The organism is Streptomyces kurssanovii (assembly GCF_040677245.1).
Taxonomy (GTDB): Bacteria; Actinomycetota; Actinomycetes; order Streptomycetales; family Streptomycetaceae; genus Streptomyces; species Streptomyces kurssanovii.
This window is the reverse complement of sequence record NZ_JBFAQK010000001.1, coordinates 1-56,021: the sequence shown is the minus strand read 5'-3', so window position 1 is coordinate 56,021 and position 56,021 is coordinate 1. Positions and strand designations below refer to the sequence as shown.

The following is a 56,021-nucleotide window of genomic DNA, read 5'->3' as shown; positions in this document are numbered from 1 at the left end:
TTCGAGGTGGAAGCGGATACGGCCGTGGACGGAGACGGTGTACTCGGCGACCCGCTCCACGTCCCAGGCGGTGACACGTCCTTCGGCGACGGTGTGCCGGCCGTCGGCGTCCGCGTTGAGCCAGCGGAGCCGGACCGCGCCGCCGACTCTCGGTTCGAGTACGTCGGCGGCGCAGAGCCAGGTCGGCAGCCCTTCGGGCGTGGCGACGGCGGCCCATACCCGGATCACCGGATGCGGCAGGTGGAGTTCGTACCGCAACAGGTGAGTGCCGTCGTCCCGGGTCTCGACGGTGCCGTGGGGGATTACGTCACTCATGCATCCAGCGTCACCCCTCGGTGGCGTGGGCGCTACCTCACTCCACGCCCGCGTACGAGTGCAGGCTGTTCACGAACATGTTCACGCCGTAGTAGTTGAACAGCCAGCAGGCGAAGGCGATCAGCGCCAGGTACGCGGCCTTGCGGCCCTTCCAGCCGGCCGTCGCGCGGGCGTGCAGATAGGCGGCGTAGGCGACCCAGGTGATGAACGACCAGACCTCCTTGGCGTCCCAGCCCCAGTAGCGGCCCCACGCGTCGCCGGCCCAGATCGCGCCCGCGATGATCGTGAACGTCCACAGCGGGAAGACCGCGGCGTTGACGCGGTAGGAGAACTTGTCGAGCGACGCGGCGGCGGGCAGCCGCTCCAGGACCGAGGTGGCGAAGCGGCCGGGCTTGCCGCCGCGCGCCAGCTTGGCCTCGTAGGAGTCGCGGAACAGGTAGAGCACGGTGCCCACGGCGCCGAGGTAGAAGACCGCGCCGCAGAAGATCGCGGTGGAGACGTGGATCCACAGCCAGTACGAGTCGAGGGCGGGGACCAGCTGGTCGCTCTCCGTGTAGAGCCAGGTGACGGCGACGCCCAGGTCGAGCAGCACGGTCGTGACCAGCGGCAGTCCGGCCCAGCGGACGTTCTTCTTGGCGAACAGCAGCGCCAGGTACACACCCACGACGACGGTCGAGAACGTCGTGGAGAACTCGTACATGTTGCCCCACGGCGCCCGCTGCACCGACAGGGCGCGGGAGGTGACGCCGGCCGCCTCGATCAGGAAGGCGAGCGCGGTCAGCGACACGGCGATGCGGCCGTACAGGTCACCGCTCTCGGTGCCGCCGTGCGCGCCCGGGCCGTCGGGGACGTCCCGGGTGCCGCTCGCGGACCGGGTGACGACCTTCGGCTTCTCCAGGACGGCGGTGCCGCCGCCCTGGACCTGGATCTTCGGGGCGTCGGCCGGGGTCTGCCGGTCGGGGGCGGTCAGTGCGGCGGCCGTACGGGCCACCTTGCTGCGGCTGCCGAGCGTCCACTCGGCGATGTGCGCGAAGAAGGCCAGCGTGTAGACGGCCATCGACGAATAGATCAGGTAGTTGCTGATCTCCGCCAGGTTCGCGTTGGTTGCGGCGGCGAGCGTCACTTCTCAGCCCCTTCGGCAGGAACTTCTACGGGTTCAGGCGCGGTCGGCGCCTGTGCATTGAGGGTCACGGCCAGCTCCGCCAGCTCCTCGGGGAGCTTCGCGGACTCGGCCCGGCCGAGGCCGGCCATCTCGACCACGGTCACACCGTCCGCGCCGCGCACCGCGCGCACCCAGACGCGGCGGCGCTGGATGAACAGTGAGCCGATCAGGCCGGTGATGGCCGCGATCGCGCCGGCCAGCGCCCAGCCGTTGCCGGGCTGCTGGGAGATCTGGAAGCTCGCCCACTCCTTCACCTCGTTCTCGAAGGTGATGGAGCCGGCGCCGTCGGGGAGCTTCATGGTCTCGCCGGGCCGCAGGCGCTGCTTGAGGATCTCCCCGTCGGCGTCCTTGAACTGCTCCATCTTGCGGGTGTCGAGCTGGTACACGTTCTGCGGCAGGCCGGCGTCGACGCCGAGGCTGCCGTGGTAGCCGGTGAGCGCGAGCACCGGGTACTCGAGCCCGGGGAACTGGGAGAACATGTCGCCGTGTCCCGCGCCGGCGAACGTCGGCACGAAGAAGGCCTGGAAGCCGAGCTGGTCCTTCTTGCCGTTCTTGTCCCGGTAGCCGTCCATCACCTTGATCGCGCCGGTCGAGGTGACGTTGGAGTCGATCGGCAGCAGCGGCACGGCGCCGCTGGAGACGACCTTGCCCTTGCCGTCCCTGACGGTGACGACGGGGGCGTAGCCGTGCGACAGCAGATAGACCTTGGTGCCGTCGACCTCGAGCGGCTTGTTGACCTCGATGACCGACTTCCGCGCGGGACCGTCGCCCTTGGACCAGGTGACGGCCGCCTCGTACGTGCGCGGGGTGCCCCGCTGCGGGCCGTCCTTGGCGTACGTCCCGGTGAAACTGTCCAGGCTGAAGCTGAACGGCACGAGTTCGTCGGTGTCGAACAGCGATCCGGACTTGAAGTCGTCGTACTGGATGAGCGTGTTGGAGAAGCCGTCGCCCTCGACGATCAGCTTTCCGCCCTCGGACTTGAACAGCGTCCCCGTGGCGAACGCCACCAGCATCACGATCAGCGACACGTGGAAGACGAGGTTGCCCGCCTCGCGCAGGTAGCCCTTCTCCGCGGCCACGGCGTCGCCTGCCGCGTCGGCGCGGAAGCGGCGCTTCTTCAGGACCGCGAGCGCCGCCTCGCGCACCTGCTCCGGATCGGTCTCGGTGCGCCAGGTGGTGTACGCGGGCAGGCGGGTGAGCCGCTTCGGCGCGCCCGGCGGCCGGCTGCGGAGCTGGCCGACGAACTGCCAGCTGCGCGGCACGATGCAGCCGATGAGCGAGACGAACAGCAGGATGTAGATCGCGGAGAACCACACCGAGCTGTAGACGTCGAAGAACTGGAGCTTCTCGTAGACCGGCGTCAGGAGGTCGTGCTGCTTCTTGAACGCCTGCACCTTGAGCTCGTCCACGCTGTTCTGCGGGACGAGGGAGCCGGGGATGGCGCCGAGCGACAGCATGAACAGCAGGATCAGCGCGACCCGCATGGAGGTGAGCTGGCGCCAGAACCAGCGGACCCAGCCGACGACGGAGAGCGTGGGGCCGCCGATGGCCTGGTCGGCCGGATTCTCCGTGGGGGCGGTGGACAGCTGCGCTCCGGCGTCGCCGAGGTCGCGCTCTTCGGTCTTGCTCATGAACTCAGATCCCCACCGTGAAGCCGTTCGACCATCCCTGCATCTCCTGCACCAGGGTGTCCCATGCACCTGTGAGCAGCAGCAGACCGGTCGCGATCATCATGATCCCGCCGATCCGCATCACCCATGTGTAGTGCCGCTTGATCCAGCCGAAGGCGCCGAGCGCCTTGCGGAAGGCGACCGCGGCGGCGATGAACGGCAGACCGAGACCGAGGCAGTACGCGACAGACAGTACGGCCCCGCGGCCCGCGCTTCCCTCGTTGAGCGCGAGGGCCTGCACCGACGCGAGGGTCGGGCCGATGCACGGGGCCCAGCCAACTCCGAACAGGGCACCGAGGAGCGGCGCGCCGACCAGGCCGGTCGCCGGCTTCTTGTGGAAGCGGAACTCGCGCTGGGTGAGCCAGGGCATCAGCCCCATGAAGAACACGCCCAGCAGGACCATCAGCACGCCGAGGACCTTGGACAGCACGTCCCGGTGTCCCAGCAGGGTGTTGCCGAAGTAGCCGAAGAAGGCGCCGCCGGAGACGAAGACGACGGTGAAGCCGAGGACGAACAGCGACGCGCCGACGACCATCCGGCCGCGCCTGGCGTCGGCAAGGTCGGTGCCGGTGACGCCGGTCACGTAGGAGAGGTAGCCGGGCACCAGGGGCAGGACGCACGGCGAGAAGAAGGAGACGAGTCCGCCGAGCACGGCGATGGGCAGGGCGAGGAGCAGCGCGCCGCCGAACACCGTCTCGTTCATGCCGGACGCTGCGGCCAGAACTTCCACAGGATCACTTCTCCGCGATCAACGGGTCGATCATCTTGCGAAGTTCCTCGTCGTCGAGCGCCTTGAGCGATCGCGCGGCGATCTTCCCTTCCCGGTCGAGGACGATCGTGGAGGGAATGGCCTGCGGGTTGAGGCTGCCCTTGGGGAAACCGTTGACGATCAGTTTCCCGATCGGGTCGTAGAGGCTCGGATATCCGACGCCGTAATCCTTCTCGAAGGCGAGGGCGGGGCCCTTCTGCGGGTCGCGGGTGTTGATCCCGACGAACGCGACGCCGTCCGCCTCGGTCTCCTTGGCGACCTTCGCGAAATAGGGCGCCTCGGAACGGCAGGGGGCGCACCATGATCCCCAGACGTTCATCACGACGATCTTGCCCTTGAGGTCGGCGATGTCGAGGTGTCCGCCGTCGAGGGTCTGGCCCGCGAGCTTCTTGGGGGCCTGACGCTCGCCCTTGGCGACCGTGTCGATGCCACCGGTCCCGGTGACGAAGTTCGTGTCACCGCCGCCTCCGGACTTCCCACCGTCGCCGCAGGCCGACAGGGTGAGCGCACCTGCGGCGACCAGGGCGGTCAGCAGGGCGGCGCGGGGGGCACGGCTAAGGCTCATGTGAAAAGTTTCGCATGGCCCTGGCGGGGATCTTCCGCACCCCCCTGCGTGCCCGTTAAGGGCCGTTGTCAAGCGGCCTTAAAGAATGCGTTCCAACCACCCGTCGGCGCCTGGCCGGTCCCGAGCGTACGCAGCTTGGCGAGCACCTGCGGATCCTGCACATCGAGCCAGTCGCAGAACTGCCGGAAGGACACCAGCCGTACGTCCTTCTTGCCGGCCATGCCTTTGAGTGCTTCCTCCACGGCGTCCATGTAGATGCCGCCGTTCCACTGTTCGAAGTGGTTGCCTATGAAGAAGGGTGCGCGATTGGTCTCGTAGGCCCGTTGGAATCCGGCGAGATAGGCGTCCCGCGCCTGCTTCTTCCAGCCCGGATAGCGGGAGGGCATGCCGTTGGTCGAGTTCTTCGACTGATTGGCCAGCATGTTGTAGTCCATGGAGAGGACTTCGAAGGTGTGGCCGGGGAACGGGACGGACTGGAGCGGCAGGTCCCAGATGCCGAGCTTCTTCCCGGGCCACATCTGGTGGCCGCCGGGTGAGCTGGCGTCGTAGCGCCAGCCGAGCCGCTTGGCCGTCGGCAGCAGCCTGTCCTGGCCGAGCAGGCAGGGAGTGCGGCCGCCGACGAGTTCCTTGCGGTAGTCGAAGGGCAGCGGGTCGATGTCGTGCCAGCCGCTGTTGGTGCGCCATTCGGTGACGAACTTCACAGCCTGGTCGATCTCGCTCTGCCAGTCCGCGGAGGTCCAGTTGCCGACGGATCCGGAACCACCGCAGAAATGCCCGTTGAAATGGGTGCCTATCTCATGGCCGTCGAGCCACGCCTGGCGTATGCACTTCAGCGTGTCCTTGATGTGGTCGTCCGTGAGATAACCGATGTCGGAGGCGCCGATGGTGTTGTTGGGCGGCCGGTAGAGCGACTTCTTCGATTCGGGCAGCAGATAGATGCCGGAGAGGAAGAAGGTCATTCCCGCGCCGTGGTCCCTGGCGAGTTCCAGGAAACGGGGGAAGAGGCCGTTGCCGACTTCGCCCGCACCGTCCCAGGAGAAGATCACGAATTGCGGCGGCGTCTGGCCCGGTTCGAGCGGGACGGGCCTCGGCGGCTGGTGCGGCTGCTTTCCCGTGTCGGCGGTGGAACCGTCGCCGATCAGCCGCACGGGGTTCTTCGACGGGGAGGGGCTGCTACCGCCCTTGCCCTGGCCGACCCCCTCGGCCGGGTCTGCCTGTCCGCCTCCGCCGAAGCCGTTGGAGCCGCAGCCCGCCACCCCGACGGCCGCTGCGGCCCCAAGTCCCGCTCCCAGCAATCCCCTTCGGCTGATCTCCCGCATGTCGTCCCCATCCACGCTCTCCTGGTCACGAGAGCAGTTGCTCGAACCGGCGAACAAACCGGCACAAGCTGAGATGCGCTGTGGAACTCGCGGGTTCCGGGGAACTCTGCTTATTTTTCTTGAATACGGGTGATCGAATACGGCTCGGCTAAGCGCCGAATGCCTTGCTCTTCCCCTTCACCGGCCTGGCGCCGGCGAGAAGATGCGGCGGCACAAGATCGCGGGCAGGTTCCGTGTATCCCACGGAGACGATCTTGTTGCCCTCGTACGTGAAGGTGGTCAGCGAGGCGAGCGTGCACTGCCGGCGCCGCGGGTCGTGCCACAGCCGACGGCGCTCCACGAAACTGCGCACCGTCCAGATGGGCAGCTGGTGGCTGACGCACACGGCCTCATGGCCGCGTGCGGCGTCCCGTGCCGCGTCCAGCGCCGCCATCATCCGCACGACCTGCTCCACGTACGGCTCGCCCCACGACGGGCGGAACGGGTTGGTCAGATGCCGCCAGTTGCCCGGCTTGCGCAGCGCGCCGTCGCCGACGCCGAACGTCTTGCCCTCGAAGACGTTGCCCGCCTCGATCAGCCGCTCGTCCGTCTCGAGAGAGAGACCGTGCCCCTTGGCGATGGGCATGGCCGTCTCCTGCGCGCGCTCCAGCGGCGAGGCGACGACATGGGTGATGTCCCGGCCGGAGAGGTGCTCGGCGACCCGGTCGGCCATCTGCCGCCCGAGCTCGGACAGGTGGTAGCCACTGCGGCGGCCGTAGAGGACACCGTCGGGATTGTGCACCTCGCCGTGGCGCATCAGGTGCACGACGGTGATGTCGCCGGCGTCGCTCCGGACGTCCCCGTCCGTGGCCGCGGCGCGCTCCAGGGCCGCCTCGACGGCACTGTCCTCGGGCGTCAGGGCGCCGGAGCCCTCGCCTCGCGCGGGACGGTGGCTGCCGGCGCTCATGCCGTGGCCTCCGCGGCGGCGCGGGCGGCGGCGGGCAGGGCGGCGGCGATCCGCTCGATCGCCCGCTCGTCGTGCGCGGTCGACACGAACCACGACTCGAACGCGGACGGCGGCAGGTAGACGCCCTGGGAGAGCATCGAGTGGAAGAAGGCGTTGAAGCGGAACGCCTCCTGCTTCTTGGCGTCCTCGTAGTCCCGGACCTCGGTCGGCGTGAAGAAGACGGAGAACATGTTGGACGCCGTCTGCAGCCGGTGGGCGACGCCCTCCTTGGTCAGCGCGTCCGTCACCAGGGCCTGGATCTCCTTCGAGACCGCGTTCACCGTGTCGTAGGCGGCGTCGTCGAGGAGCCGCAGCTGCGCGAGACCGGCGGCGGTGGCGACCGGGTTACCTGACAGGGTGCCCGCCTGGTAGACCGGGCCCGCCGGGGCGAGGTGCGCCATGACGTCCTCGCGGCCGCCGAACGCCGCGGCGGGGAAGCCGCCGCCCATGACCTTGCCGAAGGTCATCAGGTCGGGCGCGACACCGTCGACGCCGTACCAGCCGGCCTTCGAGGTACGGAAACCGGTCATCACCTCGTCGGAGATGTAGAGCGCGCCGTTCTGCGCGCACGCCGCCTTGAGTCCCTCGTTGAAACCGGGCCGCGGCGGGACGACACCCATGTTGCCGGGCGACGCCTCGGTGATCACACAGGCGATCTGGCCGGCGTTGGCGTGGAACGCGGCGTGCACCGCTTCAAGGTCGTTGTACGGGAGCACGATGGTGTCACCCGCCTGCGCGCCGGTGACCCCGGGCGTGTCGGGCAGGCCGAACGTCGCCACACCCGAACCGGCGGCGGCCAGCAGGGCGTCCACGTGGCCGTGGTAACAGCCGGCGAACTTGATGATCTTGGGTCGGCCGGTGAATCCGCGGGCCAGCCGGATCGCCGACATGGTCGCTTCCGTACCGCTGGAAACCAGCCGAACCTGCTCGACGGGCTCGACACGGGCAACGATCTCCTCGGCGAGGGCGACCTCTCCCTCGCCCGGCGTGCCGAACGACGTGCCGCGCGCGACCGCGGCCTGCACCGCCTCGATCACGGCCGGATGGGAGTGCCCGAGGATCATCGGCCCCCACGAGCACACGAGGTCGACATACTCGCGCCCGTCGGCATCGGTGAGGTACGGACCGGTACCGGACACCATGAACCGGGGCGTACCGCCCACAGCACGGAAGGCACGGACGGGAGAGTTCACGCCGCCGGGCGTCACGAGGGACGCGCGGTCGAAAAGCGTCTGCGAAACTGGGGCGTCATAGGGAAAGCTCACGGAATCCATGGTCTCAGAGGCTCGGACGTATCTGCGGACAGGTGTTTCACCGCACGTTCGTGGGGGAGGTCACTGTCACGATGATCGGGTTGCGCGGCGGGGGCTGCGAGTGGTCGGGTGGAGATATGCATCGCGGTGGCGGACTGGGCGAGGGGACCGACGACCTGGGTCCTGAGCCTGCCCGGCGCGGAAAGCACCGGCGAGGCGAAGGGGACGAGCCCGCGGGAGGCAGGAGCGGCCGAGTGGGGGTGACCTACAAATACTTCGGCGCGCCCGACGGAGCCACCGCGGCCCGGGTGCCGATTTCGATGCGCCCCGAGGAGCTCGGCGGCGACGAGCTCGGCATGGGCGGAATGTTCACGAAGATCAAGCCGGAGACCATAGCGGCCATGGTTCTCACCGGTATCCAGGGCATGCCGCTGAACAAGGTGCCGCCGCTGGAGCTCGTCGTCCTGCACCCCGACTACGCGGTGGTGAAGCTGCCGATGACCGTGGTCGATCCGCTGCGCGGCATCGGCGAGGAGTCGGTGGGTGCGGCGGCGTTCATATGGTCGACGGTCCCTGACCGGGGCGGTCCCAGGGACGCGTTCAACGTGTACCAACTGCTCCACGAATGGCAGGATTTCTCCCACCGGCTGCATGAGGCGGGGCATCAGCCGTACTGCCTGGTCTGGCCCTGACCCGGGATCTCCCGGGCGGCGGGCCGGATGCCCCGGCCCCACCCCCCGTCCGTACATCCTGACCTGCCACGGGACCTGCCCCCTGGCCATGGCCCTGGCCCGATCCTGACGTGCCCCCGGCCGACCCTGACGTGCCCCCGCCCGACCCTGACGTACCCGCCCGTTCCTGGCCCGCCCCCGGCCCGTCCGGCCGGCGTCAGGCGCGGCTGAGCTCCGCCGCGCCGAAGGACACGTCGAACCGGTCGCACCAGATGGTCACGCTGCTGTAGCCGGCCGGGTCGATGCCCTCGGGCAGGGCGTAGTTCTGGTCGCCCTTGTTCCCCTTGAGCTTGCCGAGGCTCACGTAGGCCCCGTCGTCGAAGACGTGCCAGCCGGCCCGGCCTTCCTTGACCGGCGCGTCGGTCAACCAGACGTGCAGGTCCGGGCCGTTGCTCGTGTCGAGGTTCTCCAGCCGGACGGTGTGGGAGCCGTCGGGCAGCCGGAGCAGCCGCACGGTGCCGGACGTCTCGTGCTCGTGGCTGATCAGCTCACCGGCCGCCAGCTTCGCCGGCCCGGCCGGTGCCGACGGCGACGCGGACGCCGCCGGCCCGCTCGGCGCGGCGGACGGCGACTCTGCGGCCCCGCCCGACGGCGCGGCGCCGACCGACGTCCCCGGCAACGCCTCCTGCACCGTCTCGTCCTGCCAGATCTTCCACGGCTGGAACCAGTACAGCCCCACGACGGCCGCCACCACGAACACGACCACCACCGCGACACCGGCCGGCCTGCTGAGTACCGAGCGCATGCGTCCCATCCCCGCCTCCTAGAACTGCTGTTGCAGACTTCTCATTCAACGAGATCCCGCACGGCTACGGCGCCGGGAAGTTATGACGGTTCCCTTACGCCGGCGCGCAGCGGCGTGCACGGCAGGCCGCTCTGCCGACCGGCCGCTGGCCGTTCGGCCCGCTCCGCGTCCCGCGTCCTGCGTCCCGCGTCCCGCCACGGACGGAGCCGCGCCACGTCGCGAGGCGTGCCCGGGCGGGCGCTCCGGCGACTGGCATCATCGGCATCCAGCCGACCACTGGAGTTCGCCGCCATGCCACTGCCGCGCATCGGAGTCGTCATCGTGACCATGGGCACGCGACCGCGTGAACTGGACGCACTGATCGCGTCGGTGGGCGCACAGGACGTTCCCGCGACGCGGATCGTACTGGTGGGCAACGCGACGCCGCTCACCGATGTGTCGGCCGACGTGACCAAGATCCCGCTGGAGGAGAACCTGGGCTGCCCCGGCGGGCGGAACGTCGGCCTGCGGGCCCTGCTCGACGCGGGTGACGTGGACGTCATCGTCGAACTCGACGACGACGGCCTGCTCATCACCGACGACGTTTTCCGCAAGGTGCGGCAGCTCTACGCGGCGGATCCGGCGCTCGGGATCGTGTCCTTCCGGGTCGCCGACGAACTCGGCGAGACGCAGCGACGGCACGTGCCGCGGCTGCGGGCCGGTGACCCCATGCGACGCGGGCCGGTGACCGCGTTCCTCGGGGGCGGCCATGCCCTGTCGGCGCCGATGCTCGCCGAGATCGGCACCTGGCCGGGGCACTTCTTCTTCTGCCACGAGGAGACGGACCTCGCCTGGCGAGCCCTGGACGCGGGCTGGAAGATCCTCTACGAACCCGACCTCGTCCTGCAGCACCCCAGGACCTCCCCGGCCAGGCACGCGGTGTACCACCGCTTCACCGCCCGCAACCGGGTCTGGCTCGCCAGGCGCCGGCTCCCCCTCCCCCTGGTGCCGGTCTACCTGGGCGTGTGGATCCTGCTCCACCTGGCGCGCACCCGTTCCGTCTCCGGGCTGAGCGCCTGGGGTGCCGGGCTGCTGGAGGGGGTGCGCACACCGTGCGGCGGTCGTCGGCCGATGAGGTGGCGCACGGTGTGGCACATGACCCGACTCGGCCGGCCTCCGGTCATCTAGCCCGGCCCCGGCCCCTGTCCCCGTCAGCCAGCGCCTCCGGTCGCCCGGCCCCTCCAACCAGCCGCCTCCGGTCCTCCGGCCCCCGTCAGCCAGCGCCTCCGGTCCTCCGGCCCCCGTCAGCCAGCGCCTCCGGTCGCCCGGCCCCTCCAACCAGCCGCCTCCGGTCCTCCGGCCCCCGTCAGCCAGCGCCTCCGGTCGTCCGTCCCGTCAGCCGGGCCGCCTCCGGTCGTCCGGCCGTCCGTGGAGCGCGTCCGGCAGCCGGGCGCGTCCGGAGAGGTCCCGCGGAGGGGCCGCTACGGACGCCGCCATCCCGGGTCGCGGCCGATCAGGGCCAGCAGGCGGTCGAGGTCGGACGCCCCGGCGCCGCCGTCGGGCAGCGGGAACTCCTCGCCGAAGGCGCCCATCTTCCGGCCGGTGGGGGCGAGCTCCTCGCAGGACCGGAACACTTCGGCGACGACGACGGGGTCGGGCGTGTACTCCTGTCCGGTGGCGCGGGCGAGGTCCCAGGCGTGCACGGTGAGGTCGTCGAGGGCCATCCGGCCGACGGTGCCGGCCGGCAGCCCCATCGCGCCCGACGTGCCCTCCTCGGCGCCGGGCTCCGCCCATGCCTTCACCAGTGCGGCCGTCTCCTTCTCGAAGGCGGCACGCCAGTCGCCGTGCCCGACGTAGTCCGGTGTGACGGAGAAGTCCGCATCCTTCTTTGCGGCCAGGGCCTGGAAGTTGACCATGACATGGAACAGGTGGTTCGCGAGGCCGCGCACGTCGTACTCGGCGCACGGCGTGGGGAGGCCGAGCTGTTCGTCGGTGATGCCGCACACCACCGGAACGGAGCGCTCTGCGGCCGCTGCGAGCAGTTCACTGAGGGGTTTCGTCATGGGCTCACGGTAGGCACCGTCACCGTGGCCGCGTATTGAAGAAACGCGACACCCGGCGGTCATAGGATCGGAGGATGACCGGTCCGCGACGCGACACGAGAGGCATCGTGGAAGCCCGCGAACTCTTCGCGCGGGTCCGTTTCCGGCGGCGCGAGCCCGCCTCCGCCCTGCGCCCGTATCTCGAGCACTACTGGCTGATCGACTGGGACCTGGCCGAGCCCTACGCCTCCCATGTGGTTCCCCACCCGTCGGTCAACGTGGTCTTCCAGCGGTACGACGACGAGCCCGCCCACGCCGAGGTCGCCGGCATCGGGCTGGAGCTGTTCACACACAAGCTGTCAGGGCGTGGCCGGGTCTGCGGGGTGCAGTTCCGGCCCGGCGGCTTCCGGCCGTTCGCGCCGGACCGGCCGGTGTCGGACTGGACAGGGCAACGGCTGCCGTTCGGTGACGTACTGCTGCCGGGCCGGGACGAAAAGACACTGCGCACGGCCGCGCACTCCGTCGTGGACCCGGAGGACGAGGACGCCAGGGTGGCCGCGCTGGACACCTTCCTGCTCGGGCTCGAACCGCGGCCGGACCCTCGGGCGGAACACGCCATGGAACTCGTCGAGCGGGTCCGTACCGACCGTTCCGTGCGGCGCGTGTCCCAACTCGCCGAGGCGGCGGGCCTGTCGGCCCGGTCCCTGCAGCGTCTCTTCGCCGGCTGGGTGGGCGTGGGGCCCAAGTGGGTCATCCTGCGCTACCGCATCCACGAGGCGCTGGAGCGCGCCGAGCAGGCCGACGAACAGACCGGCGTCCCCACCGGCGCGGCGGCGGGCCGACCGGCCGGCGGTGTCGACTGGGCGGCGCTCGCCGACGACCTGGGTTACAGCGACCAGGCCCATCTCGTAAGGGACTTCACGGCGACGGTCGGCGTCCCCCCGTCGGCGTACACAAGGGCGGCGCGGTAGCCGCACGGCCGGGCCGCTGTCGTACCCGGGCCCTACAGTGCGGACATGGACGGCAAAGCGATCCCGGTACGAATCGAGCCCTGGTCCGAGGACGACCTCGGTCTGCTCCGCGCGGCGAACGCCCCCGAGCTGATGGACCACCTCGGCGGCCCGGAGACGGAGGAGCAGCTCCTCAACCGCCATCGGCGGTACGTCGACCTGAGCGCCGACCGCACCGGGCGCGGCCGGATGTTCCGCATAGTCCTGGAGACCGGCGGGCGGGACGGCGGGGAGGCCGCGGGCACGGTCGGTTTCTGGGAGCAGACCTGGGAGGACGAGCAGGTCTACGAGACGGGCTGGAGCGTACTCCCCGCGTTCCAGGGCCTCGGGATCGCGACGGCGGGCACGCTGGCGGTCGTCGAGGCGGCGCGGGCCGAGCGGAAGCACCGGTTCCTGCACGCCTTCCCGTCCGTCTCCAACGGTCCGTCGAACGCGGTGTGCAGAAAGGCCGGCTTCTCTCTCGTCGGCGAGTGCGACTTCGAGTACCCGCCGGGCAATCTGCTGCGCAGCAACGACTGGTGCCTCGACCTGGGGCCGACGGGCGGGTGAGCCGGGCGAGGCCGGTGCGGCCCGGCCCGTGAGGCACGGCCGGGGAAAGCGCTGGCCGCTCCACCGCGGCCTTTGACATGCTGGGCGCTGTGAACGGACCGGAGATCACCATCGACGTCGCCCCCGAGCTGCGTCTTTTCGTCCCGTCGGACTACCGCCGCGGCCGTACGGCCCTGACCACCGACGGCTCCTCGACGCTCGGCCATGTCGTGGAATCCCTGGGCGTGCCGCTCACCGAGGCGGGCCGGCTGATGGTCGACGGCCGGCAGGTCCCCACCTCACACATCCCGGGCGCGGGAGAGCACGTCGAGGTGCACGGCGTGGACCGCCCGCAGCAGGTGCCCGGCGCCCCGCTGCGCTTCCTCCTCGACGTCCACCTCGGCACACTGGCCCGGCGGCTCCGTCTGCTCGGCGTCGACGCGGCGTACGAGAACGAGGACATCGGCGACCCGGCCCTCGCCACGCTGTCCGCCAAGGAGCGGCGGGTGCTGCTCTCGCGCGACCGGGGACTGCTGCGCCGCCGTGAGCTCTGGGCCGGGGCGTATGTGTACAGCGACCAGCCCGACGATCAACTGCGGGACGTGCTCCAGCGTTTCGCCCCCACGCTCGCGCCGTGGACGCGCTGCACGGCCTGCAACGGCCCGCTGAAGGAGGCCGACAAGGACTCCGTCCAGGAACAGCTTCAGCACGGCACGCAGCGCACGTACGACGTCTTCGCCCAGTGCACGGCGTGCGGCCGGGTGTACTGGCGCGGCGCCCACCACGCCCGCCTCGAGGCGATCGTCACGGACGCGCTGCGCACCTCGGGCGCGTAGGCCCGGCCGGATTCGAAGGAGGACCGGCCGGCTTCAGGGCCGGCCCTGCGTCGCCTGTGCGGTCTGCGCCGTCGGCTGTGTTCCCGGCCCCGCCTCCGGCACGGCCTCCGCGCCCGCTTCCTGTCCCGCCCCCTGGCCCGCTTCCGACCGCGACGGCGGCATCGCTTCCGTGCACGGCTCCGTGAGATAGCGCTGCACGGTCGGGGCGAGCCAGCTGACGACCTCGTCGCGGGGCATCTCCACGGCGGGCGGGAATTTCAGCACGTACCGGGCCATCGCCATGCCGAGTATCTGGGAGGAGATGAGCGCCGCGCGCCGGGGGGCCTCCGCGGGATCGGGGCACAGAGCCAGGGCGACCGGGCCCAGCTGGTCGCGGAAGATCGCGCGGGCGCGCTCCGCGGCCGCCTCGTTCGTGACGGCCGCGCGCAGCAGCGCCGTCAGGACCTCGTCCTGCTCCCAGCGGTCGAGGAAGTGCGTGACGAGCACCGCTCCCGCATGCCGGGCGGGGAGCGCGCCCAGCTCCGGCAGTCGCAGGTCGAACTCGGAGGCGGCCGCGAAGAGTCCCTCCTTGTTGCCGTAGTAGCGCATCACCATCGAGGGGTCGATCCCCGCGTCACGGGCGATCGCGCGGATCGTCGCCCGCTCGTATCCGTCGGCGGCGAAACGTTCGCGGGCGGCTTCGAGGATCGCGGCCCTGGTCGCGTCCGACCGGCGGGGTGCGCCGGGTGCTTCCGTCGTCATGCCAACAACTGTAGGCCAACGGGTGTTGACAAGCCAGAGCCGGGGTTTCTAAAGTTGCCAACAAGCGTTGACCAACAGATGTTGGCCCACAAGCGTTGACCATCGGCGCGGCCCTTCGGGCCGCCCGGACCAGGAGGCAGCCATGACCGGCAGGCCCGGCACCGGAAGCACGAGCGTTCACCGCACCACGTCGCAGACCACTCCGTCCGCCGAGCCCGCGCCCGTCCAGCCCGGCGCGGGGTTCGACACCGATGTACTGGTCGTAGGGGCGGGCCCCACCGGAATGCTGCTCGCCGGCGACCTGGCCGCCGCGGGCGTCGGCGTCACGCTCATCGAGCGCCGCCCCCACGAGAGAAGCAACATCACCCGCGCCTTCGGCGTGCACGCACGCACCCTGGAGCTGCTCGACGCCCGCGGCCTCGCCGACGAGCTGGTCCGCCACGGCACCCCCGTCACCGGCCTCAGGCTGTTCCGGCGCCTGTCCCTCGACCTGTCCCGGCTGCCCTCCCGCTTCCCGTTCCTCCTCATCACCCCGCAGTACGAGGTGGAGAAACTGCTGGAGCGCCGCGCCCTGGCCGCCGGCGTCGACTTCCGGTACGGGACGGAGCTCTCGGGTCTGGAGCGCTCCGGCTCCTCCGTCATCGCGCGGGCCACGGACCCGACCGGCACGCGGACCACTCTTCGCGCGCGCTACGTGGTCGGCACCGACGGTGTACGCAGCGCCGTGCGCGAGGCCATCGGCCTGCCCTTCCCCGGCGTTTCGGTGATCAGGTCCATCGTGCTCGCCGATGTGAAGCTCGCCGAGGAGCCCCCGGGACTCCTCACGGTGAACGGCGTGGGTGACGCCTTCGCCTTCATCGCCCCCTTCGGCGACGGCTGGTACCGCGTCATGGGCTGGAACCGCGGCCGTCAGGTGGCCGACGACGAGCCCGTCGGCATCGACGAGGTCCGCGACATCGCCCGCCGCGCCCTCGGAACCGACTTCGGGATGCACGATGCCCGCTGGATCTCCCGGTTCCACAGCGATGAGCGTCAGGCGCCGTCCTACCGCAAGGGCCGCATCTTCCTCGCCGGCGACGCCGCGCACGTCCACTCCCCCGCCGGCGGCCAGGGCATGAACACCGGCCTCCAGGACGCGGCGAACCTCTCGTGGAAGCTCGCCTCCGTCGTCCTGGGCCGTGCCCCCGACCCCGAAGCCCTGCTCGACAGCTATGAGTCGGAGCGCCATCCGGTCGGCGCGGCGGTGCTGCGCAGCAGCGGCGCCATCGTGCGCCTCGCCATGGCCCGCAGCCCGTTCCAGCGCGCGGCACGCTCACTCGCCGCCGCGTTCCTGAACGCCGTCCGCCCCGCCTCAGCCAAAGCGATGGGCATGATCTCCGGCATCGGCATCTCCTACGGCGCACCCCGCGGCGCCCACCGCCTCACCGGACGGCGCGCACCCGACCTGCGGCTCGCTGAGGGCCGGCTCTACGAACTGCTCCGCGAGGGCGAGTTCGTCCTCGTGAGCGCTCCCGGCAGCGAGCCCGACGTCCCGCCCGCCCCCGGCCGTGTCATACGGGCCCACTGGACGACGGACCGGCGCACCGCGCTCCTCGTCCGCCCCGACGGCTACATCGCCTGGGCGTCGGGAGCCGGCATACCGCGGTGACCCGGCAGACCGGGGGCCCGTCCGTCAGAAGACGTACGGGTCCCCGGTGGCAGGGACCAGCACCCGGTGCTCGTCGTTCCCCGGGTTCCGGTCGCTCGCCCCGCCGTTCCACGCGGTGGCGACATGCAGCACGACCTCGTGCGGGCTGCCCGCCGTGCCCAGTTCCAGGCCGAGCGTCCGGCCCAGTCCGTCCGCGGGGAGGGCGCCCGTCGCGCACAGCAGCTCCCGCTCGGCCGCCCGCAGGCATCCGCGCGGCAGCTTCGGCGTACCGGCAGGCGGCACGGACAGGGTGAGCCGCACGGTCACTCCGGCGAGGGCGGAGGGACCGTGGTTCAGCGTCGTCACAGAGATCGCGATCCGCCCGTCGGTCAGCGAGACCCGGCCGTGGTGCGCCACATCGGCCTCCGGCGCGACGCCCACGACGTACCCGCCGTTCCCGCCCGCGCCCGCGCCCGCAGCGTCGACGCCCTCGACGTTTCCGTCACCCACACCGCCGCCGTCGACGCCGGCGCTCGCCGCCCCCGCACCGATCAGCAGCAGTACGGCCGCGGCCCCCGCCGAAAGGGCCCTTCGCATCGCATACATGAGCCAGAAGATACCTATTGCCCGACAATACGGGTGATTGCCCGGGAACTCCGGCGCGTCCTGCCGATTTATTCTGGCGGCGTCGCGATCACCATCGATCACACGCGCGAGGAGCTACGACATGAGCACCGCTGGGACACCCGTCGCCGTCGTCACCGGAGCCAGTAGTGGCATCGGTGCGGCCACCGGGCGCCAACTGGCCGCCGCCGGCTATCACGTGGTCCTCACCGCCCGCCGCAAGGACCGCATCGAGGCGCTCGCCGCCGAGCTCACCGCCGCCGGCCACCAGGCCACCGCCTACGCCCTCGACGTCACGGACCGCCCCGCCGTCGACTCCTTCGCCGCCGGCCTCGAGCGTTGCGACGTCCTCGTGAACAACGCGGGCGGCGCTCTGGGCGCAGACCCGGTCGCCACCGGCGACCCGGCCGACTGGCGACGCATGTTCGAGGTCAACGTCATCGGCACGCTCAACCTCACCCAGGCGCTGCTCCCGACGCTCACCGCGAGCGGCGACGGCACGGTCGTGATCCTCTCGTCCACCGCGGGCCTCAGCACCTACGAGGGCGGCGGCGGTTATGTCGCCGCCAAGCACGGCGAGCACGTCCTCGCCGAGACCCTCCGGCTGGAGATCGTCGGCACCCCGGTCCGGGTGATCGAGGTCGCCCCGGGCATGGTCAGGACGGAGGAGTTCGCGACCACCCGCTTCCGCGGCGACACCGACAAGGCCGCCAAGGTCTACGCGGGTGTGGCGGAGCCGCTCACCGCCGACGACGTCGCGGACACCATCACCTGGGCCGTCACCCGCCCGCCGCACGTCAACATCGATCTCCTGGTCGTCAGGCCCCGCGCCCAGGCGTCCAACTCGAAGGTGCACAGGGAGCTGTGATGCCCGACGGCCCCACCATCACCCGGCTGACCCCGGCCGCACTGCCCGCGGCCGCCCCCGGTCTCGCCGCGCTGCTCCTCGACGCCGTGGACGACGGAGCCTCCGTGGGCTTCACCTCGTCCCTCACCTCCGCGGAGGCCGAGGCCTGGTGGCGGTCCCTCGCCGCCGACCTCGCCGACGAGCGCGTGATCCTCTGGGCCGCTCACGACGGCGGCCGCCTCATAGGCACCGTCCAGCTCAGGCTCGAGACGTCCGCCAACGGCCGGCACCGCGCCGAGATAGCCAAGCTCCTGGTCCACCGCGCCGCCCGTGGGCGCGGCAGCGCCCGCCGCCTCCTCGCCACGGCCGAGGCTTTCGCCTCCGCGTCCGGCCGCACCCTGCTGATGCTGGACACCCAGACCGGCAGCGCGGCGGAGCGCCTCTACCGCACCTCGGGCTGGTCGACCCTCGGCACGCTCCCCGACTACGCCGCCGACCCTTCCGGCACGCTGCGCCCGACGACGTTCTTCCACAAGTCGCTGCCGGTGGCGGGCGGCTGAGACATGCGGCGGGCCCCGGACCGATCCGGTCCGGGGCCCGCGAGGAAGGGCATCGGGCCGCGGCCCTCAGCCCTTCACACAAATGACCTGCTTCAGCTTGGCGACGACCTCGACCAGGTCCCGCTGCTGATCGATGACCTTCTCGATCGGCTTGTAGGCACCCGGGATCTCGTCCACCACGCCGGAGTCCTTACGGCACTCCACCCCCCGCGTCTGCTCCTCCAGGTCACGCGCGGAGAAGCGCCGCTTCGCCGCGTTCCGGCTCATCTTGCGGCCGGCGCCGTGCGAGGCCGAGTTGAAGGACGCCTCGTTGCCGAGGCCCTTCACGATGTACGAGCCGGTGCCCATCGAGCCGGGGATGATCCCGAAGTCACCGCTGCCGGCCCGGATGGCGCCCTTGCGTGTGACCAGTAGGTCCATGCCCGCGTACCGCTCCTCCGCCACGTAGTTGTGGTGGCAGCTGATCTCCTGCTCGAAGCTGACCTTGGCCTTCCTGAACTCCTTGCGGATCACTTCCTTGAGGAGCCCCATCATGACCGCGCGGTTGTACTTGGCGTACTCCTGCGCCCAGAAGAGGTCGTTGCGGTAGGCCGCCATCTGCGGGGTGTCCGAGACGAACACCGCCAGGTCGCGGTCGACCAGCCCCTGGTTGTGGGGAAGCTTCTGCGCTTCACCGATGTGATGTTCCGCAAGCTCCTTGCCGATGTTCCGAGAACCGGAGTGCAGCATGAGCCACACCGAACCGGCCGTGTCGACGCACACTTCGACGAAGTGGTTTCCGCTGCCTAGCGTCCCCATCTGCTTGGTGGCACGCTCCCGGCGGAACTTCACCGCGTCGGCCACCGAGTCGAACCGCTCCCAGAGTCCGTCCCAGCCGCCGGCCTGGAGGCCGTACACCCTGCCGGGGTCGACCATCTCGTCGTGCATGCCGCGCCCCACCGGGATGGCCTGCTCGATCCGGGTACGGAGTCGCGAGAGGTCGCCCGGCAGGTCGTTGGCCGTCAGCGACGTCCGCACCGCCGACATACCGCAGCCGATGTCCACACCGACGGCCGCCGGACAGACCGCCCCGTGCATCGCGATCACCGAGCCCACGGTGGCGCCCTTGCCGTAGTGGACGTCCGGCATCACGGCGAGGCCCTTGATCCACGGCAGCGTGGCCACGTTCCGCAGCTGCTGCAGCGCGACGTCCTCGACCGTCGAAGGGTCGGTCCACATACGGATCGGGACCTTGGCGCCCGGCATCTCCACGTACGACATATCTACTCGATTCCCCCGGAACGGCGTGAAACGCAAATGACGTGCCCAATGGCGGCGAAAGACTCGACAGACCGGCGGCCACGGCAGCGTGTGCGATAGACATTGTGTCCATCGGCCTCCGAACGGCGGCAACCAGTTTTCGCCGTGAGAGCGGCACGGAGCACAGACAGAAGGGAGCCCGGGCGTGCAACGAAAGGCGTACGTGCCCGGCGTGGCGGCGCTTCTCGCGGCGCTCGTGACCGGCTGCACCGCCGGCGACGGCACCGAAGGCTCCGACATCGACGCCAAGGTCAACGGGGCCAAAGCCTCCGCGGCGCCCCCCGGCAAGTACCGCACGCTTCTCGAGCCGTGCGGGTCCGTCGAGCTTTCCACGCTGAAGGACCTGCTGCCGGGCACCGTGACGCTGCCCGAGGAGCAGCAGCAGAAGGTCCTGCGCGGCACCGCCGCCGTCACCTACGACACGGACCGCCGGGTCGCGTGCAGCTGGAAGGGCGACGCCCCGGACGCCTCGCACCAGCTGCGAGTCGACTTCGAGCGTGTCGTCTCCTACGACCCGGCCGTCAGCGACGACGACCGTGCGCAGGAGGTCTTCGAGAAGAAGCAGGGTTCCGCTTCCGTCCCGATCGCGCCCCTGAAGGACGATCCGGAGACGGACAGCGCCTCACCGTCGGCGACGCAGAGCCCCGCGGCCGGGAGTTCGAGCGGCGCCGGCCCGGGTGCCGGAGCCTCCACGGACACGGCGGCCGGGGCATCCGCGTCCGCAGGTACGTCCTCCTCCGCTCCCGCTCTCGAGGGCCTCGAGCCTCGGGCGCTGGAAGGGCTCGGTGACGCGGCGTTCCTGGACGACGTGCTGGGCCGCGCCGGTTCCACGGTTCAGCGCCGCACCGTGAGCGTGGTGTTCCGCACATCCAATGTGATCGTCACCGTCGTCTACGGCGAGCAGCCGGCCGTGACGGGAGGAGTGCCGGACAGCAAGGAACTGCAGGAAAAGGCGCGGACTCTGGCCCGGAAGCTGGCGGAGCAGTTCGACGAGTGAGCGGCCTCGCGGCCCGGATTCTCCCGTTCGTGCGTTCAGCGGTCCGGCCCACAGCTGTGGCGGGTCCGCGTACGGTGGCCTCGCCGGTCCGTCCGGCGGCCGGCCCGACGGACCGGTTGCCCGACCGCCCGGCTGCCTGACCGATCGACCGAATAGACCCACCGAGTACCTGACCGACCGAGTACCTGACCGACTGAAGGAACCATGCACCGTTCAGCCACGCGACTCACCCGCATACTCGCCTGCGCCGCCGTCCCGGTGATGCTCGTCGTCGCAGGCTGCTCCTCGGACTCCGACAGCGCCTCCAAGGGCTCCGCTTCTTCCGCCTCCGCCGCCCCCGAGGCCAAGAAGTCCCCGACCGTCGCTCCCGCCAAGTTCAGCAAGCTGCCGAGTCCGTGCGACTCGATCGCGGAGAAGACGATCGAGGATCTGGTGCCCGGGACCAAGTCCAAGAACGGCACGGCCGGCAAGTCGTCGGACATCGCTCGGCGCGGCAGCTGTTCCTGGAACGGCCTGGACGACAACGGTGTGAAGGGCTCGCAGTACCGCTGGCTCGATGTCTCGTTCCTGCGCTACGACTCCGACGCCTCCCTCGCCGTGAGCGGCGAGCAGCGTGCCGTGGAGTCGTACGCCAAGGAGATCGCGAAGGCCAAGGGCACCGAGGGCGCCAAGGACGTCAAGACCACTCCGGCTCCGGGTGTGGGCGGGGAGGCGACGACGGTCAACTACACGCTGCGCAAGACCGACGAGAACTTCACGTACGTCACGATCGTGGCCCGCACCGAGAACGCTGTGGTGACGCTCACGTACAACGGCACGGGTTACGCGGGTGCGAAGAATCCGTCCGCCGCCGATCTGACGAAGGACGCCGTCAAGGCCGCCAAGGAGGCAGTGGCCTCGGTCGCCACGGCCAACAAGTAGTACACAAGTACGTAACGCCGGGAGCCCGGAGGGCCGGGCTCCGGTGGCATGTGCCAGGCTGTGCCCGCCGGTTCAGGATCCGCGCAGGGCCCTGTGCGGAAATCCGGTCCAGGAATTGGGGAGGGGTCGCGGGTGGCCGCGATGCAGCTGACACGCACGCACCGAATACTCATCGGTGTCGTCGTCGCGGGCGCGTTGATCATCGCCGCGATCGGCTTCGCCGGGTCGTACGCCGCCGTGCGCGAGCTCGCGGAGCAGAAGGGCTTCGGCGACTTCTCCCTGGTCTTCCCCATCGGCATCGACGCCGGCATCTGTGTGCTGCTGGCGCTCGACCTGCTGCTGACGTGGATGCGGATACCTTTCCCGCTGCTGCGCCAGACGGCCTGGCTGCTGACCTTCGCGACGATCGCGTTCAACGGCGCGGCGGCGTGGCCGGATCCGCTCGGTGTCGGCATGCACGCCGTCATCCCGATCCTGTTCGTCGTCGCCGTCGAGGCGGCCCGGCACGCGGTCGGCCGGATCGCGGACATCACGGCGGACAAGCACATGGAGGGCGTGCGGCTCACCCGCTGGCTGCTCTCCCCCGTCCCGACGTTCAAGCTGTGGCGGCGGATGAAGCTGTGGGAGCTGCGCAGCTACGAGCAGGTGATCAAGCTCGAGCAGGACCGGCTGATCTACCAGGCCCGTCTGCAGGCGCGTTTCGGCCGGGCGTGGCGGCGCAAGGCGCCGATCGAGGCGCTGATGCCGCTGCGGCTGGCGAAGTTCGGCGTGCCGCTGGCGCAGACGGCCCCGGCGGGCCTGGCGGCCGCGGGCATCGAGCCGGTGCTGCTGCCCCCGGCGCCGCAGGTCGAGGTCGACATGGCCGGCGGCAATCGTGCGGCTGGGGCGGCACCGGTGGGCGCAGCGGCACCTCCCGCCGAGCAGCGCCCCCAGTTGGAGAGCGTCTCCATCCAGCAGCCGGATTTCACCGAGTACCAGGAGCAGATCCCCCAGGCTGAGGCCCCCGCCCCGGACGAGAGCCCCTGGCTGCACGCCCGCCACCCCCAAGAGGTCCCCTATCAGGGCGGCTACAACCCCTTGTACGACCCCGAGGAACAGTACGAGGAGTGGTACAAGGAGCAGGATCCGGAGGAGTATCAGCAGTTCGGGCCGGACCCCCGGGACCCCCGGTACCAGCAACAACAGTTCGAGGCCCCGGAGCCCCAGGACCGCGAGAACTCTCCGGAGGAGACCGGCAGCTTCCCCATCCCTGTCGGCCCCGGCCGCACGCGCGAGCTGGGCAACGGCGGCGGCACCCCCGAACCCGCCGCCCCGGAGGAGGAGTCGTACTACCAGGTCTTCAAGAAGTCGATAAACGGCAGCTACCCGACGCCGCGCGAGTTCATCGACAACGTGGAGGCCGAGTTCCGCGTCACCCTCCCCGCCGAGGAGTCGAAACGCCTGGTCAGCCGCTTCACCAACCGCCACACCGCGGAGCTGGAAGAGGACCACATCGCGTAGGGAGCAACGTCGGGCGTGCTCGGCACTCGATGGCTGGGTCGGCGCTCAGGTCTCGCCATCGGGTGAATCCTGCGGCAATCAACGCATCACGCTCAGCGTTGGAGCGCACCTGGAGCCGTGACGGCCCGAGGCGGGGAGCCCTCACCGTCCTCCGGTGCCGTGGCCGCCTCGTCGTGCGCACGGCGGTCCCCGGGTAGGCCGACACGGCGGATCTCCTGGTAGGCCGACACGGTGGGTCCCCGGGTAGGCCGAAGGGTGTGCGGAAACGCCGCAGGGCCCTCGCCCCTCTCGGGGCGAGGGCCCTGCCGGGCGCGGTCGTCAGGCGGCCAGCAGCTTGCGGACCCGGTCGGCACCGACCGCCAGCAGCAGCGTGGGCAGACGCGGCCCGGTCTCGCGGCTGACGAGCAGGCGGTACAGCAGGGCGAAGAACGAGCGCTGGGCGGTCTTCAGCTCCGGCGTGGGCTTGGCGTCCGGCTCCAGACCGGCCATCACCTTCGGCACGCCGTAGACGAGCGTGGTCAGGCCGTCCAGCGACCAGTGCGTGTCCAGGCCCTCCAACAGCAGCCGCAGCGACTCCCGGCCCTCGTCGTCCAGGGAGGCGAGCAGCTCGGTGTCGGGCTCGGCGCGGACCACGGTGCGCTGGTCGGCCGGGACCTGGGTGGTGATCCAGTTCTCGGCGCGGTCGAGCCGCGGCCGTGCCTCGTCGAGCGAGGTGAGCGGGTTCGCCGGGTCGAGGTCGCTGAGGATGCGCAGGGTCTGCTCGTCGTGGCCGCCGGTGATGTCGACGACGGAGGCGAGCGTGCGGTAGGGCAGCGGGCGCGGGGTGCGCGGCAGCTCACCGGCGGCGGTGCGGACGGCCCGCGAGTACGCGGCGGCGTCGGCCGGCAGCGCGCTGCCGTCCTCGACCTTCGCGGCGAGCTTGTCCCACTCGTCGTAGAGCCGCTGGATCTCCTGGTCGAAGGCGATCTTGAAGGACTGGTTGGGCCTGCGGCGGGCGTACAGCCAGCGCAGCAGCGGCGCCTCCATGATCTTCAGCGCGTCGGCCGGGGTCGGCACGCCACCGCGCGACGACGACATCTTGGCCATGCCGCTGATGCCGACGAAGGCGTACATGGGGCCGATCGGCTGGACGCCGTCGAAGATCTCGCGGACGATCTGCCCGCCGACGACGAAGGACGAGCCCGGGGAGGAGTGGTCGACGCCGCTCGGCTCGAAGATCACTCCTTCGTAGGCCCAGCGCATCGGCCAGTCGACCTTCCAGACGAGCTTGCCGCGGTTGAACTCGCTCAGCCGGACGGTCTCGCTGAAGGTGCAGGCGGTGCAGGTGTACGCCAGCTCGGTGGTCGCGTCGTCGTACGAGGTGACCGTGGTCAGGTCCTTGCCGCACTGCCCGCAGTAGGGCTTGTACGGGTAGTACCCGCCGGCGCCGCCGCTGCCGTCGTCCTCCGCGGCCGCGCCGGAGCCCTCCGCGGCCTCGAGCTCCGCCTCGTCGACCGGCTTCTGCGACTTCTTCGCGGGTGCCTTCTTGGTGCGGTACTGGTCGAGGATCGCGTCGATGTCGCCGCGGTGCTTCATCGCGTGCAGGATCTGCTCGCGGTAGGCGCCCGACGTGTACTGCTCGGTCTGGCTGATCCCGTCGTACTCGACGCCCAGCTCGTCCAGGGCGGCGGTCATCGCGGCCTTGAAGTGCTCGGCCCAGTTCGGGTGGGCCGAGCCGGCGGGCGCGGGGACCGAGGTGAGCGGCTTGCCGATGTGCTCCGCCCAGGACTCGTCGACGCCCTCGACACCGGCCGGCACCTTGCGGTAGCGGTCGTAGTCGTCCCAGGAGATCAGGTGGCGGACCTCGTGGCCGCGCCGCCGGATCTCGTCGGCGACCAGGTGCGGGGTCATGACCTCGCGGAGATTGCCCAGGTGGATGGGGCCGGAGGGGGACAGTCCGGACGCGACGACGACCGGTTTGCCAGGCGCACGTCGCTCCGACTCGGCGATGACCTCGTCCGCGAAACGGGAGACCCAGTCGGTCTCGGTGCTGCTCTGAGCCACGGTCGGCACGTCCTTCTTTCTCGAAGCTTCTCGAAGCTGGCTGAAGCTGGGGCGGAGCTGGGCGGAGCCGGAGCTCTCAGCCATTCTCCCAGACGGAGCAGATCGCTCCGGGCCCTGCGGGGCGCGGCTCATTGTTCCGGGAAACCGCTTGTGTCTCCATGGGATACTTGACAACCGCAACAGACCTTCTCCTATCGGAACGGAAGCTCATGGCCTCGGTCCCTTCCCTCGCTTCGAATGTGCAGCAGCGCCTCGCGGACGCCCTCACGGCAGCCCTGCCGGAGGCCGGTGCCGCCGACCCCCTGCTGCGACGAAGCGACCGGGCCGACTTCCAGGCCAACGGCATCCTGGCGCTGGCCAAGAAGCTCAAGGGCAATCCCCGTGAGCTGGCGGCCAAGGTCGTGGACGCCATCGGCCCGAACGACGTCCTGGGGGACATCGAGGTCTCCGGCCCCGGCTTCCTGAACATCACGATCACCGACAAGGCGATCACTCGGACGCTGGCCGCGCGTGCGGCCGACGACCGCCTCGGCGTGCCCTTCGCCGCGGAGCCCGGCACCACGGTGATCGACTACGCGCAGCCGAACGTGGCCAAGGAGATGCACGTGGGCCATCTGCGGTCCGCCGTGATCGGCGACGCGATGGTGCAGATCCTGGAGTTCACCGGCGAGAAGGTGGTCCGTCGCCACCACATCGGCGACTGGGGCACCCAGTTCGGCATGCTCATCCAGTACCTGATCGAGCACCCGCACGAGCTGGACCACAGGGACGGAGTCTCCGGCGAGGAGGCGATGTCCAACCTGAACCGTCTCTACAAGGCGTCCCGCACCCTGTTCGACTCCGATGAGGAGTTCAAGGACCGGGCCAGGCGCCGGGTGGTGGACCTCCAGGCCGGCGACGAGGAGACCCTCGCGCTGTGGCAGAAGTTCGTCGACGAGTCGAAGATCTACTTCTACTCGGTCTTCGAGAAGCTCGACATGGAGATCCGTGACCCCGACATCGTCGGTGAGTCCGGGTACAACGACATGCTCGACGAGACCTGCCGCATCCTCGAGGAGTCCGGCGTCGCCGTGCGCTCCGAGGGCGCGCTGTGCGTGTTCTTCGACGACGTGAAGGGCCCCGACGGCAATCCGGTCCCGCTGATCGTGAAGAAGTCCAACGGCGGCTACGGCTACGCCGCGACGGACCTCTCCGCGATCCGCGACCGTGTGCAGAACCTCGGCGCCGACACCCTCGTGTACGTCGTGGACGCCCGCCAGTCCCTGCACTTCAAGATGGTCTTCGAGACCGCCCGCCGGGCCGGCTGGCTGAACGACAAGGTCAAGGCGGTCCAGCTGGCCTTCGGCACCGTCCTGGGCAAGGACGGCAAGCCGTTCAAGACCCGTGAGGGCGAGACGGTGCGTCTGGTGGACCTGCTGGACGAGGCGATCGACCGTGCGACGGCGGTGGTGCGCGAGAAGGCCGAGAAGGTGGGCCTGAGCGACCAGGAGATCGTCGAGAACGGCCGGTATGTGGGCGTCGGCGCGGTGAAGTACGCCGACCTGTCGACGTCCGCGGTGCGCGACTACAAGTTCGACCTGGACCAGATGGTGTCGCTGAACGGCGACACGTCCGTGTACCTGCAGTACGCGTACGCCCGTATCCAGTCGATCAAGCGCAAGGCGGGCGACCGGAGTCCGGTCGCGCACCCGGAGCTCGCGCTCGCCCCGGCGGAGCGTGCGCTGGGTCTGCACCTGGACCAGTTCGGTGAGGTGCTGGCCGAGGTGGCGTCCTCGTACGAGCCGCACAAGCTGGCCGCGTACCTGTACCAGCTGGCCTCGCACCTGACGACGTTCTACGACCAGTGCCACGTGCTGAGCGCGGACAACCCGCCGGAGGTCGTGGAGAACCGCCTCTTCCTCGTCGATCTCACCGGGCGCACGCTGCACCAGGGCATGGCGCTGCTGGGCATCCGGACGCCCGAGCGGCTCTGATCACACGGTTCCGCCCACTGGCCGGACGAGTCAGCGAGCCACCCACTCGCCCTTGTCCGGCCAGTAGTCGTACATGGGCCGGCCTTCCGCGGCACTGGTACGGAACGGCCTGCCGCCGTCGTCGACGCGGACGGTCCCGCTCCGGTCGCCGCTGCTCCAGGCGACCTCCAGGTACCAGCTGACGTCGTGCCCCTCGGTGTGCACGTCGAAGTTGAGAACCTGCGGATCGTTCGACGCCACCTTGTACGGGAAGTCCTTGGCGGGCACGGTCAGATCGCCGTCCGTTCCCGCGACGGGCTTCACGACGGGACGGCCCGCGTCGAGGTCGATGTCGAAGGTCTGCGGAGTGACGCCGCTGCCGCACCCCTCTCCCATCGAGTGCACGTTCCACGCCAGTGCCGCGCCCCGCGCCACGGTCCGTACATGCACGGCGTTGATGACGACCGAGTCCTCGGTCCTGCCGGTGGCGGTCAGCTGCAGATGCATACGGCCGGCGTCGACGCCACCGAGCACTTGGGCCCAGCGCCGACGGTCCTGCGGGGCGGGCGGCGGGGGGAGTCCGTCCGACTTGCCTTCGAACAGGTAGTACTGCCCGCACGGCGAGGCCCAGTTGTACGAACTGACCCCCACGCGCAGCGGCACACCGCCGGTCCCGGCCGGCGCCTCGCCGTCCCGGGACGCCTCCGCGGACGGGGTCGCGCCGGCAGAGGAGGCGCTCGCGTCCGGGCTGCCGCTCGGGGATGCACTCGCGGAGGGCGAGGCGGAGGCGGTGACGGGGGCGGTACGGGACGCGGCGGCCCGGGTCGGTCCGACGGATCCGGCAGGCCCCTCGGCCCTGGTGCCGGTATCGCCGGAGTCACCGGCGTTGAGGGCGACGACTCCCACGGGGACGGCGAGCGCGACGACGGCGGCCGCGGCAAGGGCCACGAGGAGGGCCCGGCGCCGGGCGCCTCCGACGGTGCCGACCCGCGGTCCGCCCTCGCCGGTCTCGCCGGTCTCGCCGGTCTCCTCGGCGTCGTCGGTCTCGTCGGTGTCCGGTGGCGGAGCGGGCTCGTCCGCGGCAGCGGCGGAGGCTGCCCGGGACCCGGCCGCCTCGGCCGCGACGCCGGCCCTCGCATCCCCGCCTGTGACGCCGGTCCTCGCATCCCCGCCCGTGGTGTCGGCCCCGACACCCGCTTCCTCGTCGGCCGCCACCGGCGTGACCGGCACAACCGGCGTGACCGGCGCGGCGGGCGCGACGGCCGGGGTCGCCGTCTCCGCTCCGGCGCGTCCGCGCCGACGGGACTCGTCCGCGAGGATCCACCGCCTGTGCAGATCGACCAACTCCTCGCGCTGCGCACCGCACAGCCGGGCGAGCCGGTCGACGGAGGCGAACTCGGCCGGAACAGCGTCGCCGTTGCAGTAGCGGTGCAGCGTCGATGTGCTGACGTGCAGCTTGCCGGCCAGCACTCCGTAGCTGAGTCCCGAGCGGTCCTTCAACTGCCGCAGCACAGCCGCGAGCTGCTCGGCCTCCGGCGTTGTCGCCACTGCTGTTCTCCCCCATGTCATGCCGGTGCCACGTCCCGGAACGTCGTTCCAGGCAAAGGTTTTCCGCCCAGGTCAGAGTACGCGCAGGCATTCCGGCATCCCCAATGGTCCGGCGGGCGTTGCGGCCGGAATCCGCCCCTCGCCAACCTGTGACCACGCCGCAAGGCACCGCAGAGAACGACCTTTCGAACGGGGAGAACCACCATGCGCACCAAGCTGATCCGCACCACGGCCGTCGCCGCCACCGCCCTGATGGCGGCCCTCTCGCTCACCGCCTGCCAGAGCGACGACGGCGCCCAGGACGAAGGCGCGGCCCCCACCGCGAGTGCTCCCGCCACGCAGAAGCCGGCAACGGACCCGACCGCGGCCCCCACCTCGGACCCCGTGACCCCCGCGAGCCCGTCGGCCGAGAAGCCGGCCGGCAACGGCAACAAGGGCAACGGCAAGGGCAGCAGCGGAGGCAGCACCGGAGGTTCCGCCGCCGGCACCGGCGGCGGAACCGAAGACGCGGGCCCGGTCATGACCGCCTGCGGCGCGGACGTGAAGGTCACCTACAGCACGGTGCGCCGGCCCATCAACCACGCGCTGCTCACCATGACCAACACCGGCTCCCAGCCGTGCAACGCGTACCACGCGCCGCTGCTCCGCTTCGACGACGCGCAGGCCGCCACGGCCGTCCACCAGGACAGCAGGCCGCAGGCCGTCGTCACCATCGCGCCCGGCGAGTCCGCCTACGCCTCGATCATGCTGGCGTCCGCGGACGGCAGCGGGACCGACGGTCGCACGGCCACAAGGCTCGCCGTGCACTTCGCCCCGCGCAGCGGCTCCGGCTCGACCGACGCCGCCCCGGCTGTGATCAGCCTGCCGGCCGGCACGTACACCGACACCACCACGACGGTCAGCTACTGGCAGGGCTCTATGGACGACGCCCTCATGTACTGATTCCTGTGCGGGTGATCCGGGGTCCCGGGACGGCCGGGGCCCCCGATCACCGGCTCCCGCTCACCGCAGGAGCTGGTGGGACTGCCTTCCTGATGCCTGGTCGATCTCCGTGTGCGCCTTCTGCAGGAGCTGGGAAGCGAGGTCCATCAGCGCACGGGCGCCGGCGATCTCCTCACCGACGAGCAGTTGCGGCTGGTCGGAGTGGTGCCTATTCGCGTTTCCGTGTCCGCGGTACTCCGTCCCGTCACCGAGCCTCACCATGGCGGCCGCCCTGGTCCGGTCGCCGTCCTCCTTGAACTCCATCTCGATGTGCCATCCGACGAGTGTCTGCATGACGGTTCACCTCCAGCGGTACCCCTTCAAGGGTGCGCCGCACGGTCCCTGAACGCGAGTGCGCGCCGCTGGAACACCGGCGGGCGCACGGCCCGCGGCCCTGCCGGTGGGACCGGCCCCCCACCCGGGGTGCACCTGACGACACCCGCGGTACGGGGGTACGTCGGCTGCCCGCGGACGCGCCGCTTCCATAGCTTCATGGGCATGTCCAACACCATCGTGATGATCACCGCCGTCGCCGCCCTCGCGGCCGGCTCCCTGACCGGAACCGGCGCAGACATCGGCCCGCCGACCGGCCCCTCCCCCGTCGTGCGCACGGCGGACGGCGCGGTGCGCGGCACCCTCACCGGGACCGCCCGCGTCTTCCAGGGCATCCCGTACGCCGCCCCGCCCGCGCGCTGGGAGCCGCCCCGGCCCGTGCGTGCCTGGCGAGGCGTACGGGACGCGACCGAGCCGGGGGCCGCGTGCGCGCAGTCCGGCGCCATCCCGGTCAAGGGCCCGCAGAGCGACGCCGAGGACTGCCTCTTCGTCAACGTCACGACTCCGCGCGCCGCCGCGCCGTCGCCCCGTCCGGTCATGGTCTGGCTGCACGGCGGGGACCACGAGGACGGCGAGGGAGCGATGTACGGGGCGCGGCGTCTCGCGGCGGGCGGCGACGTCGTGGTCGTGACGGTCAACTACCGGCTCGGCGCCCTCGGCTACCTGGGCGACGGCAACTTCGGTCTCCAGGACCAGCAGGCGGCCCTCCGGTGGGTCCGGGAGAACGCGGCGGCCTTCGGCGGCGATCCGCGCAATGTGACGCTGTTCGGCGAGTCGGGCGGCGCCCGCAGCGTCTGCGCGAACCTGGTCTCGCCCGCGTCGACGGGCCTGTTCCACCGGGCGGTCCTGCAGAGCGGCCCGTGCCTGGACGACGACGAGACCCTGACACGGGCCGAGGCCCTGCGTCACGCGCGGCACCTGACGGGGAAGTTCGAGAAGCCCCTGCGCACGGTGCCCGCGGCGGAGCTGGTGGCGGCTGACGACGAGGAGACGCGCTACGGCCCCGTCTACGGCACCCCGTTGCTGCCCCGCACGCCGCGCGAGGCGTTCGCGTCCGGACGCTTCAACCGCGTGCCCGTACTGCACGGCATCAACCGCGACGAGGAGACGTTCCGCGTCTACGGCCTGGAGCTGTCCCGGCAGAGGCTCCTCGACGAGCACGACTTCCGTGCGTACGTGACCGGCGCTTACGGCGCGGAGGTCGCGGAGAAGGCGCTCGCGCGGTATCCGGCGAGCGCGTACGGCGGCTCGTACGGACGGGCGCTCGCGGCGGCCATGACGGACGCCGTCTGGGGGCGCTCGGCGATCGCCACCGATGACGCCCTGGGCACGCGAACGCCGACGTACGCCTACGAGTTCTCCGAGCAGGACAACCCGTGGTTCAAGGACTTCCCGCCGGCGAGCTTCCCGGTCGGCGCCCCGCATCTCGCCGAGCTGCCGTATCTGTTCGACCTGGCCTGGGCCGAGCCGCTCACCGGGGAGCAGCGGCGGCTGGCCGCGGCGCTGACCGGAATCTGGTCGGACTTCGCGCGCACCGGCCGTGCCCCGTGGCAGCCGTACACGCCGGACGCGCCGCACACCGCTGCCATCTCGTCCGAGGGTGTTCGCCCCACGGACCTGGCGAAGGAGCACAACCACTCCTTCTGGAAGGACCTCTGAGGCTGCCGGCCCCGGGACTTACCCGGAAGTCACATTGGTCTATACCTTGACTCGATCACGTCAATCACGCTTGAGTGTGCGCACAGCCCCCCACCGCGGCCTGACCCGGCGAGCAACTGCCGCTTCGGGTAAGGCCGTTGCGCTCAAAGGAGTGATCGAGTGCTGAGAACCCGCCTCATGGCACTGCTGACCGCCGTCCTCATGGCCACCGGCCTCGCCGTCGCCCTGACACCCTCCGCGTCCGCCGCCGGCCCGTGCGACACCGCCACGGACTGGCGCCAGGGCGCCTGGTACACGGCTGGCAACGTTGTCAGGTACAACGGCTCCTACTACATAGCCGAGCACGACAATCCGGGCTACAGCCCGACGATCAGCACCTGGTACTGGGACCCGTACACCTGCAGCGGCGGCGGCACCCCGTCCCCGTCCGGCTTCGTGGTCAGCGAGTCGCAGTTCAACCAGATGTTCCCGAACCGGAACCCGTTCTACACGTACAGCGGTCTCACCGCGGCCCTGAGCGCCTACCCGGCGTTCGCCAACACCGGCAGCGACACGGTGAAGAAGCAGGAGGCGGCGGCGTTCCTCGCCAACGTCAGCCACGAGACCGGCGGCCTGGTCCACATCGTCGAGCAGAACACCGCCAACTACCCGCACTACTGCGACTGGAGCCAGCCGTACGGCTGCCCGGCCGGACAGGCGGCCTACTACGGCCGCGGCCCGATCCAGCTCAGCTGGAACTTCAACTACAAGGCCGCGGGCGACGCGCTCGGCATCGACCTGCTGAACAACCCCTGGCGGGTGGAGCGCGAGGCGGCCGTGGCCTGGAAGACCGGCCTCTGGTACTGGAACACCCAGAACGGCCCGGGCACGATGACCGGCCACAACGCCATGGTCAACCAGGCGGGCTTCGGTCACACCATCCGCTCGATCAACGGCTCCCTGGAGTGCGACGGCAAGAACCCGGCGCAGGTCCAGAGCCGGGTGACCAAGTACCAGCAGTTCACGCAGATCCTCGGCGTGCCCGCCGGCTCGAACCTCTACTGCTGAGCCGCCGGACCTCATGAACGGGCCGCGGACCGGGGAGACGACGTCCCCCGGCCGCGGCCGCACCATGTCACGGGCCTTCGACCGCACAGATCCGGCCGAAACGTTCCGCGCAGGCAGCCCCCACGTCCTTCTCCCCGTCCTCCGGTCGAGAGGCACCCGGGACAACCGGGCGCCCGGCCCACGGGGTTGAGGAGGGGAACGTTGATACGTGCCCGGAGGATATGGGCGACCGCGACAGCGGTGCTCATGGCGGTAGGGGTGGCGCCGGCAGCGGCGCACGCCGTCCAGCCGCCCGAAGTTCGCCCCGCCACGGCGGCGGACGGCAACGACGCTCTGCCGCCCGGCTGGCGGATCACCCATGACGACGGACAGGGCGCTCTGGAGTGGCGCTCGCCGCGTCCCGTGCCCCCGGGTGACGCGCGCGTCGAGTTCCACGCGGACGACGGGATCGTCGGCGTGCCCGAGGCCGGCAAGGACGGACGGAGCTTCCGCCTGCCCCTCGACGACGCGCGGACGACCGACCCGGCGGACCTGAAGAACCTGACCGTGCTGGCGGGCGGCCGCCGTCTGGACCAGGAGCCCGGCGGCGACTCCGGCGCCCGCGGGACCGCGCCGACCGCGAAGCCGCCGGCCGAGTTCCCGCCGGGGGCCGTCGACCCGGGCCGGGCGGGCACCTACCGGACCACCACCGGCGAGTACACGCTCGACCCGGTCCGGCTGCCCGGCTTCGCGGCGCCGGTCGAGATGCGCGCCGTGGTGGTCGCCCCGAAGGGCGCCCCCGGCAAGCGCCCGCTCGCGCTGTTCCTGCACGGCCGGCACGCCACCTGCTATGTCCCGGGCAAGGACGACGAGGTGACGATCGACTGGCCGTGCGCCAAGGGCGCGAAGCCGATCCCGAGCCACCGCGGCTATCTGCGCGACCAGGAGCTGCTGGCCTCCCAGGGCTATGTGACCGTGTCCATCGCCGCGAACGGCGTCAACGGCCAGGACTGGAACGCCGAGGACGGTGGCGCGCAGGCGCGCTCGTCCCTGGTGCGGTCGCATCTGGCCCGCTGGGCGGACTGGGCCGCGAAGCCGGCCACCGCACCCGGACCGGTACGCAAGGCCCCGAAGGCCGACCTGTCCCGTGTCCTGCTCGTCGGCCACTCGCGCGGCGGCGAGGGCGTCAACCGCGCGGCCATGGACAGCCTGTATCCGCCCGCCCCCGCCCAGGACGGCTACCGCGGGAAGGTGCGCTGGCACATCCGCGGGACCGTGCTCATCGGCCCGACGATCTTCGGCCACAACCCGGTGCCGGACGTCCCGTCGCTGACGATCCTGCCGGGCTGCGACGGCGACGTGTCCGACCTCCAGGGCCAGGTGTACGCGGACGGGACGCGCGGCGTCAGCCGGGGCAAGGCCCTGCACAGCGCGGTCTACATGGTCGGCGCGAACCACAACTACTTCAACAGCGAGTGGACCCCCGGCCAGGCCCAGGCCCCCGCCGACGACGACTTCTGGCCCGACCCCGAGCAGCCGGACCCCGTCTGCTCGCCGGGTACCGCGACCCGGCTGACCGCCGACCAGCAGCACCGGGCCGGCGCCACCTACATCGCCGCCGCCGCACGCCTGTTCGTCGCCGGTGACGACCGGGTGCGCGAACTGCTCGACGGCACGGGCCGCCGAGCCCCTTCCGCCGACCCGGCGCGGGTGCTGACCCACGCCGTCGGCGCGAACCGCGGCGCCGGGTTCCTCCCCGACGGACCCGTGACCGTGACCGGCGGCCGGCTGTGCGACGCCATCGACCCCAAGGCTCCCTGCCTGGACTCCGGGTCCTCGCCGCACTTCGCCCACTGGCAGCCCGAGCACGAGACCGGCCGCCGCGCGGTGGCGCTGAACTGGTCCGCACCGGGCTCCGCGGTGACCGTCAGGCCCGAGAAGCCGCTCTCCCTCAAGGGCGCCGACAGCCTCGCGCTGCGCGTCTTCGTGCCGCCCAACACCACCGGGACGCAGCTCGACGTGTCCGTCACCGACGCCTCCGGCAAGCGGGCGAAGCTGGGCGGTGTCCGGGTGGACGGGCTGCCGGGCAGCGACCGCACGACCTCCTACTGGGCGCGCGAGGTGCGTGTACCCCTCACCGCCGCGGCACGCGCCGGGCTCGATCTGCGCCGGGTCGCCGCGCTGGAACTGACCCCCCGCAGCCGCTCCGGCAAGGCGTGGCTGATGGACGCGTGGGCGTGGAGCCCCGGCACACCCGCCGTCCGTGAGGCCCCGCTGACCCGGATCGACCTCGGCCGGCTCAAGGTCAAGGAGGGTGACTCGGGCGTCCGCACGTACCAGGTGCCCGTCCGCGTGTCCGGCAAGGGCAGCGGAACGGTGCGCGTGTACGCCGTCGACCCGGTCACCGGCCGGGCGAAGGACCGGCTGGTGACGGTACGGGCCGGCAGCAGCATCGACGTACCGGTGAAGGTGGAGGGCAACAAGCGGTACGCCTACGACATGAGCCACGATGTGCTGGTCAAGGCGGTTCGGGGGGCCGTGGTCGGAGCGCACTCCGGCGGGGTCACCGCCGAGAACGACGACCCGATGCCGAAGGTCACCGTGAAGCCCGTCGCCGACAAGGTGACGGAGGGGCAGCCCCTGAAGTGGCGGGTCGCCCTGTCCGAGCCGGCCGACGCCGAGATCTACACGTCGATCCAGTTCATGCCCCCCGCCGGCGGCCCGGAGCTGTCCACCAAGGACGTCGACGAACAGTGGCTGCTGGACACCCTGATCGGCGAACTCCCCACCGATGACGTCCCGCTGTCCCGGCTGGAGTACCCGTTCCTGTGGGTCCCGGTACCGGCCGGGACCACCGGCGTGGACGTCACCGTGCCGACGGTCCGCGACCAGGTGACGGAGCCCGAGGAGTACGTGGGCATCCAGCCCGGGGACGACGAGGGCACGCCGCAGGGCCCGGCCCTCAGGGGCACGGTGCTCGACGCACCGTAGGACGCCCGCATCACGGCCGCGCGAACTCGCACCACACCACCTTGCCGGGTTCGCGCGGCCCGATCCCCCACCTGTCGGCCAGCGCGGCCACCAGCAGCAGGCCGCGCCCCGACTCGTCTTCCGGCTCGCGCAGGCACGGCCTCCCGTCGCCGCTGTCGTGCACCTCGACGCGCAGCGTCCCGTCCTCCGACAGCCACAGCCGCAGCAGATAGCCGCGGCCCGGCGGCACGCCGTGCACCAGCGCGTTCGTCGCGAGCTCGCTCACGCAGAGCGTGATGTCGTCGGCCCGCGCGCCCCATCCCCACGCGGTCAGCGCCTCCCGGGCGAACCTCCGTGCCGTACCGACGGATCGGCGCTCGCGACGGCAGAACACCTCGCGCAGTTCCTCGTGTTGCATCGTCCTGTCCACGGGACGAGATTCGCGCTGCGGGCGGCGATGGCGGCACTCCGCCGACCCGTACGTTTCATTTGTACGGGTCGTCCAGGCGTAACGTACGGGCGGGTGCGGGGAGTTGGTGAGATATGCACCCCAGGAGACGCCACCGGAAGAACGCGTCGGCGATGCGGCTGGTCGGCCGCCAGCTCGCCCGCTTCCGCGAGGCCGCGGGCCTCACGCAACGCGAACTCGCGACGGAGTTCAACCTCGCCGAGGAGACCGTCGCCTCCATGGAACAGGGCCGCCGCCCGCTGAAGCCGGACCTCGCGCAGAGACTCGACGACCGCCTCGACACGAAGGGCGCGCTGTCGGTCGCGGTGGAGCACATGCCGGAGGTGGACCTGATCCCGGCGTGGGCGGAGGAGTACATGGATCTGGAGCGGGAGGCGATCGCGCTGTCCTGGTACGACAACCAGGTCGTGCCGGGCCTGCTCCAGACCGAGCGCTACGCGCGGGGGGTCTTCCGTAGCCGGGTGCCCGCGTTCAGCGCGGACGAGATCGAGGCCCAGGTCGCCGCCCGCGTCGCCCGCCAGGAGATCCTGGCACGCACCCGGCCGCCGACGATCAGCTTCGTGATGTGGGAAGCCGTCCTGAGGGACCGGATCGGCGGCGACGAGGTGTACGAGGAGCAGGTGCGCCACCTGCGGGCCTGCGCCGACCTGCCCGACGTGTCCCTCCAAGTCATGCCGTTCGGCCGCACCAGCCATGCGGGACTCAACGGCCCGTTCACCTTGCTGGAGACCCCCGATCACCAGCTCCTCGGCTACACCGAGAGCCAGCGCGGCAGCCAGCTGGTCTCCGACCCGGACGAGGTCAGCATCCTGGCCCGCAAATATGCGATGCTGCGGGCACAGGCCCTCAACCCCGAGGAAAGCAAGGCCCTGTTGGATCGGCTGCTGGGAGAGAGATGAGCACCGGACTGAAGTGGTTCAAGTCCAGCTACAGCGGCGACGAAGGCGGACAGTGCCTCGAAGTGGCCTATGACTGGCGCAAGTCCAGCCACAGCGGCAGCGAGGGTGGGCAGTGCATCGAGGTCGCCACCCACCCCGCCACGATCCACGTTCGCGACTCGAAGAACCCCGGCGGCCCGAGCCTCACGCTCGACCCGGCCGCCTGGGCGGCCTTCGTCAGCGACCTGCGCTGATCCCCTGGGCGACCTCGGTCGCCCAGTACGTAAGGATCATGCTCGCGCCTGCCCGCTTGATGCCGAGCAGGGTCTCCGCGATCGCCTTGTCCCGGTCGATCCAGCCCTTCTCCGCCGCGGCCTCGACCATCGCGTACTCGCCGCTGATCTGGTACGCCGCGACCGGCACGTCCACCGACTCCGCGACCTTCGCCAGGACGTCGAGGTAGGGGCCCGCGGGCTTGACCATGACCATGTCGGCGCCTTCCTCGAGGTCGAGCGCCAGCTCGCGCATCGACTCGCGGACGTTGGCCGGGTCCTGCTGGTAGGTCTTGCGGTCGCCCTTGAGCGACGAGCCGACGGCCTCACGGAAGGGGCCGTAGAACGCGGAGGAGTACTTCGCGGTGTACGCGAGGATCGACACGTCCTCCTTGCCGATGGTGTCGAGCGCGTCGCGGACGACGCCGATCTGGCCGTCCATCATTCCGCTCGGGCCGACGACGTGGACGCCGGCGTCCGCCTGGACCTGCGCCATCTCGGCGTAGCGCTCGAGCGTGGCGTCGTTGTCGACGCGGCCGTCCGCCGCGAGGACCCCGCAGTGGCCGTGGTCGGTGTACTCGTCCAGGCACAGGTCGGACATGATCACGAGCTCGTCGCCGACCTCGGCCTTCACGTCCCGGATCGCGACCTGGAGGATGCCGTCCGGGTCGGTGCCGGCGGTGCCGAGCGCGTCCTTCTTCGCGTCCTCCGGCACGCCGAAGAGCATGATCCCGGCCACGCCTGCCTCGCGGGCCTCCACGGCGGCCTTGCGGAGCGTGTCACGGGTGTGCTGGACGACTCCGGGCATGGCCGAGATGGGCACGGGCTCGGCGATGCCCTCCCGTACGAACGCGGGGAGGATCAGGTCGGCCGGGTGCAGGCGCGTCTCCGCGACCATGCGCCGCATCGCGGGGTTGGTCCGGAGCCGCCGGGGGCGGGCACCGGGGAAGGATCCGTACGCAGTCATACGGCCACGCTACGCCTGTGCGACGGGTGCGAATGCCGACAGGGCGTCGGTGTGACCGGCCCCCTACGGCTTGGTCGCGGTGACGATCCAGGCGGCCGACTCGTAGCGGACGCCTTCCGGGGTCAGATGGCAGTCGAGGTCCGCCCGGAGGGACCGCAGGGCCCGCTCCCTGTCCTGCGCGTCGAGCCCTTCGAGCGCCCACTCCAGCATGCCGGAGACGAAATGCCCGGCGTGCTCGATGTCGCGTCCGAAGTTCATGGGCAGGGTGCGCCCGTCGAAGTGCGGCGAATCGAATCCGGCCGCCACGAGCACGTCGCCCACGACGTCCGGGTCGGCCATGGAGAACGGGCCGGGCGCGCCGGGAGGCGGCATGGGAAGGTCACGGCCGACCGCGACGGCGCCCAGGAACGACGTGAACCACTCGTTGCGCTCCGCGTCCTGCCAGACGAGGAGTGCCAGCCGCCCGCCGCGCCGCAGGGCGCGGGCGATGTTGCGGAACGCGGTGACCGGATCGGCGAAGAACACGCACCCGTTGCGGCTGACGGCCACGTCGAAGGCACCGGTGGGGAACGGGTACGTCTGGGCGTCGCCCTGCTCGTAGCGGACGCTGTCGAGCCCTTCGCGCTCCGTCTCCTGCCGGGCGGCGCGCAACATCGCCGTGGACAGGTCGATGCCGAGCACGGGCCCGCCGACGGTGAGCCGGGCGGCGGCGCGGGAGGTGAGGCCGTTGCCGCAGCCGATGTCGAGCACCCGCTCGCCCCGCTGGAGCCTCGCGGCGTCGAGGAAGGGGCGCTGGTAGGCGTGGACGGCGCGGTCGAAATCCTCCGCGTGTGCCGCCCAGTAGGCGCCCTGGACACCGTCCCAGGCGCGAGCCTGCTCGGCGTTGGACGGATCGACGTGGAGAGTGCTGGCGCTCACAGGGGGTCACCCACTTGACTGCCCGGAAGGATCCTTGTGCTTCCGGTGTACGCCTGTCGGCCCCCGCCTGTCGAACGTACGGAGGCGGGGCGGGTGGGGATCTCCCCGCCCGCCCCGCCTCCTGATCACGTCGCTCAGGTCGTCGTGCGACGCCTCCGGCCGCCCGGACGGCGCTCCGACGGGCGCGTCACGTGCTCGCCCGCCTCGACCGCGGCGGCGCGGCGGGCCGCGCCGAACTCGGCCAGCGCCTCGGCCAGCCGGTGCACGGACGGCTCGGGGGACAGTACGTCCACCCGCAGCCCGTGCTCCTCCGCGGTCTTCGCGGTGGCGGGACCGATGCAGGCGATCACGGTCACGTTGTGCGGCTTGCCGGCGATGCCGACCAGGTTCCGCACCGTCGACGAGGAGGTGAAGAGCACGGCGTCGAAACCGCCGCCCTTGATCGCCTCACGGGTGTCCGCCGGCGGCGGCGACGCCCGCACCGTCCGGTAGGCGGTCACGTCGTCGACCTCCCACCCGAGCTCGATGAGGCCCGCGACCAGCGTCTCGGTCGCGATGTCGGCGCGCGGCAGGAAGACGCGGTCGATCGGGTCGAAGACCGGGTCGTAGGGCGGCCAGTCCTCCAGCAGACCGGCCGCGGACTGCTCACCGCTCGGCACGAGGTCCGGCTTGACGCCGAAGTCCACCAGCGCGGCCGCCGTCTGCTCACCGACCGCCGCGACCTTGATCCCGGCGAAGGCGCGGGCGTCGAGCCCGTACTCCTCGAACTTCTCCCGCACCGCCTTCACGGCGTTGACGGACGTGAAAGCGATCCACTCGTAACGGCCGGTCACCAGGCCCTTGACCGCGCGCTCCATCTGCTGCGGCGTGCGCGGCGGTTCGACGGCGATCGTCGGGACCTCGTGCGGCACGGCGCCGTAGGAACGAAGCTGGTCGGAGAGCGAGGCCGCCTGCTCCTTCGTGCGCGGCACGAGCACCTTCCAGCCGAACAGCGGCTTGGACTCGAACCACGCGAGCTGCTCACGCTGTGCCGCGGCGCTGCGCTCACCGACCACGGCTATGACCGGCTGGTGGCCGTCGGGGGACGGCAGCACCTTCGCCTGCTTCAGGGTCTGCGCGATCGTGCCGAGCGTCGCCGTCCAGGTCCGCTGCCGCGTGGTCGTGCCGGCCACGGTGACGGTGAGCGGGGTGTCCGGCTTGCGGCCGGCCGCGACCAGCTCGCCGGCCGCCGCGGCGACCGTCTCGAGCGTGGCGGAGACGACGGCCGTGCCGTCGCTGGCGCCGACCTCGCTCCAGCAGCGGTCGGAAGCGGTCCGCGCGTCGACGAACCTGACGTCGGCGCCCTGCTCGTCACGGAGCGGGACACCCGCGTACGCGGGCACGCCCACCGCGGTCGCCACACCGGGCACGACCTCGAAGGGGATCCCCGCCGCGGCGCAGGCGAGCATCTCCCGACCCGCGTCGGTGTCCAGGCCGGGGTCACCGGTCACCGCACGGACGACCCGCTTGCCGCCCCGTGCGGCCTCCATGACAAGATTGGCCGCATCCCTGAGTACGGGGATTCCGGCGGTTGTTGACACGTCGTCAACAACCGTCAGTTCAGGCGTGCTCACGCTCGCCCGCGCATGGCCGCGAACGACGTCGAGCACCTGCGGCTCGGCGACCAGCACGTCGGCGCCGGCAAGCGCCTCCACGGCGCGCAGAGTCAGCAGACCGGGATCGCCGGGACCGGCACCCAGGAAGGTGACGTGCCCGTGTCCGTGTGCCGGAAGGGGCGGACGGTTCGAGGTGGTGGGGCTCAAAGTGCTCGCTCCCCCATAAGACCAGCCGCACCCTTGGCCAGCATCTCGTCCGCGAGTTCGCGTCCGAGTGCCGCCGCGTCGTCGTGCGACGTGGGTACGGGACCGGTGGTGGACAGCTGCACCAGCGAAGAGCCGTCGGTCGTGCCGACGACGCCGCGCAGGCGCATTTCGGTGAATTCCTGGCCGTCGCCCAACAGGTCGGCCAACGCACCCACAGGTGCGGAGCAGCCGGCCTCCAGGGCGGCGAGCAGGGATCGCTCGGCGGTCACGGCGGCCCGCGTGTGCGGGTCGTCGAGCTCGGCGAGCGCGGCGGTGAGGTCCGCGTCGGACGCGGAACACTCGATCGCCAGTGCCCCCTGGCCGGGAGCGGGCAGGACGAAGTCCACCGACAGGAAGTCGGTCACCTCGTCGGTCCTGCCGATGCGGTTGAGTCCGGCCGCGGCGAGCACGACGGCGTCGAGCTCCCCGTTCCGTACAAATCCGATGCGGGTGTCGACGTTGCCGCGGATCGGCACGGTCTCGATCGTCAGGCCGTGCGTGCGGGCGTACGCGTTCAGCTGCGCCATCCGGCGCGGCGAACCGGTCCCGATCCGGGCGCCGTTCGGCAGCCGCTCGAAGCTGAGGCCGTCGCGCGCGATCAGCACGTCGCGCGGGTCCTCACGCTTCGGCACGGCCGCGAGCGCCAGCTCGTCGGGCTGGGTCGTGGGCAGGTCCTTCAGCGAGTGAACGGCGAAGTCGACCTCCCCGCGCGCCAGCGCCTCACGCAGCGCGGCGACGAACACGCCGGTGCCGCCGATCTGCGCGAGATGCTCCCGGGACACGTCCCCGTACGTGGTGATCTCGACGAGCTCGACGGCGCGGCCGGTCAGCCGGCGCACCGCCTCGGCCACTTGCCCGGACTGGGCCATGGCCAGCTTGCTGCGCCGGGTTCCGAGCCTCAGTGCCCTCTCGGTCATACTCGCCCTCGGTTCTTGACATCTGCGTCATTCAGGTCGGCCCGGCTGACGGAGGCGACCGTCTCCGGGTCGAGGTCGAAGAGTGTCCGCAGCGCGTCCGCGTACCCGGCGCCGCCGGGTTCTCCGGCCAGCTGCTTGACCCGCACGGTGGGCGCGTGCAGGAGCTTGTCCACCACGCGGCGCACGGTCTGGGTGATCTCGGCCCGCTGCTTCTCGTCGAGCCCGGTCAGGCGCCCCTCGAGGCGCGCAATCTCCCCCGCCACCACATCGGCGGCCATGGTGCGCAGGGCGACCACGGTCGGCGTGATGTGCGCGGCACGCTGGGCGGCGCCGAAGGCGGCGACCTCGTCCGAGACGATCGAGCGGACCTGGTCCACGTCGGCGGCCATCGGCGCGTCGGCCGAAGCCTCCGCGAGGGACTCGATGTCGACCAGGCGTACGCCCGCGAGGCGGTGGACGGCGGCGTCGATGTCCCTCGGCATCGCCAGGTCCAGCAGCCCGAGCCGTACCGGCCCGGTGCCGTGCGCGGTGACCGTGCGGTCCGCCTCACGCGGGGCACGGGAGCCGTTGTCGACCCAGGCGCCGTGCTGGACGAGGGAGTCGTCGAGCCCGACGGGGCACTCGGCGGCGTCCGCGACGGCGGGCTCGGTGCCCCGGGCAACATCCGCGGCGCCGAAGGCCACGGCGCTGTCCGCGCCCTGCTCCACGGCGGAGACCGGCGCGTCGGCGTCGGCGGCGGCGGGCGGCACACCGGGAAGGCCGGCGAGGTCGTCGTGGCGTCCGGGCAGCTCGGCCACCCGTCCGTCGCGCGCCGCGACGGCGGCGAGGCGGGCGACGAGGCTTCCTTCGGGAGCGCGCAGGTCCTCGGGGACCGCCGCGCCGGGGACCATGTGCTGAGCGAGCGCCGCCGCGACCGACTCGGCCGTCAGCACCAGGCCCGTCGCACCGGTGCACGACACGGCCACGTCGGCCAGGGCGAGCTCGGCGGGCACGTCGGACATGCGCACGGCGCGCGCGCTCGCGCCGCCCTCGGCCAGCACCGCGGCCAGCCGCTCCGCGCGCTCCATGGTCCGGTTCGCGACGACGAGTTCCCGCACGCCGAGGCGCGCCAGCGTCGTGGCGGCGAGCGAGGACATCGAGCCGGCGCCGATGACCAGCGCCTTCCGGTCCCGCGCCCAGGTCTCGACCGGCTCGCCCGCGGCGAGCTGTTCGAGACCGAACGTGACGAGCGACTGCCCGGCCCGGTCGATCCCGGTCTCGCTGTGCGCGCGCTTGCCGACCCGCAGCGCCTGCTGGAACAGGTCGTTGATCAGCCGCCCGGCGGTGTGCAGTTCCTGCCCGAGCGCCAGCGCGTCCTTGATCTGGCCGAGGATCTGCCCCTCGCCGACGACCATCGAGTCCAGACCGCAGGCCACCGAGAAGAGGTGGTGGACGGCCCGGTCCTCGTAGTGCACATAGAGATAGGGGGTGAGCTCCTCGAGGCCCACGCCGCTGTGCTGGGCGAGCAGCGTGGACAGCTCGGCGACGCCGGCGTGGAACTTGTCCACGTCCGCGTACAACTCGATGCGGTTGCACGTGGCGAGCACCGTCGCCTCGGTGGCGGGTTCCGCGGCCAGGGTGTCCTGCAGAAGCTTGATCCGCGCGTCGGTGGGCAGGGATGCCCGCTCCAGCACACTCACGGGTGCGCTGCGGTGGCTCAGCCCTACGACCAGGAGACTCATGCCGGCATCACCGCGGACATGTCACCGTCGGGGCCCTTGCGGTTCGCGGCCTCGGCCTCTTCGCCGGCCTTGCGCTGCTCGTGGAAGGCGAGGATCTGGAGCTCGATCGAGAGGTCGACCTTGCGCACGTCCACGCCGTCCGGCACGGACAGCACGGTGGGCGCGAAGTTCAGGATGGAGGTGACACCGGCGGCGATCAGGCGCTCGCACACCTGCTGCGCGGCACCGGCGGGCGTGGAGATGACGCCGATCGAGACCCCGTTGTCGCTGATGATCTTCTCGAGCTCGTCCGTGTGCTGCACCGGGATGCCCGCGACGGGCTTTCCGGCCATGGCCGGGTCGGCGTCGATCAGCGCGGCGACCCGGAAACCACGGGACGCGAAGCCGCCGTAGTTGGCGAGCGCGGCGCCGAGATTACCGATTCCTACGATCACAACCGGCCAGTCCTGGGTCAGGCCCAGTTCCCGGGAGATCTGGTAGACGAGATACTCCACGTCGTAGCCGACGCCCCGGGTCCCGTACGAGCCGAGGTAGGAGAAGTCCTTGCGCAGCTTCGCGGAGTTGACGCCCGCGGCCGCCGCGAGCTCCTCGGACGACACCGTGGGTACGGAACGCTCCGACAGCGCGGTCAGTGCGCGCAGGTACAGCGGAAGCCGGGCGACGGTGGCCTCGGGGATTCCTCGGCTACGGGTCGCCGGTCGGTGATTTCGGCCAGTTGCCACGGTGCTCCTGGGGGATGAGCGAGGCTGCAGGCGGCCGTGTGTCTCAAGACCGCCCCGTCGACAGCAGGCTATGTCTTTGTGAACGCGTGCACAAAGATGGTGTCCGCTTTGTCCGTCCAAAGTGACCGGGGTCACGCGATTCGGCGGCCGGATCGAGGAACCGCGAACCGATCGTGACCGTTGGGCTACCGAAGGGCGCAAAATCGGACACTCTCCTCTCGAATACGCCCCCGAGACCGCCTGATTCCGCCTACTCTGCCCTGCCGTCACCGCCCGCCGATAGGGCCGCGACGGCGCGCCGTGGACTTCCGTGGATGTCCGTGGACGCAGGGCTATCCGGCCAGCGCGCGTCGCAGCCGGGCCGCGTCCACCTTCCAGAAGGTGTGGTGCTCGCCGTCGACGAGCACCACCGGGATCTGCTCCCAGTAGGCGCGGTGCAGCTCCTCGTCCTGGTTGATGTCCTTCTCCTCCCAGGGCACGCCCACCTCGGCGCACACCTGCTCGACCACCGCGCGCGCATCGTCACAGAGGTGACACCCGGGCTTCCCGATGAGGGTCACCACGTGTTCCCCGGAGTTCTTCTTCGTACGCCGCAGCAGTGGACTCATGCGCCCATTCTCGCCGGTCCCCTTAACAGCGCGGTCGCGGACTGTTCACGCCGACGCATCCTGGCGCGGCGGGAAGTACCGAACAGACTGGCTATGCTCACGACATGGCCGCACTGGGATGGCTCACCCCGCGCAGGCGCTCCGCCACGGCACGCAGCGTGCTCGCGGGCGAAGCCGCAGCCGAGGCAGCACGGAAGTCCTCGCAGACGATCGAGGCACTCGAGGCACAGGACGTCACCGCCCCTGCCGTGGAACCGGAGTTCCCCGTCGCGGGCGACGAGCGCGCCGCCGCCTTCTTCGACCTCGACAACACGGTCATGCAGGGCGCCGCGATCTTCCACTTCGGCCGCGGGCTCTACAAGCGCAAGTTCTTCCAGCGCCGCGAACTGGCGAGGTTCGCCTGGCAGCAGGCGTGGTTCCGGCTCGCGGGCGTCGAGGACCCCGAGCACATGCAGGACGCCCGCGACAGCGCCCTCTCCATCGTCAAGGGCCACCGCGTCTCCGAGCTGATGAGCATCGGCGAGGAGATCTACGACGAGTACATGGCCGACCGCATCTGGCCGGGCACCCGTGCGCTCGCCCAGGCCCACCTCGACGCCGGCCAGAAGGTGTGGCTCGTCACGGCTGCGCCCGTGGAGACCGCGACGATCATCGCCCGCCGTCTCGGCCTGACCGGCGCGCTCGGCACCGTCGCCGAATCCGTCGACGGCGTCTACACGGGCAAGCTCGTCGGCGAACCGCTGCACGGCCCGGCGAAGGCGGAGGCCGTGCGCGCGCTGGCGGCGGCCGAGGGCCTGGACCTGTCCCGCTGCGCGGCGTACAGCGACAGCCACAACGACATCCCCATGCTGTCCCTCGTCGGCCACCCGTACGCGATCAACCCGGACACCAAACTGCGCAAGCACGCCCGGCAGCGGGACTGGCGGCTGCGCGACTACCGCACCGGCCGCAAGGCGGCCAAGGTCGGCATCCCCGCCGCGGCCGGGGTCGGCGCGCTGGCGGGCGGCACCGCCGCCGCGGTCGCTCTCCACCGCCGCCGCCGCTGACGCCGGCGTCACGGGCGCGCTCCACGCCGTCCGGGCGCCGACACCGCGGCCTTTCACCGACGGCCGGCGGCCGCCGCGCGCTTCCGAACATGTGCTCCCCGCGCGTGTCGGCGGCCAATCCACGGGTGTTACCCCTTCGGCCCCCCGGCCAGTCCACTTGTCACGGCCCGGCCACAACTCACCGCCCGATAAGACAGATCACGACGTAATTCGATCAACAAGTGCTCACAATGTGCGACCAGTTGCGACGCATAGACGTAACAGAAGCGACGGAAACGACGATTTGAGCAACTGGGTGTAGCGCTGCCTGTACGAAGCGTTATTCTCCTCAGACGCATGACGGACCACCCCACCAGTCATCACGACGGGTGAACGGTCCCGCACTGCTCGTGATGGAAGCTCTGCCTCTGGGAGTCCCGTGTACCCACACGTCGGGGTTGACGCCTCGGGCCTGGCTACGCTGCGCGCAGCGGTCCTCGACCACTTGCGCGGCCTTGTCCCCGCCGCGTACACCGTCCCCGCATTCGCCACCCCCGGCCTCGCCGCCGGCGGCCCGGCCGCACCCTGCTACGCCCTGACCGACGGCCTGCAGAAGGGTCCCGCGCGCAGCGCCGTCGACGAGGGGCGGCGGTCGGCCGACGGACGGGCTGCGGGCAGAAGGGCGGGCCGGGGCAGCTCGGGCGCCCACGCCGCCACCCGCCGGCCCACCGCCGACAGCGACAGCGCCCGCATGATGGAACTGGTCGAGCGCGCCCAGGCGGGCGAGGCCGAGGCCTTCGGCCGGCTCTACGACCAGTACAGCGACACCGTCTACCGCTACATCTACTACCGCGTCGGCGGGAAGGCCACGGCGGAGGACCTCACCAGTGAGACCTTCCTGCGCGCCCTGCGCCGGATCTCCACCTTCACCTGGCAGGGCCGGGACTTCGGCGCCTGGCTCGTCACGATCGCCCGCAACCTGGTCGCCGACCACTTCAAATCGAGCCGCTTCCGCCTGGAAGTGACCACCGGCGAGATGCTCGACGCCAACGAGGTCGAGCGCAGCCCGGAGGACTCGGTCCTGGAGTCCCTCTCCAACGCCGCGCTGCTCGAAGCCGTCCGCAAGCTCAACCCCCAGCAGCAGGAGTGCGTCACGCTCCGCTTCCTGCAAGGCCTGTCCGTCGCGGAGACGGCGAGGGCGATGGGCAAGAACGAGGGCGCGATCAAGACTCTTCAGTACCGGGCGGTCCGCACCCTCGCCCGGCTGCTGCCCGACGACGCACGCTGAGCCGTTCCCCTGCGACAGAGCTCCACCGTCCCCACACTCCCCCACGGCCCCCGTCCCCAACTGACAATCGGTGACGCCTCGATGACGCACTGGTCCGATCATCTTTCGCGCGTAACCCAAGTGCCGCGACGCTCGTTGTGCGGAATGCAGGCTCCCTCTGGACGCGCCATGCCCGCAGCCACTCACTCTTTCGTGTGGATGTACTCAAGGTATGCAACCCTCCAGACCCTCAGGGGAGTCGACCGTCATGACGAGAGGAGGTGCCGCCAGTGATCGCGAACGTTTCGGCGCACCGGCGGGCGAACGCCTTCGCCCAGGCCTTGGAAGACCAGGCGGCCGAACAGCCCGACGAATCGGTCGAGTCCGTCGAACCGCCCGAGCACGAACGGCTGTTGACCCTGGCCCACGGTCTCGGCGAACTGCCGAAGCCGCAGCTGGACCCCGAGGTCAAGGTGGTGCAGCGGGCGCAGCTCGTGGCGGCGATGGAATCGCTGCTGCAGGAAGGCAGAGGGGGTGCGTCCACGGGCCCTACGGTGCCCGAGCAGCGGACCTCGGGCCGCGGCGCGCACCGGGCATCCCCGCTCCGGAAATTGCGACCGCGTTCCCGCTGGTCGAAGGGGCTCGCTGCCGGCGGGCTGACCGTCGGTGTGGCGGCCGGAGCGTTCGGCGGAGTGGCCGCTGCGAGTTCCGACGCCCTCCCCGGTGACTCGCTGTACGGGCTGAAGCGCGGCATGGAGGACTTCAAGCTCGGCCTCGCGGACGGTGACTCCGACCGCGGAGAGCTCTACCTCGACCAGGCGTCGACCCGCCTGAGCGAGGCCCGCCGGCTGATGGAGCGGGACCGCGGCGGCGCCCTGGACCACGAGTCCCTGAGCGAGGTCCGCCGCACGCTCAACGGCATGCGGCACGACGTCACGGAAGGCCACCGCCTGCTCAGCGCCGCATACGAGCGCGACGGGTCGCTCGCCCCGATGGCCGCGCTCAATTCCTTCTCCCGTTCGCACCGCGACACGTGGGACGGTCTGCGCGAGCGGCTGCCCGCCCAGCTGACCGACGTCGGCGACGACGTCGACTCCGCCTTCGACGCCATAGACGAACAGGTCGGCCCGCTCGAGGCGATGCTGCCCCGTACCCCGGAGAAGCACCGCGAGTCCCAGGGCCCGGGCGCCTCACAGGACTCGGGGCGCACCGCCGACCCGGGCCGTACGGCGTCGAGCTCGCCCGGTACCGACGGCGGGAGCGCCCGGCCCAGCCCGTCCGGCTCCACCTCGGGCTCGCCGAACGACGGCCTGCTCGGCGGCAACACCGGTGGTCTTCTCGATCCGCCGGAGGGGGCGGCGAGCCCCTCCCCGTCCGGCAAGGGCTCGGAGCCGCCGCAGCCGGAGATCACCATCCCGCCGCTGCTGCCGGGCATCCTCCCGGGCCTCGGTTTCGAGGCCGAGGACGACGGCTGACGCGGGCGGGAGCACCGCGCGCGGCTGAGGGGTGGGTCCCGGTCGGGACCCACCCCTCAGCGGTGTCCATGGCGCGCCGGCAACGCCGGCACGGCTAGAAGAAGACCGAGCGGCGCTGCACCAGCAGCTTGTAGAGCGTGTGCTGGATCTGTTCCCGCACCTGGTCCGTCAGGTTGAACATCAGCATCGGGTCCTCCGCCGCCTCCGGCGGGTACCCGTCCGTCGGGATCGGCTCCCCGAACTGGATCGTCCACTTCGTCGGCAGCGGCACCGCTCCCAGCGGTCCGAGCCACGGGAACGTCGGCGTGACGGGGAAGTACGGGAAGCCCAGCAGCCGCGCCAGCGTCTTCGCGTTGCCGATCATCGGGTAGATCTCCTCGGCGCCGACGATCGAACACGGCACGATGGGCACGCCCGCCCGCAGCGCCGTGGAGACGAAGCCTCCCCGGCCGAAACGCTGAAGCTTGTAGCGCTCGCTGAACGGCTTGCCGATGCCCTTGAAGCCCTCGGGCATCACACCGACGACCTCGCCGCGCTGGAGCAGCCTCTCCGCGTCCTCCGCGCACGCCAGGGTGTGACCGGCCTTCCGGGCCAGCTCGTTGACCACCGGCAGCATGAACACCAGATCCGCGGCCAGCAGCCGCAGATGGCGGTCAGCGGGATGGTTGTCGTGCACGGCCACCTGGAGCATCAGCCCGTCCAGCGGCACGGTGCCCGAGTGGTTCGCCACCACCAGCGCCCCGCCCTCCGACGGGATGTTCTCGATGCCCTTGACCTCGACGCGGAAGTACTTCTGGTACATCGGCCGCAGCATCGACATCAGCACCTGGTCGGTGAGCTCGGCGTCGTAGCCGAACTCGTCGACCTCGTAGTCGCCCGTGATGCGTCGCCGCAGGAACGCCAGCCCGCCGGCGATCCTCCGGTCCCAGCCTCCGTCCGCCGTCACCGGCGTCTCCCCGGCGGCCGCCACGGGGGCTCCGTCCTGCTGGGCATCGCCGGCGCCACCCGCGTCACCGGTAGCGCCGGAAGCCGCGGAGAGGGCGCCCCTGACCGGCTCGGCAGGGGCCGCGGGAGCGGTGTCGGGGCCCGGCCCGGCCTCACCGGCCTGGGGGCCCGGCAGCGGGCTCAGCGCGGCGTCCCGCACCGCCGCCGCGTCCGCCTTGCGCCGGCCGCCGGACGCGGGGCGCCGCCGTACCGGGCGCTGCGCGCCGCCGCCGCGCGACCGGTCGTCGTCGAACGGAATGACCTTGGCGTCCGCCATCGTCGGCTGCGCTCCTTATCCGGGCTGTCCGCTGCTGTGCGTCGTCTGGGTGACCGCTCGCCCGCCGTCCTCGACGGGCGCCCCGTCGTGGACGCCGATCGACAGGGCCGCCGCGACCCGGTCCACCGCCTCGGCGAGCGACTCCGGCGGCAGCAGCCCCGGGCCACGGCTGCGCGCGAAGTCCGCGAACGTCTCAGCGGTCGTGTACTTCGGCCGGAAGCCCAGTGTCTCGCGCATCTGAACGGTGCTCACCACCCGTCCGTGCGTGAGCAGCCGGATCTGCTCGGGCGAGAAGTCGGTGAAACCGACCGTCCGCAGCGCCGAGCCCACCCAGGTGACCGCGGGGAGCAGCAGCGGCAGCGTGGGCCGCCCCAGCCGCCGCGAGCACTGCGACAGGGTCAGCACACCGTCACCCGCGATGTTGAAGGTGCCGCTGTTGAGCGTGCCGCGGCGCGGCTCGTGCAGGGCGATCCGCAGCACGTCGATCACGTCGTCCTCGTGGACGAACTGCAGCCGGGGGTCGTAGCCGAAGACGGTCGGCATCACCGGCAGCGAGAAGAAGTCGGCGAGCGGCGAGTCCGCGCACGGTCCGAGGATGTTGGCGAAGCGCAGCACGCACACCGCCACGTCGGGGCGGCGGCGGGCGAAGCCGCGTACATATCCCTCGACCTCGACGGCGTCCTTGGCGAATCCACCGCTCGGCAGCGACTTGGGCGGGGTGGTCTCCGTGAAGACCGCCGGGTCGCGGGGGGCGGAGCCGTACACGCTCGTACTCGATTTGATCACCAGCCGCTTGACGGTCGGTGACTTCTGGCAGGCGCCGAGCAGCTGCATGGTGCCGATGACGTTGGTCTCCTTGACGGCCGTACGGCCGCCGGCGCCCAGCGGCGTCCCGGTGACGTCCAGATGGACCACCGTGTCCACGGCGTGCTCGGCGAGGACCCTCGCGATGGCGGGCCGGCGGATGTCGGCACGCACGAACTCGGCCCCGCCCAGATGGTGTCCGGGCCCCTCGGCGTCGACCCCGATCACCCGGTCCACCTCGGGATCCCGCTGGATCCGCCGTACGAGACGGCCGCCGAGCTGCCGGGCCACTCCGGTGACGAGCACGACCTTGCCCAAGATCAGCGCCTTCCCTAGCTCCTGGCGTCACCGTAGCGCGTCACCGTTGCGCTGTGATGACCGCACGACGGACTTTTGCCACGTCGTGTCCACCGGTGCTCCACCCGTGCTCCGTACGGTGTCCGTCCCCGGGCCCGGACAGCACCTCGGCCCCTCCACCGGACTGGTGGAGGGGCCGAGAGACACGCTCAGCTGCCGCTTACTTCTTGTTGCGACGCTGAACGCGGGTGCGCTTGAGCAGCTTGCGGTGCTTCTTCTTGGCCATCCGCTTACGCCGCTTCTTGATAACAGAGCCCACGACTACCCTCGCTCACTTCTCTTCACTCGGTGCGGGGCGTCTGGGCCCACACGACCTACGTCGGCCTAGCCTACCTGCCGCCGAGTGAGGGACGTAATCCGAGGGCGGCCGTCCCTCCTCCGTTACGCGGATTCCACCCCCACGAAGGATTCGCGGAGATACTCGTGAACCGCTTGCTCCGGTACCCGGAAGGACCTCCCCACCCGGATCGCCGGCAGATGACCGCTGTGCACCAAGCGGTACACGGTCATCTTCGACACCCGCATCACCGAGGCGACTTCCGCCACGGTAAGGAACTTGACCTCGTTGAGAGGCCTCTCGCTGCCAGCAGCCATGACCCACCTGTACCTTCCGCACCCGACGCGCACCGGCTTCCCCTCCGGTGACTCTTCGTCGCTGTGCGCTCACTGCCCAGACTAGGGGCGGGTGATGCGAGTGGGGAAGAGGAGCAGCGATCGGCCGCCTACTGTGACAGACACGCCCGATTGAGCACATAGCGCGTCAACGGCCGGTAGTAATCGGACCGTACGGCGTCATCAAGCGGAACGGCGACGGACACCTGCCCCTCCACCTCACCGACGAACAGCGCCGGATCGTCCGTGTCCGCCAGTCCGATGGCCTCGATACCCAGTTGACCTGCTCCGCAGACCCAGCCGTGATCACCGACGACGAGATCGGGCAGCCGCCCGCCGGCGTCCGCGGCCGCCCCCAGCGCGACCCTGACCGGCAACGGGGAATGACTGTGGGCCCCCGCGCCGCCGGCGCCCGCCTCCCGGAGCCGCGCCACTCCCCGTACGTATTCGAGCCGGTACGTGCGTACGCCGAACCGGGTCGTTATGTCGACACATCGCCCCTGCGCGGGTGTGAGTACGGAACACCCCGCCGCCGACAGCGCGTCTGCCAGACCGGCGTAGAACCCGAGCAGCCGGTGCGGATGTCCGGTGCCGAACAGGACCGCCCCGCCCCGCTCGGCCACCGCGCCCAGCCGCTCCGCGAACGCGGCCAGCCTGCCGAGGGTCAGCTCCGGGTCGATGACGTCCGCCCCGGTCACATGCTCGGGATCGGCGGAGACCCCGCATCTGTCCGCCATGAGGGCGATGACGTCCCGCACGCTCCACGCCGACCGGGGGTCCAGTCCGATGGTGACCCGCGGATCGCGGGCGACGAACGCGCGATAGCTCCGCAGACTCGTCTCACGGGAGGTGGCGACATCACCGGCCAGCCGGGACGCCAGCAGATGCGCCCGCAGCGCCTCGGTGCTCAACACCCTCCCGATGCTGACGCAGAGAGGCACCCACCACGCGAAAACCCCGAACAACCCGCACAGTCGGCCTAACGCCCGCTATGCGCCGCGCTGCCGGTGTCAGGCCAGCAGCCCCCGCAGCGGGAACACCGCCCGCCGCGTCGCCAGCACGGCCTGGTCCAGCCGGTCAGCGGGGTCGTAGCCCTCTTCCCAGCCGCGCCAGGCCACCGGCCACCGGCCGTCCGTCATCCGCGCCGGAGCCAACTGCCGCGTCCGCGCGTACACCTCGTCCCGCCACGACGAAGGAATCACCGACTCGGGCTCGACCGGCTGGTGCGCCGCGAGCCCCACCAGATGCGTCCACGAGCGCGGAACCACGTCGACCACCGCGTAACCGCCACCGCCGAGCGCGACCCACCGGCCGCCCTCCACATGCTCGTGGGCCAGCGTGTGGCACGCCTCCTGGACGGCACGCTGCGCGTCGAGCGACACCGCCAGATGCGCCAGCGGATCCTCGAAGTGCGTGTCCGCCCCGTGCTGTGTCACCAGGACCTGCGGCCGGAAGTCGGCCACCAGCTCGGGCACCACCGCGTGGAACGCCCGCAGCCAGCCCTGGTCCCCCGTGCCCGCCGGCAGCGCCACGTTCACCGCGGAGCCCTCCGCGGCACCGGCCGCGCCCGTCTCCTCCGGCCAACCGGTCTGCGGGAACAACGTCTGCGGATGCTCGTGCAGCGACACCGTCAGGACCCGCGGGTCGTCCCAGAAGGCCGCCTGCACGCCGTCACCGTGGTGGACGTCCACGTCGACGTAGGCGACCCGTTCCGCGCCGAGCTCCAGCAGCCGCGCGATGGCCAGCGACGCGTCGTTGTAGATGCAGAACCCGGAGGCGCTCCCCGGCATCGCGTGGTGCAGCCCCCCGGCGAAGTTGACCGCGTGAGCGGCCTCTCCGCGCCACACGGCCTCCGCCGCGCCGACGGACTGCCCGGCGATCAGCGCCGACGCCTCATGCATGCCCTCAAAAGCCGGGTCGTCGACCGTGCCGAGTCCGTACGACTGGTCCGCGGCCTTCGGGTCGGCCGACGCCGCCCGTACCGCGTCCACGTAGTCCTCCCGGTGCACGAGCCCGAGCGTCGACGCCCCGGCCGGCCTGGCGGCGACCACGCGCATCGCACGGTCCAGTCCGTACGCCCGCACCAGCCCCATGGTCAGTGCGAGCCGCACCGGATCCATCGGATGGCCGGAACCGAAGTCATACCCGGTTACCGCCTCGTCCCACATCAGCAATCCGCGGCCGCTCATGCCCGACACCGTATCGGGCGCTCCCGTCACCGAACGATCCGGCGTACACCAGCGTCAACAACACGAGCGCCATGGGTACGAGCATCGCCCCGCGGTAGCTCCAGGCGTCCCCCAGCGCCCCGACCAAGGGCGACCCGATGAGGAAACCGACGTAGTTGAAGACGTTCAGCCGCGCCACGGCCACGTCGCTCCGGCCCGCGAACAGCCGGCCCGCCGCCGCGAAGGTCTGCGGCACGATCACGCACAGACCGAGCCCCAGCACCGTGAATCCGGCCATGCCGGTCCACGCCCCCGGCGCGGCCGCGACCACGGCGAACCCGACCGCCGCCAGCACCGCCCCGCACCGGACGACGGCCACCGCCCCGAAGCGCCGCACCCCGAGGTCCCCGACGGCACGGCCCACCAGGGTCGTCACCATGTAGGCGTTGTACGGGACGGTCGCCAGCTCCTCCGAGCTGCCGAGGACGTCCTGCAGATACTTGGCGCTCCAGTTGGAGACGGTCGAGTCGCCGATGTACGCGAAGGTCATCACCAGCGCGAGCGGCAGCAGCATCCTGAACGCCACCCGGCCGCCGTCCCCGGCCACGCCGTCGTCGCCGCCCTTGACGGCCTCCGGGCCGAGCCGGGGGCGCTCCCCGCCGACGTACCACCGGCTGCCCACGAGTGCCGCCGGCACCAGCACCACGACCACCGGAAGGTAGGAGACGACGAGCGCCAGGTCCCAGTGGGCGCCCGCCCAGGCGAGCGAGGCACCGACGATCCCGCCGAGGCTGTACGCGGCATGGAAGCCGAGCATGATGCTGCGCCCGTACGCCGCCTGGAGCCCGATGCCCAGCATGTTCATCGACGCGTCGAGCGCGCCCACGGACAGCCCGAACACCCCGAGCGCGACGGCCACTTGCCACATCTCGTCGCCCGCGGCCAGACCGAGCAGCGCCAGCAGCACCACCGGCTGGGCCCAGCGCAGCACCGCGCTCACGGGTGCCCGCCGCACGATCCGCTCGGTCAGCACGCTGCCCACCCCGGCAAGGACGGGCACCGCCGCGAGGAACAGCGGCAGCAGGGCGTCGGATATCCCGTACCGCTCCTGGATGGCGGGTATTCGGGTCACGAGCAGGGCGAAGGCGACGCCCTGCGAGAAGAAGCTGAACGCGAGGGAGGCCCGCCCGTGGCGCAACCGCGGATCTGTCATGGCGGCACAGCGTATGCCCGGGCCCTACCGGGCGGTAGACGCGTCACAGAAGCAGACTCGTACGACCCGCGCCGCGCCGACGGCGCCGCCGGAACCGCCGCCGTCGCCCGGGCGGCGTCAGGCCAGCAGTGCGGGCAGCTCCGCCATCGAGGTGAAGTGCCCGTCGGCGCCGGCCAGTTCGGCCGCGGGGGTCATGGCCGTGAACCCGTACACGTCCATCCCGGCCGCGAGCGCCGCCTGCACGCCGAGACGACTGTCCTCGACCACCACGCACCGCTCTGGCGCCACCCCCATCCGCTCGGCGGCATGCAGGAACAGATCGGGTGCCGGCTTGCCCCTGCCGACGTCCTGGGCGCTGAAGACGGTCCCTTCCCTGAACCACCGGTCAAGACCGGTCGTGCGGTGTCCCACCCGGATGCGCTCATGGCTGCCGGACGAGGCGACACAGTAGGGGACGGCATCGGCACGGAGCTTCTCCAGCACTTCGGTCACCCCGTCGACGGCCGTCAACTCCCGCTCGAACGCGGCGAAGACGCGGGCGTGGAACGTGTCGTCGAAGTCCGCCGGCAGGTCCTGCCCGGTCCGCTCCCGGACAAGGTCGTGCACCCGGTGCATCGCGGAGCCCATGTAGTCCCGCAGGGACTCCTCGTACGTGGTGGGGTGCCCCAGCTCGGTGAGGTAGGCGGCCAGGAGGGTGTTGGACAGGGGCTCGCTGTCGACGAGCACTCCGTCGTTGTCGAAGATGACGAGGTCATAGCGCATGCGGCCGACCCTAATCGACCCTGAACGCAGGAAAGCCCCGCACCAGAGGTGCGGGGCTTTCCCACAATGATTGTTCGGCGGCGTCCTACTCTCCCACAGGGTCCCCCCTGCAGTACCATCGGCGCTGAAAGGCTTAGCTTCCGGGTTCGGAATGTAACCGGGCGTTTCCCTAACGCAATGACCACCGAAACTCTATGAAGATGTCCGAACTACCAGCCGGCAACCCC

At 71.1% G+C, this 56,021-nt stretch carries 52 protein-coding genes, 1 rRNA gene and 1 pseudogene (1 of these 54 running past the window's edge); 21 read left to right on the top strand and 33 right to left on the bottom strand.

Features of this window, described 5'->3' with window-relative positions; translation table 11 throughout:
- The 8 genes from AB0K36_RS00270 to hemL form a co-directional block, all read right to left on the bottom strand.
- Window positions 1-315, bottom strand: the 5' portion of a protein-coding gene (locus AB0K36_RS00270) for an SRPBCC domain-containing protein (protein ID WP_364586214.1). Its footprint begins 201 nt before the window's first position; the window shows 315 of its 516 coding nt (coding positions 1-315); its start codon is at window positions 313-315; its stop codon lies off the left edge, out of view.
- A 37-nt stretch (window positions 316-352) separates the two neighbouring features.
- Window positions 353-1,438, bottom strand: coding sequence for a c-type cytochrome biogenesis protein CcsB (ccsB, locus tag AB0K36_RS00265; protein WP_364586211.1), 1,086 nt, complete (start codon window positions 1,436-1,438; stop codon window positions 353-355).
- Window positions 1,435-3,108 carry a cytochrome c biogenesis protein ResB gene (resB, locus tag AB0K36_RS00260; protein ID WP_364586208.1) on the bottom strand — a complete coding sequence of 558 codons (1,674 nt, stop codon included), beginning with the start codon at window positions 3,106-3,108 and terminating at the stop codon, window positions 1,435-1,437. Before resB ends, ccsB begins: the two co-directional genes overlap by 4 nt.
- A 4-nt stretch (window positions 3,109-3,112) precedes the next feature.
- On the bottom strand, window positions 3,113-3,850 hold the full coding sequence (locus tag AB0K36_RS00255; protein WP_364586205.1) for a cytochrome c biogenesis CcdA family protein: 738 nt from the start codon (window positions 3,848-3,850) through the stop codon (window positions 3,113-3,115).
- A gap of 31 nt (window positions 3,851-3,881) precedes the next feature.
- Complete coding sequence (locus AB0K36_RS00250; protein ID WP_364586202.1) at window positions 3,882-4,481, bottom strand: TlpA family protein disulfide reductase; 600 nt, start codon at window positions 4,479-4,481, stop codon at window positions 3,882-3,884.
- Between the two features lie 68 nt (window positions 4,482-4,549).
- Entirely contained in the window at window positions 4,550-5,800 is a 1,251-nt protein-coding gene (locus tag AB0K36_RS00245; protein ID WP_364586199.1) for a polysaccharide deacetylase family protein, read from the bottom strand.
- A 148-nt stretch (window positions 5,801-5,948) separates the two neighbouring features.
- A complete protein-coding gene (locus AB0K36_RS00240; protein WP_364586963.1) occupies window positions 5,949-6,596 on the bottom strand; it encodes a histidine phosphatase family protein in 648 nt (215 codons plus the stop codon).
- 146 nt (window positions 6,597-6,742) lie between these two features.
- Window positions 6,743-8,059 carry a glutamate-1-semialdehyde 2,1-aminomutase gene (hemL, locus tag AB0K36_RS00235; RefSeq protein ID WP_364586196.1) on the bottom strand — a complete coding sequence of 439 codons (1,317 nt, stop codon included), beginning with the start codon at window positions 8,057-8,059 and terminating at the stop codon, window positions 6,743-6,745.
- A 116-nt stretch (window positions 8,060-8,175) separates the two neighbouring features.
- Here hemL and AB0K36_RS00230 point away from each other — a divergent pair, with 116 nt between their 5' ends.
- The gene (locus AB0K36_RS00230; protein ID WP_182327717.1) at window positions 8,176-8,730 is read left to right on the top strand and encodes a hypothetical protein; all 555 of its coding nucleotides are present in this window, start codon (window positions 8,176-8,178) and stop codon (window positions 8,728-8,730) included.
- A 196-nt stretch (window positions 8,731-8,926) separates the two neighbouring features.
- Here AB0K36_RS00230 and AB0K36_RS00225 read toward each other — a convergent pair whose 3' ends face one another.
- A complete protein-coding gene (locus AB0K36_RS00225; RefSeq protein ID WP_364586193.1) occupies window positions 8,927-9,523 on the bottom strand; it encodes a DM13 domain-containing protein in 597 nt (198 codons plus the stop codon).
- Window positions 9,524-9,805: 282 nt separating this feature from the next.
- On the opposite strand from AB0K36_RS00225, the gene AB0K36_RS00220 reads away from it, so the two are divergent.
- Window positions 9,806-10,681: a glycosyltransferase family 2 protein gene (locus AB0K36_RS00220; protein ID WP_364586190.1), complete on the top strand. Its 876-nt coding sequence runs from the start codon at window positions 9,806-9,808 to the stop codon at window positions 10,679-10,681.
- A gap of 293 nt (window positions 10,682-10,974) precedes the next feature.
- On the opposite strand, the gene AB0K36_RS00215 is transcribed toward AB0K36_RS00220, so the two are convergent.
- Window positions 10,975-11,556 (bottom strand): TIGR03086 family metal-binding protein, encoded by a 582-nt coding sequence (locus tag AB0K36_RS00215; protein ID WP_364586188.1) that lies wholly within the window; start codon window positions 11,554-11,556, stop codon window positions 10,975-10,977.
- Between the two features lie 74 nt (window positions 11,557-11,630).
- Between AB0K36_RS00215 and AB0K36_RS00210 the strand changes: the two genes are divergently transcribed.
- The 3 genes from AB0K36_RS00210 (at window position 11,631) to AB0K36_RS00200 (ending at window position 13,909) form a co-directional block, all read left to right on the top strand.
- Window positions 11,631-12,506: a DUF6597 domain-containing transcriptional factor gene (locus AB0K36_RS00210; RefSeq protein WP_364586185.1), complete on the top strand. Its 876-nt coding sequence runs from the start codon at window positions 11,631-11,633 to the stop codon at window positions 12,504-12,506.
- Window positions 12,507-12,551: 45 nt separating this feature from the next.
- A complete protein-coding gene (locus AB0K36_RS00205) occupies window positions 12,552-13,094 on the top strand; it encodes a GNAT family N-acetyltransferase (RefSeq protein ID WP_364586182.1) in 543 nt (180 codons plus the stop codon).
- An 89-nt stretch (window positions 13,095-13,183) separates the two neighbouring features.
- Window positions 13,184-13,909 carry a Mut7-C RNAse domain-containing protein gene (locus tag AB0K36_RS00200; RefSeq protein WP_364586179.1) on the top strand — a complete coding sequence of 242 codons (726 nt, stop codon included), beginning with the start codon at window positions 13,184-13,186 and terminating at the stop codon, window positions 13,907-13,909.
- A 180-nt stretch (window positions 13,910-14,089) separates the two neighbouring features.
- Here the strand turns inward: AB0K36_RS00200 and AB0K36_RS00195 are convergent.
- Window positions 14,090-14,650: pseudogene (locus AB0K36_RS00195) on the bottom strand (TetR/AcrR family transcriptional regulator); the annotation flags it as partial.
- Window positions 14,651-14,792: 142 nt separating this feature from the next.
- On the opposite strand from AB0K36_RS00195, the gene AB0K36_RS00190 reads away from it, so the two are divergent.
- Entirely contained in the window at window positions 14,793-16,298 is a 1,506-nt protein-coding gene (locus AB0K36_RS00190; protein WP_364586176.1) for an FAD-dependent monooxygenase, read from the top strand.
- A gap of 24 nt (window positions 16,299-16,322) precedes the next feature.
- Here AB0K36_RS00190 and AB0K36_RS00185 read toward each other — a convergent pair whose 3' ends face one another.
- Entirely contained in the window at window positions 16,323-16,883 is a 561-nt protein-coding gene (locus AB0K36_RS00185) for a hypothetical protein (protein WP_364586173.1), read from the bottom strand.
- A gap of 121 nt (window positions 16,884-17,004) precedes the next feature.
- On the opposite strand from AB0K36_RS00185, the gene AB0K36_RS00180 reads away from it, so the two are divergent.
- Window positions 17,005-17,769: an SDR family NAD(P)-dependent oxidoreductase gene (locus AB0K36_RS00180; RefSeq protein ID WP_364586170.1), complete on the top strand. Its 765-nt coding sequence runs from the start codon at window positions 17,005-17,007 to the stop codon at window positions 17,767-17,769.
- Window positions 17,769-18,308: a GNAT family N-acetyltransferase gene (locus tag AB0K36_RS00175; protein WP_364586167.1), complete on the top strand. Its 540-nt coding sequence runs from the start codon at window positions 17,769-17,771 to the stop codon at window positions 18,306-18,308. The genes AB0K36_RS00180 and AB0K36_RS00175 overlap by 1 nt, the downstream gene beginning before the upstream one ends.
- A gap of 66 nt (window positions 18,309-18,374) precedes the next feature.
- On the opposite strand, the gene AB0K36_RS00170 is transcribed toward AB0K36_RS00175, so the two are convergent.
- The gene (locus AB0K36_RS00170; protein ID WP_364586164.1) at window positions 18,375-19,568 is read right to left on the bottom strand and encodes an RtcB family protein; all 1,194 of its coding nucleotides are present in this window, start codon (window positions 19,566-19,568) and stop codon (window positions 18,375-18,377) included.
- Between the two features lie 184 nt (window positions 19,569-19,752).
- Between AB0K36_RS00170 and AB0K36_RS00165 the strand changes: the two genes are divergently transcribed.
- From AB0K36_RS00165 to AB0K36_RS00155, 3 genes are all read left to right on the top strand, one after another.
- Window positions 19,753-20,604: a DUF3558 domain-containing protein gene (locus AB0K36_RS00165; protein WP_364586161.1), complete on the top strand. Its 852-nt coding sequence runs from the start codon at window positions 19,753-19,755 to the stop codon at window positions 20,602-20,604.
- A gap of 204 nt (window positions 20,605-20,808) precedes the next feature.
- A complete protein-coding gene (locus AB0K36_RS00160; protein ID WP_364586158.1) occupies window positions 20,809-21,525 on the top strand; it encodes a DUF3558 domain-containing protein in 717 nt (238 codons plus the stop codon).
- Between the two features lie 141 nt (window positions 21,526-21,666).
- The gene (locus tag AB0K36_RS00155) at window positions 21,667-23,025 is read left to right on the top strand and encodes a DUF2637 domain-containing protein (protein WP_364586155.1); all 1,359 of its coding nucleotides are present in this window, start codon (window positions 21,667-21,669) and stop codon (window positions 23,023-23,025) included.
- A gap of 318 nt (window positions 23,026-23,343) precedes the next feature.
- Here the strand turns inward: AB0K36_RS00155 and lysS are convergent, their stop codons facing one another.
- Window positions 23,344-25,077 carry a lysine--tRNA ligase gene (lysS, locus tag AB0K36_RS00150; protein WP_364586152.1) on the bottom strand — a complete coding sequence of 578 codons (1,734 nt, stop codon included), beginning with the start codon at window positions 25,075-25,077 and terminating at the stop codon, window positions 23,344-23,346.
- 200 nt (window positions 25,078-25,277) lie between these two features.
- Between lysS and argS the strand changes: the two genes are divergently transcribed.
- Window positions 25,278-27,041, top strand: a complete 1,764-nt coding sequence (gene argS / locus AB0K36_RS00145) for an arginine--tRNA ligase (RefSeq protein WP_364586149.1) — start codon at window positions 25,278-25,280, stop codon at window positions 27,039-27,041.
- 30 nt (window positions 27,042-27,071) lie between these two features.
- On the opposite strand, the gene AB0K36_RS00140 is transcribed toward argS, so the two are convergent.
- The gene (locus tag AB0K36_RS00140; RefSeq protein ID WP_364586146.1) at window positions 27,072-28,568 is read right to left on the bottom strand and encodes a helix-turn-helix domain-containing protein; all 1,497 of its coding nucleotides are present in this window, start codon (window positions 28,566-28,568) and stop codon (window positions 27,072-27,074) included.
- Between the two features lie 204 nt (window positions 28,569-28,772).
- Here AB0K36_RS00140 and AB0K36_RS00135 point away from each other — a divergent pair, with 204 nt between their 5' ends.
- Window positions 28,773-29,510: a DUF4232 domain-containing protein gene (locus AB0K36_RS00135; RefSeq protein ID WP_364586143.1), complete on the top strand. Its 738-nt coding sequence runs from the start codon at window positions 28,773-28,775 to the stop codon at window positions 29,508-29,510.
- A 60-nt stretch (window positions 29,511-29,570) separates the two neighbouring features.
- On the opposite strand, the gene AB0K36_RS00130 is transcribed toward AB0K36_RS00135, so the two are convergent.
- A complete protein-coding gene (locus AB0K36_RS00130) occupies window positions 29,571-29,843 on the bottom strand; it encodes a DUF1876 domain-containing protein (protein ID WP_159688898.1) in 273 nt (90 codons plus the stop codon).
- A 204-nt stretch (window positions 29,844-30,047) separates the two neighbouring features.
- Between AB0K36_RS00130 and AB0K36_RS00125 the strand changes: the two genes are divergently transcribed.
- From AB0K36_RS00125 to AB0K36_RS00115, 3 genes are all read left to right on the top strand, one after another.
- Window positions 30,048-31,541: a carboxylesterase/lipase family protein gene (locus tag AB0K36_RS00125; RefSeq protein ID WP_364586140.1), complete on the top strand. Its 1,494-nt coding sequence runs from the start codon at window positions 30,048-30,050 to the stop codon at window positions 31,539-31,541.
- Window positions 31,542-31,718: 177 nt separating this feature from the next.
- Entirely contained in the window at window positions 31,719-32,588 is an 870-nt protein-coding gene (locus AB0K36_RS00120) for a glycoside hydrolase family 19 protein (RefSeq protein ID WP_435877750.1), read from the top strand.
- Between the two features lie 246 nt (window positions 32,589-32,834).
- Window positions 32,835-35,558, top strand: coding sequence for an alpha/beta hydrolase (locus AB0K36_RS00115; RefSeq protein ID WP_364586136.1), 2,724 nt, complete (start codon window positions 32,835-32,837; stop codon window positions 35,556-35,558).
- A gap of 10 nt (window positions 35,559-35,568) precedes the next feature.
- Here the strand turns inward: AB0K36_RS00115 and AB0K36_RS00110 are convergent, their stop codons facing one another.
- Window positions 35,569-35,955, bottom strand: coding sequence for an ATP-binding protein (locus AB0K36_RS00110; protein ID WP_364586133.1), 387 nt, complete (start codon window positions 35,953-35,955; stop codon window positions 35,569-35,571).
- Between the two features lie 125 nt (window positions 35,956-36,080).
- On the opposite strand from AB0K36_RS00110, the gene AB0K36_RS00105 reads away from it, so the two are divergent.
- Window positions 36,081-36,905 carry a helix-turn-helix domain-containing protein gene (locus AB0K36_RS00105; protein ID WP_364586130.1) on the top strand — a complete coding sequence of 275 codons (825 nt, stop codon included), beginning with the start codon at window positions 36,081-36,083 and terminating at the stop codon, window positions 36,903-36,905.
- Window positions 36,902-37,138 (top strand): DUF397 domain-containing protein, encoded by a 237-nt coding sequence (locus tag AB0K36_RS00100; protein ID WP_364586127.1) that lies wholly within the window; start codon window positions 36,902-36,904, stop codon window positions 37,136-37,138. The genes AB0K36_RS00105 and AB0K36_RS00100 overlap by 4 nt, the downstream gene beginning before the upstream one ends.
- Here the strand turns inward: AB0K36_RS00100 and hemB are convergent.
- The 7 genes from hemB to AB0K36_RS00065 form a co-directional block, all read right to left on the bottom strand.
- Window positions 37,122-38,123 (bottom strand): porphobilinogen synthase, encoded by a 1,002-nt coding sequence (gene hemB / locus AB0K36_RS00095; RefSeq protein ID WP_364586124.1) that lies wholly within the window; start codon window positions 38,121-38,123, stop codon window positions 37,122-37,124. The two genes, AB0K36_RS00100 and hemB, sit on opposite strands and share 17 nt — an antisense overlap.
- Window positions 38,124-38,186: 63 nt before the next feature.
- Window positions 38,187-39,041, bottom strand: a complete 855-nt coding sequence (locus AB0K36_RS00090; protein ID WP_364586121.1) for a class I SAM-dependent methyltransferase — start codon at window positions 39,039-39,041, stop codon at window positions 38,187-38,189.
- A gap of 134 nt (window positions 39,042-39,175) precedes the next feature.
- Window positions 39,176-40,843 (bottom strand): bifunctional uroporphyrinogen-III C-methyltransferase/uroporphyrinogen-III synthase, encoded by a 1,668-nt coding sequence (locus AB0K36_RS00085; protein WP_189467160.1) that lies wholly within the window; start codon window positions 40,841-40,843, stop codon window positions 39,176-39,178.
- Entirely contained in the window at window positions 40,840-41,799 is a 960-nt protein-coding gene (gene hemC / locus AB0K36_RS00080) for a hydroxymethylbilane synthase (protein ID WP_364586118.1), read from the bottom strand. The genes AB0K36_RS00085 and hemC overlap by 4 nt, the downstream gene beginning before the upstream one ends.
- Window positions 41,796-43,520 (bottom strand): glutamyl-tRNA reductase, encoded by a 1,725-nt coding sequence (locus AB0K36_RS00075; protein WP_364586115.1) that lies wholly within the window; start codon window positions 43,518-43,520, stop codon window positions 41,796-41,798. The genes hemC and AB0K36_RS00075 overlap by 4 nt, the downstream gene beginning before the upstream one ends.
- Window positions 43,517-44,242, bottom strand: coding sequence for a redox-sensing transcriptional repressor Rex (locus AB0K36_RS00070; RefSeq protein WP_037774055.1), 726 nt, complete (start codon window positions 44,240-44,242; stop codon window positions 43,517-43,519). The genes AB0K36_RS00075 and AB0K36_RS00070 overlap by 4 nt, the downstream gene beginning before the upstream one ends.
- A gap of 332 nt (window positions 44,243-44,574) precedes the next feature.
- The gene (locus tag AB0K36_RS00065) at window positions 44,575-44,850 is read right to left on the bottom strand and encodes a glutaredoxin family protein (protein ID WP_364586112.1); all 276 of its coding nucleotides are present in this window, start codon (window positions 44,848-44,850) and stop codon (window positions 44,575-44,577) included.
- Window positions 44,851-44,954: 104 nt separating this feature from the next.
- Here AB0K36_RS00065 and AB0K36_RS00060 point away from each other — a divergent pair, with 104 nt between their 5' ends.
- From AB0K36_RS00060 to AB0K36_RS00050, 3 genes are all read left to right on the top strand, one after another.
- On the top strand, window positions 44,955-45,896 hold the full coding sequence (locus AB0K36_RS00060; RefSeq protein ID WP_364586109.1) for an HAD family hydrolase: 942 nt from the start codon (window positions 44,955-44,957) through the stop codon (window positions 45,894-45,896).
- A gap of 418 nt (window positions 45,897-46,314) precedes the next feature.
- Entirely contained in the window at window positions 46,315-47,163 is an 849-nt protein-coding gene (locus AB0K36_RS00055; protein ID WP_307707675.1) for an ECF subfamily RNA polymerase sigma factor, BldN family, read from the top strand.
- Window positions 47,164-47,432: 269 nt separating this feature from the next.
- Window positions 47,433-48,617 carry a DUF5667 domain-containing protein gene (locus AB0K36_RS00050; RefSeq protein WP_364586106.1) on the top strand — a complete coding sequence of 395 codons (1,185 nt, stop codon included), beginning with the start codon at window positions 47,433-47,435 and terminating at the stop codon, window positions 48,615-48,617.
- Window positions 48,618-48,711: 94 nt separating this feature from the next.
- Here the strand turns inward: AB0K36_RS00050 and AB0K36_RS00045 are convergent, their stop codons facing one another.
- From AB0K36_RS00045 to rrf, 9 genes are all read right to left on the bottom strand, one after another.
- A complete protein-coding gene (locus AB0K36_RS00045) occupies window positions 48,712-49,878 on the bottom strand; it encodes a lysophospholipid acyltransferase family protein (protein WP_364586103.1) in 1,167 nt (388 codons plus the stop codon).
- A gap of 15 nt (window positions 49,879-49,893) precedes the next feature.
- Complete coding sequence (locus AB0K36_RS00040; protein ID WP_364586100.1) at window positions 49,894-51,000, bottom strand: NAD-dependent epimerase/dehydratase family protein; 1,107 nt, start codon at window positions 50,998-51,000, stop codon at window positions 49,894-49,896.
- A gap of 199 nt (window positions 51,001-51,199) precedes the next feature.
- Window positions 51,200-51,298, bottom strand: a complete 99-nt coding sequence (locus AB0K36_RS00035; RefSeq protein WP_003948845.1) for a 30S ribosomal protein bS22 — start codon at window positions 51,296-51,298, stop codon at window positions 51,200-51,202.
- Window positions 51,299-51,420: 122 nt separating this feature from the next.
- Window positions 51,421-51,633 (bottom strand): helix-turn-helix domain-containing protein, encoded by a 213-nt coding sequence (locus tag AB0K36_RS00030; protein WP_014046653.1) that lies wholly within the window; start codon window positions 51,631-51,633, stop codon window positions 51,421-51,423.
- A gap of 128 nt (window positions 51,634-51,761) precedes the next feature.
- Window positions 51,762-52,565, bottom strand: a complete 804-nt coding sequence (locus tag AB0K36_RS00025; RefSeq protein WP_364586097.1) for a phosphatase — start codon at window positions 52,563-52,565, stop codon at window positions 51,762-51,764.
- A gap of 96 nt (window positions 52,566-52,661) precedes the next feature.
- Window positions 52,662-53,840 (bottom strand): acetoin utilization protein AcuC, encoded by a 1,179-nt coding sequence (locus AB0K36_RS00020; protein WP_364586094.1) that lies wholly within the window; start codon window positions 53,838-53,840, stop codon window positions 52,662-52,664.
- Window positions 53,791-55,032: an MFS transporter gene (locus AB0K36_RS00015; protein WP_364586091.1), complete on the bottom strand. Its 1,242-nt coding sequence runs from the start codon at window positions 55,030-55,032 to the stop codon at window positions 53,791-53,793. The genes AB0K36_RS00020 and AB0K36_RS00015 overlap by 50 nt, the downstream gene beginning before the upstream one ends.
- Window positions 55,033-55,149: 117 nt before the next feature.
- Window positions 55,150-55,794, bottom strand: coding sequence for an HAD family hydrolase (locus AB0K36_RS00010; protein ID WP_364586088.1), 645 nt, complete (start codon window positions 55,792-55,794; stop codon window positions 55,150-55,152).
- Window positions 55,795-55,866: 72 nt separating this feature from the next.
- Window positions 55,867-55,983, bottom strand: a 5S ribosomal RNA gene (gene rrf, locus AB0K36_RS00005).
- Between the last annotated feature and the right edge of the window lie 38 nt (window positions 55,984-56,021).

Coding starts and splice junctions, on each gene's coding strand:
- hemC (WP_364586118.1), bottom strand. CDS start 41,799: ATGACCGAGAGGGCACTGAGGCTCGGAACCCGGCGCAGCAAGCTGGCC.
- AB0K36_RS00100 (WP_364586127.1), top strand. CDS start 36,902: ATGAGCACCGGACTGAAGTGGTTCAAGTCCAGCTACAGCGGCGACGAA.
- AB0K36_RS00030 (WP_014046653.1), bottom strand. CDS start 51,633: ATGGCTGCTGGCAGCGAGAGGCCTCTCAACGAGGTCAAGTTCCTTACC.
- AB0K36_RS00230 (WP_182327717.1), top strand. CDS start 8,176: ATGCATCGCGGTGGCGGACTGGGCGAGGGGACCGACGACCTGGGTCCT.
- resB (WP_364586208.1), bottom strand. CDS start 3,108: ATGAGCAAGACCGAAGAGCGCGACCTCGGCGACGCCGGAGCGCAGCTG.
- AB0K36_RS00215 (WP_364586188.1), bottom strand. CDS start 11,556: ATGACGAAACCCCTCAGTGAACTGCTCGCAGCGGCCGCAGAGCGCTCC.
- AB0K36_RS00190 (WP_364586176.1), top strand. CDS start 14,793: ATGACCGGCAGGCCCGGCACCGGAAGCACGAGCGTTCACCGCACCACG.
- AB0K36_RS00065 (WP_364586112.1), bottom strand. CDS start 44,850: ATGAGTCCACTGCTGCGGCGTACGAAGAAGAACTCCGGGGAACACGTG.
- AB0K36_RS00255 (WP_364586205.1), bottom strand. CDS start 3,850: ATGAACGAGACGGTGTTCGGCGGCGCGCTGCTCCTCGCCCTGCCCATC.
- AB0K36_RS00210 (WP_364586185.1), top strand. CDS start 11,631: ATGACCGGTCCGCGACGCGACACGAGAGGCATCGTGGAAGCCCGCGAA.
- AB0K36_RS00010 (WP_364586088.1), bottom strand. CDS start 55,794: ATGCGCTATGACCTCGTCATCTTCGACAACGACGGAGTGCTCGTCGAC.
- AB0K36_RS00020 (WP_364586094.1), bottom strand. CDS start 53,840: ATGAGCGGCCGCGGATTGCTGATGTGGGACGAGGCGGTAACCGGGTAT.
- AB0K36_RS00115 (WP_364586136.1), top strand. CDS start 32,835: ATGGCGGTAGGGGTGGCGCCGGCAGCGGCGCACGCCGTCCAGCCGCCC.
- AB0K36_RS00120 (WP_435877750.1), top strand. CDS start 31,719: ATGGCACTGCTGACCGCCGTCCTCATGGCCACCGGCCTCGCCGTCGCC.
- AB0K36_RS00160 (WP_364586158.1), top strand. CDS start 20,809: ATGCACCGTTCAGCCACGCGACTCACCCGCATACTCGCCTGCGCCGCC.
- AB0K36_RS00110 (WP_364586133.1), bottom strand. CDS start 35,955: ATGCAACACGAGGAACTGCGCGAGGTGTTCTGCCGTCGCGAGCGCCGA.
- AB0K36_RS00135 (WP_364586143.1), top strand. CDS start 28,773: ATGCGCACCAAGCTGATCCGCACCACGGCCGTCGCCGCCACCGCCCTG.
- hemL (WP_364586196.1), bottom strand. CDS start 8,059: ATGGATTCCGTGAGCTTTCCCTATGACGCCCCAGTTTCGCAGACGCTT.
- AB0K36_RS00125 (WP_364586140.1), top strand. CDS start 30,048: ATGTCCAACACCATCGTGATGATCACCGCCGTCGCCGCCCTCGCGGCC.
- AB0K36_RS00175 (WP_364586167.1), top strand. CDS start 17,769: ATGCCCGACGGCCCCACCATCACCCGGCTGACCCCGGCCGCACTGCCC.
- AB0K36_RS00130 (WP_159688898.1), bottom strand. CDS start 29,843: ATGCAGACACTCGTCGGATGGCACATCGAGATGGAGTTCAAGGAGGAC.
- AB0K36_RS00060 (WP_364586109.1), top strand. CDS start 44,955: ATGGCCGCACTGGGATGGCTCACCCCGCGCAGGCGCTCCGCCACGGCA.
- AB0K36_RS00225 (WP_364586193.1), bottom strand. CDS start 9,523: ATGGGACGCATGCGCTCGGTACTCAGCAGGCCGGCCGGTGTCGCGGTG.
- argS (WP_364586149.1), top strand. CDS start 25,278: ATGGCCTCGGTCCCTTCCCTCGCTTCGAATGTGCAGCAGCGCCTCGCG.
- AB0K36_RS00205 (WP_364586182.1), top strand. CDS start 12,552: ATGGACGGCAAAGCGATCCCGGTACGAATCGAGCCCTGGTCCGAGGAC.
- AB0K36_RS00155 (WP_364586155.1), top strand. CDS start 21,667: ATGCAGCTGACACGCACGCACCGAATACTCATCGGTGTCGTCGTCGCG.
- AB0K36_RS00075 (WP_364586115.1), bottom strand. CDS start 43,520: ATGAGTCTCCTGGTCGTAGGGCTGAGCCACCGCAGCGCACCCGTGAGT.
- AB0K36_RS00245 (WP_364586199.1), bottom strand. CDS start 5,800: ATGCGGGAGATCAGCCGAAGGGGATTGCTGGGAGCGGGACTTGGGGCC.
- AB0K36_RS00045 (WP_364586103.1), bottom strand. CDS start 49,878: ATGGCGGACGCCAAGGTCATTCCGTTCGACGACGACCGGTCGCGCGGC.
- AB0K36_RS00250 (WP_364586202.1), bottom strand. CDS start 4,481: ATGAGCCTTAGCCGTGCCCCCCGCGCCGCCCTGCTGACCGCCCTGGTC.
- AB0K36_RS00170 (WP_364586164.1), bottom strand. CDS start 19,568: ATGTCGTACGTGGAGATGCCGGGCGCCAAGGTCCCGATCCGTATGTGG.
- AB0K36_RS00220 (WP_364586190.1), top strand. CDS start 9,806: ATGCCACTGCCGCGCATCGGAGTCGTCATCGTGACCATGGGCACGCGA.
- AB0K36_RS00015 (WP_364586091.1), bottom strand. CDS start 55,032: ATGACAGATCCGCGGTTGCGCCACGGGCGGGCCTCCCTCGCGTTCAGC.
- hemB (WP_364586124.1), bottom strand. CDS start 38,123: ATGACTGCGTACGGATCCTTCCCCGGTGCCCGCCCCCGGCGGCTCCGG.
- AB0K36_RS00185 (WP_364586173.1), bottom strand. CDS start 16,883: ATGTATGCGATGCGAAGGGCCCTTTCGGCGGGGGCCGCGGCCGTACTG.
- AB0K36_RS00240 (WP_364586963.1), bottom strand. CDS start 6,596: ATGCGCCACGGCGAGGTGCACAATCCCGACGGTGTCCTCTACGGCCGC.
- AB0K36_RS00105 (WP_364586130.1), top strand. CDS start 36,081: ATGCACCCCAGGAGACGCCACCGGAAGAACGCGTCGGCGATGCGGCTG.
- AB0K36_RS00180 (WP_364586170.1), top strand. CDS start 17,005: ATGAGCACCGCTGGGACACCCGTCGCCGTCGTCACCGGAGCCAGTAGT.